At 62.4% G+C, this 57,671-nt stretch carries 48 protein-coding genes and 2 pseudogenes (1 of these 50 only partly in view); 25 read left to right on the forward strand and 25 right to left on the reverse strand.

What is annotated here, in order from left to right; genetic code table 11:
* Window positions 1–297: 297 nt before the first annotated feature.
* From FNU76_RS07925 to FNU76_RS07945, 5 genes are all read left to right on the forward strand, one after another.
* On the forward strand, window positions 298–1,665 hold the full coding sequence (locus FNU76_RS07925; protein WP_144277693.1) for a pyridoxal-phosphate dependent enzyme: 1,368 nt from the start codon (window positions 298–300) through the stop codon (window positions 1,663–1,665).
* 71 nt (window positions 1,666–1,736) lie between these two features.
* Window positions 1,737–2,885 (forward strand): trans-sulfuration enzyme family protein, encoded by a 1,149-nt coding sequence (locus tag FNU76_RS07930; protein WP_144277694.1) that lies wholly within the window; start codon window positions 1,737–1,739, stop codon window positions 2,883–2,885.
* Window positions 2,882–3,454 (forward strand): class I SAM-dependent methyltransferase, encoded by a 573-nt coding sequence (locus FNU76_RS07935; protein ID WP_144277695.1) that lies wholly within the window; start codon window positions 2,882–2,884, stop codon window positions 3,452–3,454. The genes FNU76_RS07930 and FNU76_RS07935 overlap by 4 nt, the downstream gene beginning before the upstream one ends.
* 32 nt (window positions 3,455–3,486) lie before the next feature.
* Window positions 3,487–4,272 (forward strand): transporter substrate-binding domain-containing protein, encoded by a 786-nt coding sequence (locus tag FNU76_RS07940; protein WP_144277696.1) that lies wholly within the window; start codon window positions 3,487–3,489, stop codon window positions 4,270–4,272.
* 73 nt (window positions 4,273–4,345) lie between these two features.
* Complete coding sequence (locus tag FNU76_RS07945; protein ID WP_144277697.1) at window positions 4,346–5,002, forward strand: amino acid ABC transporter permease; 657 nt, start codon at window positions 4,346–4,348, stop codon at window positions 5,000–5,002.
* On the opposite strand, the gene FNU76_RS07950 is transcribed toward FNU76_RS07945, so the two are convergent.
* From FNU76_RS07950 to FNU76_RS07960, 3 genes are all read right to left on the reverse strand, one after another.
* Entirely contained in the window at window positions 4,999–5,529 is a 531-nt protein-coding gene (locus tag FNU76_RS07950; RefSeq protein WP_144277698.1) for a hypothetical protein, read from the reverse strand. The two genes, FNU76_RS07945 and FNU76_RS07950, sit on opposite strands and share 4 nt — an antisense overlap.
* A gap of 75 nt (window positions 5,530–5,604) precedes the next feature.
* Window positions 5,605–6,243: a peroxiredoxin gene (locus tag FNU76_RS07955; RefSeq protein WP_144277699.1), complete on the reverse strand. Its 639-nt coding sequence runs from the start codon at window positions 6,241–6,243 to the stop codon at window positions 5,605–5,607.
* Window positions 6,244–6,507: 264 nt separating this feature from the next.
* The gene (locus tag FNU76_RS07960) at window positions 6,508–7,509 is read right to left on the reverse strand and encodes a sulfate ABC transporter substrate-binding protein (RefSeq protein WP_144277700.1); all 1,002 of its coding nucleotides are present in this window, start codon (window positions 7,507–7,509) and stop codon (window positions 6,508–6,510) included.
* A gap of 198 nt (window positions 7,510–7,707) precedes the next feature.
* On the opposite strand from FNU76_RS07960, the gene FNU76_RS07965 reads away from it, so the two are divergent.
* The 3 genes and pseudogenes from FNU76_RS07965 to FNU76_RS07975 all read left to right on the forward strand — a co-directional run bounded on the left by FNU76_RS07965 (window position 7,708) and on the right by FNU76_RS07975 (window position 12,851).
* A complete protein-coding gene (locus FNU76_RS07965) occupies window positions 7,708–8,382 on the forward strand; it encodes a YiaD family glycine zipper/OmpA-like lipoprotein (RefSeq protein ID WP_144277701.1) in 675 nt (224 codons plus the stop codon).
* 175 nt (window positions 8,383–8,557) lie between these two features.
* Window positions 8,558–9,712: an efflux RND transporter periplasmic adaptor subunit gene (locus FNU76_RS07970; RefSeq protein ID WP_179958395.1), complete on the forward strand. Its 1,155-nt coding sequence runs from the start codon at window positions 8,558–8,560 to the stop codon at window positions 9,710–9,712.
* Between the two features lie 86 nt (window positions 9,713–9,798).
* A pseudogene (locus FNU76_RS07975) lies at window positions 9,799–12,851 on the forward strand (efflux RND transporter permease subunit).
* 24 nt (window positions 12,852–12,875) lie between these two features.
* On the opposite strand, the gene FNU76_RS07980 reads toward FNU76_RS07975, so the two are convergent.
* From FNU76_RS07980 to FNU76_RS07990, 4 genes are all read right to left on the reverse strand, one after another.
* Window positions 12,876–13,574: a hypothetical protein gene (locus FNU76_RS07980; RefSeq protein WP_144277703.1), complete on the reverse strand. Its 699-nt coding sequence runs from the start codon at window positions 13,572–13,574 to the stop codon at window positions 12,876–12,878.
* 348 nt (window positions 13,575–13,922) lie between these two features.
* Window positions 13,923–14,570, reverse strand: a complete 648-nt coding sequence (locus FNU76_RS24865) for a S8 family serine peptidase (RefSeq protein WP_263405648.1) — start codon at window positions 14,568–14,570, stop codon at window positions 13,923–13,925.
* The gene (locus FNU76_RS24870; RefSeq protein ID WP_263405649.1) at window positions 14,567–15,736 is read right to left on the reverse strand and encodes a S8 family peptidase; all 1,170 of its coding nucleotides are present in this window, start codon (window positions 15,734–15,736) and stop codon (window positions 14,567–14,569) included. Before FNU76_RS24870 ends, FNU76_RS24865 begins: the two co-directional genes overlap by 4 nt.
* Window positions 15,737–16,428: 692 nt before the next feature.
* Entirely contained in the window at window positions 16,429–16,782 is a 354-nt protein-coding gene (locus tag FNU76_RS07990) for a 2Fe-2S iron-sulfur cluster-binding protein (RefSeq protein ID WP_144277704.1), read from the reverse strand.
* Window positions 16,783–16,899: 117 nt separating this feature from the next.
* On the opposite strand from FNU76_RS07990, the gene FNU76_RS07995 reads away from it, so the two are divergent.
* The 3 genes and pseudogenes from FNU76_RS07995 to FNU76_RS08000 all read left to right on the forward strand — a co-directional run bounded on the left by FNU76_RS07995 (window position 16,900) and on the right by FNU76_RS08000 (window position 19,621).
* Entirely contained in the window at window positions 16,900–18,870 is a 1,971-nt protein-coding gene (locus FNU76_RS07995; protein WP_179958396.1) for a lytic transglycosylase domain-containing protein, read from the forward strand.
* 72 nt (window positions 18,871–18,942) lie between these two features.
* Window positions 18,943–19,125 (forward strand): annotated as a pseudogene (locus FNU76_RS24485) (glutathione S-transferase N-terminal domain-containing protein); the annotation flags it as partial.
* Between the two features lies 1 nt (window position 19,126).
* Window positions 19,127–19,621, forward strand: a complete 495-nt coding sequence (locus FNU76_RS08000) for a glutathione S-transferase C-terminal domain-containing protein (protein WP_223879264.1) — start codon at window positions 19,127–19,129, stop codon at window positions 19,619–19,621.
* A gap of 12 nt (window positions 19,622–19,633) precedes the next feature.
* On the opposite strand, the gene FNU76_RS08005 is transcribed toward FNU76_RS08000, so the two are convergent.
* The gene (locus FNU76_RS08005) at window positions 19,634–21,445 is read right to left on the reverse strand and encodes a monovalent cation:proton antiporter-2 (CPA2) family protein (protein ID WP_144277706.1); all 1,812 of its coding nucleotides are present in this window, start codon (window positions 21,443–21,445) and stop codon (window positions 19,634–19,636) included.
* A gap of 138 nt (window positions 21,446–21,583) precedes the next feature.
* Window positions 21,584–21,862, reverse strand: coding sequence for an HU family DNA-binding protein (locus FNU76_RS08010; protein ID WP_144277707.1), 279 nt, complete (start codon window positions 21,860–21,862; stop codon window positions 21,584–21,586).
* Between the two features lie 660 nt (window positions 21,863–22,522).
* On the opposite strand from FNU76_RS08010, the gene FNU76_RS08015 reads away from it, so the two are divergent.
* Entirely contained in the window at window positions 22,523–23,407 is an 885-nt protein-coding gene (locus FNU76_RS08015; RefSeq protein ID WP_144277708.1) for an Rpn family recombination-promoting nuclease/putative transposase, read from the forward strand.
* A 133-nt stretch (window positions 23,408–23,540) separates the two neighbouring features.
* On the opposite strand, the gene FNU76_RS08020 is transcribed toward FNU76_RS08015, so the two are convergent.
* Window positions 23,541–24,497 carry a GGDEF domain-containing protein gene (locus FNU76_RS08020; protein ID WP_179958397.1) on the reverse strand — a complete coding sequence of 319 codons (957 nt, stop codon included), beginning with the start codon at window positions 24,495–24,497 and terminating at the stop codon, window positions 23,541–23,543.
* Between the two features lie 148 nt (window positions 24,498–24,645).
* Here FNU76_RS08020 and mpl point away from each other — a divergent pair, with 148 nt between their 5' ends.
* Both mpl and FNU76_RS08030 read left to right on the forward strand, forming a co-directional pair.
* Window positions 24,646–26,037 carry a UDP-N-acetylmuramate:L-alanyl-gamma-D-glutamyl-meso-diaminopimelate ligase gene (gene mpl / locus FNU76_RS08025; protein WP_144277710.1) on the forward strand — a complete coding sequence of 464 codons (1,392 nt, stop codon included), beginning with the start codon at window positions 24,646–24,648 and terminating at the stop codon, window positions 26,035–26,037.
* A 3-nt stretch (window positions 26,038–26,040) separates the two neighbouring features.
* Complete coding sequence (locus FNU76_RS08030) at window positions 26,041–26,553, forward strand: cyclic nucleotide-binding domain-containing protein (RefSeq protein ID WP_144277711.1); 513 nt, start codon at window positions 26,041–26,043, stop codon at window positions 26,551–26,553.
* 3 nt (window positions 26,554–26,556) lie between these two features.
* Here the strand turns inward: FNU76_RS08030 and hutG are convergent, their stop codons facing one another.
* The 9 genes from hutG to FNU76_RS08075 form a co-directional block, all read right to left on the reverse strand.
* Window positions 26,557–27,498: a formimidoylglutamase gene (gene hutG, locus FNU76_RS08035; protein WP_144277712.1), complete on the reverse strand. Its 942-nt coding sequence runs from the start codon at window positions 27,496–27,498 to the stop codon at window positions 26,557–26,559.
* A 51-nt stretch (window positions 27,499–27,549) separates the two neighbouring features.
* A complete protein-coding gene (gene hutI / locus FNU76_RS08040) occupies window positions 27,550–28,773 on the reverse strand; it encodes an imidazolonepropionase (protein WP_144277713.1) in 1,224 nt (407 codons plus the stop codon).
* Between the two features lie 35 nt (window positions 28,774–28,808).
* Window positions 28,809–29,672: a KPN_02809 family neutral zinc metallopeptidase gene (gene ypfJ, locus FNU76_RS08045; protein ID WP_144277714.1), complete on the reverse strand. Its 864-nt coding sequence runs from the start codon at window positions 29,670–29,672 to the stop codon at window positions 28,809–28,811.
* A gap of 59 nt (window positions 29,673–29,731) precedes the next feature.
* The gene (gene hutU / locus FNU76_RS08050) at window positions 29,732–31,402 is read right to left on the reverse strand and encodes a urocanate hydratase (RefSeq protein WP_144277715.1); all 1,671 of its coding nucleotides are present in this window, start codon (window positions 31,400–31,402) and stop codon (window positions 29,732–29,734) included.
* 60 nt (window positions 31,403–31,462) lie between these two features.
* Entirely contained in the window at window positions 31,463–32,161 is a 699-nt protein-coding gene (gene hutC / locus FNU76_RS08055; RefSeq protein WP_144277716.1) for a histidine utilization transcriptional repressor HutC, read from the reverse strand.
* A 9-nt stretch (window positions 32,162–32,170) separates the two neighbouring features.
* Window positions 32,171–33,700: a histidine ammonia-lyase gene (hutH, locus tag FNU76_RS08060; RefSeq protein WP_179958398.1), complete on the reverse strand. Its 1,530-nt coding sequence runs from the start codon at window positions 33,698–33,700 to the stop codon at window positions 32,171–32,173.
* Window positions 33,701–34,171: 471 nt separating this feature from the next.
* Window positions 34,172–35,062: a hypothetical protein gene (locus FNU76_RS08065; RefSeq protein WP_179958399.1), complete on the reverse strand. Its 891-nt coding sequence runs from the start codon at window positions 35,060–35,062 to the stop codon at window positions 34,172–34,174.
* A gap of 16 nt (window positions 35,063–35,078) precedes the next feature.
* Window positions 35,079–36,860 carry a hypothetical protein gene (locus tag FNU76_RS08070; RefSeq protein ID WP_144277719.1) on the reverse strand — a complete coding sequence of 594 codons (1,782 nt, stop codon included), beginning with the start codon at window positions 36,858–36,860 and terminating at the stop codon, window positions 35,079–35,081.
* A gap of 194 nt (window positions 36,861–37,054) precedes the next feature.
* Window positions 37,055–39,178 carry an AsmA family protein gene (locus tag FNU76_RS08075; RefSeq protein WP_144277720.1) on the reverse strand — a complete coding sequence of 708 codons (2,124 nt, stop codon included), beginning with the start codon at window positions 39,176–39,178 and terminating at the stop codon, window positions 37,055–37,057.
* Between the two features lie 112 nt (window positions 39,179–39,290).
* On the opposite strand from FNU76_RS08075, the gene FNU76_RS08080 reads away from it, so the two are divergent.
* Window positions 39,291–39,719 carry an acyl-CoA thioesterase gene (locus FNU76_RS08080; RefSeq protein ID WP_144277721.1) on the forward strand — a complete coding sequence of 143 codons (429 nt, stop codon included), beginning with the start codon at window positions 39,291–39,293 and terminating at the stop codon, window positions 39,717–39,719.
* A 17-nt stretch (window positions 39,720–39,736) separates the two neighbouring features.
* Here the strand turns inward: FNU76_RS08080 and FNU76_RS08085 are convergent, their stop codons facing one another.
* The 4 genes from FNU76_RS08085 to FNU76_RS08100 all read right to left on the reverse strand — a co-directional run bounded on the left by FNU76_RS08085 (window position 39,737) and on the right by FNU76_RS08100 (window position 43,718).
* Entirely contained in the window at window positions 39,737–41,350 is a 1,614-nt protein-coding gene (locus tag FNU76_RS08085) for a methyl-accepting chemotaxis protein (RefSeq protein WP_144277722.1), read from the reverse strand.
* A gap of 100 nt (window positions 41,351–41,450) precedes the next feature.
* Window positions 41,451–42,524: a tRNA 2-thiouridine(34) synthase MnmA gene (gene mnmA / locus FNU76_RS08090; RefSeq protein WP_144277723.1), complete on the reverse strand. Its 1,074-nt coding sequence runs from the start codon at window positions 42,522–42,524 to the stop codon at window positions 41,451–41,453.
* On the reverse strand, window positions 42,517–43,038 hold the full coding sequence (locus FNU76_RS08095; protein WP_144277724.1) for an NUDIX hydrolase: 522 nt from the start codon (window positions 43,036–43,038) through the stop codon (window positions 42,517–42,519). The genes mnmA and FNU76_RS08095 overlap by 8 nt, the downstream gene beginning before the upstream one ends.
* Window positions 43,039–43,454: 416 nt before the next feature.
* Window positions 43,455–43,718, reverse strand: a complete 264-nt coding sequence (locus FNU76_RS08100) for a hypothetical protein (protein WP_144277725.1) — start codon at window positions 43,716–43,718, stop codon at window positions 43,455–43,457.
* A gap of 340 nt (window positions 43,719–44,058) precedes the next feature.
* Here FNU76_RS08100 and FNU76_RS08105 point away from each other — a divergent pair, with 340 nt between their 5' ends.
* From FNU76_RS08105 to FNU76_RS08150, 10 genes are all read left to right on the forward strand, one after another.
* Complete coding sequence (locus FNU76_RS08105; protein ID WP_144277726.1) at window positions 44,059–44,922, forward strand: glucosamine kinase nucleotide-binding domain-containing protein; 864 nt, start codon at window positions 44,059–44,061, stop codon at window positions 44,920–44,922.
* Window positions 44,922–45,668 (forward strand): GntR family transcriptional regulator, encoded by a 747-nt coding sequence (locus FNU76_RS08110; protein ID WP_144277727.1) that lies wholly within the window; start codon window positions 44,922–44,924, stop codon window positions 45,666–45,668. The genes FNU76_RS08105 and FNU76_RS08110 overlap by 1 nt, the downstream gene beginning before the upstream one ends.
* Before the next feature lie 48 nt (window positions 45,669–45,716).
* The gene (gene nagA / locus FNU76_RS08115; RefSeq protein WP_144277728.1) at window positions 45,717–46,823 is read left to right on the forward strand and encodes an N-acetylglucosamine-6-phosphate deacetylase; all 1,107 of its coding nucleotides are present in this window, start codon (window positions 45,717–45,719) and stop codon (window positions 46,821–46,823) included.
* Window positions 46,824–47,846: an SIS domain-containing protein gene (locus FNU76_RS08120; RefSeq protein WP_308418623.1), complete on the forward strand. Its 1,023-nt coding sequence runs from the start codon at window positions 46,824–46,826 to the stop codon at window positions 47,844–47,846.
* A 50-nt stretch (window positions 47,847–47,896) separates the two neighbouring features.
* Window positions 47,897–49,156, forward strand: coding sequence for an extracellular solute-binding protein (locus tag FNU76_RS08125; protein ID WP_144277729.1), 1,260 nt, complete (start codon window positions 47,897–47,899; stop codon window positions 49,154–49,156).
* Between the two features lie 62 nt (window positions 49,157–49,218).
* The gene (locus FNU76_RS08130) at window positions 49,219–50,082 is read left to right on the forward strand and encodes a carbohydrate ABC transporter permease (protein ID WP_144277730.1); all 864 of its coding nucleotides are present in this window, start codon (window positions 49,219–49,221) and stop codon (window positions 50,080–50,082) included.
* 8 nt (window positions 50,083–50,090) lie between these two features.
* Window positions 50,091–50,966 (forward strand): carbohydrate ABC transporter permease, encoded by an 876-nt coding sequence (locus FNU76_RS08135; RefSeq protein ID WP_144277731.1) that lies wholly within the window; start codon window positions 50,091–50,093, stop codon window positions 50,964–50,966.
* Window positions 50,963–52,468: a beta-N-acetylhexosaminidase gene (gene nagZ / locus FNU76_RS08140; RefSeq protein ID WP_144277732.1), complete on the forward strand. Its 1,506-nt coding sequence runs from the start codon at window positions 50,963–50,965 to the stop codon at window positions 52,466–52,468. The genes FNU76_RS08135 and nagZ overlap by 4 nt, the downstream gene beginning before the upstream one ends.
* A 237-nt stretch (window positions 52,469–52,705) precedes the next feature.
* Complete coding sequence (locus FNU76_RS08145) at window positions 52,706–53,803, forward strand: ABC transporter ATP-binding protein (protein ID WP_144277733.1); 1,098 nt, start codon at window positions 52,706–52,708, stop codon at window positions 53,801–53,803.
* 92 nt (window positions 53,804–53,895) lie between these two features.
* The gene (locus FNU76_RS08150) at window positions 53,896–56,601 is read left to right on the forward strand and encodes a TonB-dependent receptor (RefSeq protein WP_223879265.1); all 2,706 of its coding nucleotides are present in this window, start codon (window positions 53,896–53,898) and stop codon (window positions 56,599–56,601) included.
* An 80-nt stretch (window positions 56,602–56,681) separates the two neighbouring features.
* On the opposite strand, the gene FNU76_RS08155 is transcribed toward FNU76_RS08150, so the two are convergent.
* The gene (locus tag FNU76_RS08155; protein WP_179958400.1) at window positions 56,682–57,512 is read right to left on the reverse strand and encodes a M48 family metalloprotease; all 831 of its coding nucleotides are present in this window, start codon (window positions 57,510–57,512) and stop codon (window positions 56,682–56,684) included.
* 10 nt (window positions 57,513–57,522) lie between these two features.
* On the reverse strand, window positions 57,523–57,671 hold the final stretch of the coding sequence (locus FNU76_RS08160; RefSeq protein WP_144277736.1) for an SH3 domain-containing protein. 373 nt of this gene lie beyond the right edge of the window; only the last 149 of its 522 coding nucleotides appear in the window; its start codon lies off the right edge, out of view; it ends in the stop codon at window positions 57,523–57,525.

Consider the following 57,671-nt stretch of genomic DNA (forward strand, 5'->3'; position numbering starts at 1 on the left):
GAGTGACTAGCGATGCCGAGGATAGCAAGTCACCTTTATTCCCATAAATAATGGTTTATTTGTGTCAAATAACTAAAATCCGAAGCTCGCCCGACGAAACCGGCGAAGGCGCTGAAAACGCTGCCACCGGTGCCGATAGTGATGCGTTCAGCTAGCCAAGGGACGACTCTTAATTCCAATTAAGAATAAAAATGTAATTTTTAAGAACTTTAAGTTACTTAACCGGGGCGTTAACATCCGCCCGATTGCACGCCTACCGATTCGATCGGTGCGTGTCACTTTCCCCATGAGGTATTCATGTCGTTTGACCCGCTTCTCGGCCTGATCGGCCAGACCCCGCTGGTAAAGCTGACCAAGCTTGATACCGGCCCGTGTGAACTGTTCGTCAAGATGGAAAGCCACAACCCGGGTGGCTCCATCAAGGATCGTATCGCCTTGACCATGATCGAGGCCGCCGAACGCGATGGCAGCCTCAAGCCCGGCGGCATCATCGTCGAAGCCACCGCCGGCAATACCGGCCTGGGTCTGGCCCTGGTGGCCGTACGCAAGGGCTACAAGCTGAAACTGGTGGTGCCGGACAAGATGAGCCTGGAGAAGATCTTCCATCTCAAGGCACTGGGCGCCGAAGTCCTGATCACCCGCTCCGACGTGGCCAAGGGGCATCCGCTCTACTATCAGGACTACGCCCGCCGCATTGCGGAAGAAACGCCTGGCGCCTTCTATATCGACCAGTTCAACAATGAAGCCAACCCTGCCGCCCACGAGCACGGTACCGGCCCGGAAATCTGGCAGCAGACCGGCCACGATGTCGATGCGGTGGTGGTCGGCGTCGGCTCCAGCGGCACCCTCACCGGCCTGAGCCGCTTCTTCAAGCGGGCGGACCCGGCGGTGGAATTCGTGCTGGCGGATCCGGTGGGCTCCATCCTGGCCGATTACGTCGAAACCGGCAGCTATGGCGAAGCCGGCAGCTGGCGGGTGGAAGGCATAGGCGAGGACTTCGTGCCCTCCATCGCCGATTTCAGTTCGGTACGCCAGGCCTTCCGTATCTCCGATGCGGAAAGTATCGATGTCGCCCGCCAGTTGCTGGACATGGAAGGCATTCTGGCCGGCTCGTCCACGGGCACGCTGGTCGCCGCCGCCCTGCGCTATTGCCGGGCGCAGACCACGCCGAAGCGGGTGGTGACCTTTATCTGCGACAGCGGCAATAAATACCTGTCCAAGCAATACAACGACGGCTGGCTGATCGACCAAGGCCTGAAAAGCCTGCCGCGCCAAGGCAACCTCACCGACCTGATCACCCGCCGCCACGACCTCGGCGCCACCATCACCTGCCGCCCCGATGAAACGCTGGCCGATACCTATGCCCGCATGCGTCGCCACGACGTCTCGCAGTTGCCGGTGTTGGAAGGCGATAGCGAAGTGGTTGGCCTGATCGACGAGTGGGATCTCTTGCTGGCCGTGCACGACGAGCCGGAGAACTTCCGCCTGCCGGTGCGCAAGGCCATGAGCACCGTGCTGGAAACCCTGTCGCCGGCCGATTCGACCGAGAAACTGCTGCGTGTCTTCAACGATGGCCACGTCGCCATTGTGGTGGAGCATGGCCGCTTCCTTGGCTTGATCACCCAGTCGGACCTGATCAACCACTGGCGCCAGCGTATCCGCTGATCGCGGCGGGTAGGGGTTAGCCCCCTACCCTGGCCTGGACGCCCGTCCCGTCTTCCCCATTAGGAAAACCCATGTCCCATATCGACACCCTTAGCGTGCACGCCGGCTATACCCCGGACGCCACCGGCGCCGTGATGCCGCCGATCTACACCAGTTCGACCTTCGCCCAAAAGGCACCGGGCGAGCACAGCGGCTACGAGTACGCCCGCAGCGGCAACCCTACTCGTGGCGCTTTCGAAAAAGCACTGGCCGAACTGGAAGGCGGCGTCGCCGGCTTCGCCTTCGCATCCGGCCTGGCGGCGATGTCCACCGTCCTGGAACTGCTCGATGCCGGCAGCGAGATCGTTGCGCTGGATGACCTGTACGGCGGCGCCTGGCGCCTGTTCGAAAAGGTGCGGAGCCGCACCGCCGGACTGAAGACCCGCTACGTCGCACCGGATGATATCGCCGCCCTGCGCGATGCCATCACCCCCGCCACCAAGCTGGTCTGGCTGGAAATCCCCACCAATCCGCTGCTGAAGATCGCCGACCTGGCCACCGTGGTGGAAGCCGCCCATGCGGTGGGCGCCCTGGTGGTGGTGGATGCCACCTTCTCCACGCCCTACCTGCTCAAACCGCTCGACTACGGCGTGGATATCGTGCTGCACTCGGTGACCAAGTATCTGAACGGCCACTCCGATGTGATCGGCGGCGCGGTGATCGTGCGTACGCCAGAACTGGCCGAGCGGCTGGCCTATCTGCAGAACGCGGTGGGCGGGGTGATGGATCCGTTCTCCAGTTTCCTGGCATTGCGCGGCCTGCGTACCCTGCCCTTGCGCATGCAACGCCACAGCAGCAATGGCCTGGCGGTGGCGGAATGGCTGTCGGCACAAGCCGGGGTGGAAAAGATCGCCTACCCGGGCTTGCCAAGCCATCCGCAACACGAATTGGCAAAACGCCAGTTCCCTCGTGGCTTCGGCGGCATCGTCACCATCTGGCTGAAGGCCGATGATGCCGGCGTGCGCCGCTTCCTGGCGGCCCTGAAGGTCTTTACCCTGGCCGAAAGCCTCGGTGGCGTGGAGAGCCTGGTCAACCTGCCCTGGGCCATGACCCACGGTTCCATCCCGGAAGACAACCGGCTGCGGCGCGGCATTACCCCCAATCTGCTCCGTCTATCGGTTGGCGTGGAGCATATCGACGACCTGTTGGCCGACCTGGCCGCGGGCTTGGCCGCACTGTGATCAATACGCCGACGCTCGCCTTCCTGCGCGCCATTCTGCACTCGCCCGGCGAGATCGGCGCGGTGGCCCCGTCTTCGTCACGCCTGGCGAAGGCGATGGCGGCCGCCGCCCAATCGCTGGACCGGGGTGGCCTGGTGATCGAAGCCGGCCCCGGCAGCGGGGCCTTGACCGGCGCGCTGGTCGAAGCGTTCGGCTACGGTCGCTTGCGGGTGGTCGAGCAGTCGAGCGTGTTGTCCAGCGTATTGCAGGCGCGCTATCCCGGCCTCGCCGTAGAAAATGGCCGTATCGAGCAAGCGCTGGACGAATGTGGATTGCAGCCGGACAACAGCCTGCTGATTTCGTCCATCCCGTTCAAGTCGCTGGCGCCGGCGCAGACGCGCCTGCTCAGCCGGCGCTATATCGAGTACGTCCAGGCCGGCGGCCGTGTCCTGCAATTCAGCTATGGCCGCCAGCCACCGTTTTCCACCCTCCCCGGCGAACCCGGCTGGCGCCCCTTGCGAAGGGTCTGGTGGAACCTGCCGCCAGCCCGGCTATGGGTGCTTGCCGCAACGCCTGGCGTCCCCATCTAGTTATTTCCTTCCACACAGCCGCGAGTAAGCCCATGCAAAGACGTTCACTCCTCTCCCTGTTCCTGCTGAGCGCCCTGGCCATCCATGCCTCCGCAGCCGATCTACTCGACACCGTCAAAGCCCGCGGTACGCTGAAAATCGCGGTGGAAGGCACCTATCCCCCGTTCAACTTCAAGAACGAAAAGGGACAGCTGGATGGCTTCGACGTGGAAATCGCCCAAGCGCTGGCCACCAAGCTCAATTTGAAGCCCGAATTCATCACCAGCGAATGGAGCGGCATCCTGGCGGGCCTGCAAACCGGCAAGTTCGATATCATCGTCAACCAGGTATCGGCAACCGATAAGCGGCGCGAAACCTTCGACTTCACCCAGCCGTATACGCTGTCCAGTGCGCAGCTGATCGTGCGCAAGGACGAAAAACGCAGTTTCAAAGGCCTGGCCGACCTCAAGGGCAAGAAACTGGGCGTGGGCCAAGGCAGTAACTACGCCGACCTGGCCCGCGCAGTGGAAGGGGTGGAAGTGAAAACCTACCCGGGCGCACCGGAATACCTGCAGGACCTGGCACTGGGCCGCCTGGACGCCGCCCTGAACGACAGCCTGCTGATTCCCTACCTGGTCAAGCAGACCAAGCTGCCGCTGAAGGGCGGCGCGGCGGTCGGCTCGGTGGAAGGCAGCGCCATCCCCTACCTGAAGGGCAACCCCAAGTTCGGCGCAGCATTGGACAAAGCCTTGGCCGATATCAAGGCCGACGGCAGCTTCAAGCGTATTTCCATCAAGTACTTCGAGCGAGATGTCAGCAAGCCCCTGGGCGCCAAGTAAAATGAAAGATTGCCGATAACGGTGTCTTTCCTCCACCGGCATGGCGCCCGGCGCCATGCCAATTGAAGTCCTCATGACCGACCTACTGCAATTATTGGGCAATGCCCTTCCCATCCTGCTGCATGCCACGGGCTGGACCCTGGTATTCGCCGTGTCGGCCATGCTGGGTGGCATGCTTGTCGCCACCGTGGTCACCTTTCTGCGCCTGCTCGGCCCCAGTTGGCTGAGCCGTCTGCTTGGGCTGTATATCAGTGCATTTCGCGGCACGCCCCTGCTGGTGCAAGTATTTGTGATCTATTACGGCCTGCCCAGCATAGGCATACAGTTCGAACCGCTACCGGCGGGCGTGCTGGCGCTCAGTCTCAATGCCGGCGCCTACTTGGCGGAAAGCCTGCGGGGCGCCATCGCGGGGGTCGCGGTTGGACAATGGCAGGCGGCTGCCAGCCTGGGGCTCAGCCGGCCGCAGGCGCTGCGCTATATCATCGCTCCGCAAGCCTTGCGCCTGGCCCTGCCTAGCCTGGGCAATACCTTGATCAGCCTGATCAAGGATACCTCGCTGGTATCGGTGATCGCCGTGACCGAACTGATGCTGGCGACCAAGGAACTGATCTCCACCAGCTTTCGTCCCCTGCCGCTTTATCTGGCTGCGGCGGCTATCTATTGGCTATTGAGCGTGGCCCTGGAACAGCTGCAGAAAAGGCTGGAAGCCCGGCTGGCCTTGCAGCGTTAATCGCAGACTGCTTCAGCGACATGAACGGCGAAACCTTCGCTCAGAAAGCCATCCAAGGTGGCCTGCGGCAGGCCGCCCGGGGTTTCCAGCACGATGCGGCTGGGGCTCAGATCGAAATGGGCGAGCATGCGGGCAAAGGTGTGGCCGTGCGCACTGCGGACATACTCGAACAAGCGCGGATGGATCGGCAGCACCAGGGGTAGGCTGGCCTCGGCCACGATAAAGTAATTCAAGGCGTGGATCAGCCGGCACAATCTATCGAGCTTGAGCAGGCCATCAGCGCCACTGGTCAGCCGGAACAAGCGCTCGGACGGAAAGGGTTCGCCATCCGGGCCCAAGGCAACCAGCCGCGCGCGGCATAGATTGGCCGAGCCAATCTGCAGCGTGTCGAAGCGGCTGCGCAATTCGCATTTGAAGAAACGGCCGACCACGCCGGACTCGTCCAGCACCAGTGGAAAACCGGCCACCCACTGGGCCGGCAAACTGGCGATGCGCTCGCTGAGCTGTCGCTGCGGTTCAAGTCCCATGGCGGTTCCCAGAAAAAATGCCCGGACAAGCCGGGCGTATTAGCGTCCTAAGAGTGATTCGAATATCGCCGATGCCTATTTGTTCGGCTGCGGCGTCAACCGCAGGTAGGGGCGCAGCGCGCGATAGCCCTTGGGGAAACGGCGTTGGATTTCGGCTTCGTCGGTCAGGCTGGGCACGATCACCACTTCGTCGCCATCCTGCCAATTGGCGGGCGTAGCCACCTTGTGCTCGTCGGTCAGTTGCAGCGAATCGATCACCCGCAGGATTTCATGGAAATTGCGGCCGGTGCTGGCCGGATAGGTCAGGGTCAGCCGGATCTTGCGGTCCGGGTCGATCACGAACACGGTACGCACGGTCAAGTTGGCCAGCGAATTCGGATGGATCATATCGTACAGCCCGGACACCTTGCGGTCGGCGTCGGCCAGGATGGGGAAATTCAGCCTGACGTTCTGGGTTTCTTCGATATCGCCTATCCAGCCCTTGTGCGACGCCAGCGTATCCACGCTGACGGCCAGGGCCTTGACATTGCGCTTGGCGAATTCGTCCTTCAGCTTGGCGGTAAGGCCCAGCTCGGTGGTGCAGACCGGGGTGAAATCGGCCGGATGGGAGAACAGCAGTACCCAGCTGGAACCCGCCCACTTGTGCAGCGAAATCGGGCCTTCGGTGGAGTCCTGGGTGAAATCGGGGGCGATATCGCCAAGTCGTAAGGTCATGGTCATTTCCTTCTTGGTAGGTTGAAAATGTGACGCCGAGCGAATCGCTGCATGCCTGCTAAGCCGGGTAGCAATCCGTCCGCATGGAACTACCAGTAACAAAATCCACTAACGAGTGCCAGCGAGGCTCCCTCGCGGCGGCGAGGGCGGGGGGAGTCGGACTAAACCAAGCGAGGGACAGTTCATTTGCCACTGACCGTTAACACCCGGCTCCGCCGGGTGCTGATTCGTTGATTCAGATTTCTACCTCCGGTTCTCAATGGCCTACTTACCGCTATAGATCTGGTCGAAAACGCCACCATCGACGAAGTGGGTCTTCTGGGCCTTCTGCCAACCGCCAAAAACATCATCGATCTTAAACAGAGTTACCTTGGAAAACTGCCTGGCATATTTGGCAGCTATCGTTGGATCGACTGGGCGGTAATAGTTCTGCGCCGCGATATCTTGTCCCACCGGGGAATACAGGTATTGCAGATAAGCCTCTGCCACCTTGGCGGTGCCATGCTTGGCGGCATTGCGGTCCACCACGGCGATGCTGGGCTCGGCCAGGATGGATATCGAGGGTGTGACAATGTCGAATTTGTCCGGGCCCAGTTCCTTCACCGACAGGTAGGCTTCGTTCTCCCAGGCGATCAGGACATCGCCGATGCCACGTTCCACGAAAGAGACGGTAGCGCCGCGCGCACCCGTGTCGAGCACCTTCACATGCTTGAACAGCTTGCCGACATAGTCGCGCGCACTTGCCTCGCTGCCGCCTGGCTGCTTCAGCGCCCAGCCCCAGGCAGCCAGATAGTTCCAGCGCGCGCCACCCGATGTCTTGGGATTGGGCGTGACGATTTCCACGCCAGGCTTGACCAGGTCGGCCCAGTCCTTGATCTGCTTGGGGTTGCCCTTGCGGACCAGGAAGACAATGGTGGATTGGTAAGGCGCGCTGTTATGCTGCAGCCGCTTCTGCCAATCCGGCGCCAGCAGCTTCGCCTTATCGGCGATCTCGTCCACATCATAGGCCAGTGCCAAGGTCACCACATCGGCTTCCAGGCCATCGATCACCGAACGCGCCTGCTTGCCCGAGCCGCCGTGCGACTGCCGGATGGTGACCGTATCGCCGCTCTTCTTCTGCCAGTACTGGGCGAAGGCCTTGTTGAAGTCCTGGTACAACTCGCGGGTGGGATCGTAGGAGACATTGAGCAGCTTGATATCGGCCGCCACGGCCGACAAGGGCAGCAAGGCTGCGGCTAGCAGGGTAAGCAAGGGCTTGCGATGCATCTGGGTCTCCGTGGATTGATTTTCGACCTTCAGTCTAGCGAGATCACGAAATTACAAAAAGCACTTAATAATTCGTTTTTTATTCAATTACGGAATAACGGAATTTTTTCACCCATTGCGTGTCTGCCCTGTCTGCTCGCAAAATCGCGCCCTCCCGGCTTTCCCGTACCACTTCGATGCAAACGGATATTCGACACCATGTATAAATTCAGCTTCAAGCAAGGCCTCTGCGCCGCCCTGGTCACCACCCTGCTGGCAAGCGGCTGCGCCAGCGACGGCAGCGGCATGACCAAGACCGGCCAGGGCGCCGTGATCGGCGCCTTGGGTGGCGCGGTCCTGGGAGCCGCCATCAACCACGACAATCGCGGCAAGGGCGCCTTGATCGGCGCGGTGGGCGGCGGATTGATCGGCACCGGCGTGGGCGCCTATATGGACAAGCAGGCCCAGGATCTGCAAAAGGTGCTGGCACCCGAAGTGCAGGCCGGCAATATCCGTATCGCCAAGCTGCCGGACAACAGCATCAAGATCATCATGACCGCCGCGACCGCCTTCAATAGCAATGCCAGCGAGATCAAGCCGGGCTTCTTCGGCAGCATGGACAAGATCGCCAAGGTGATGAACACCTATGGCAAGACCTCGATCACCATTCTTGGCCATACCGACAGCCAGGGCAGCGACGACCTGAACCAGGCCCTGTCGGAAAAACGCGCCACGGCGGTAGCGAACTATTTCCGCGGCCGTAATGTCAACAGCGCCCGGCTCGATGCCCAGGGTCACGGCAAGCGCCAGCCGGTGGCCAGCAACGCCACCGAAGCCGGCCGCGCCGAGAATCGCCGCGTGGAACTATATGTAGTCCCTATCGTCGCAGGCTAGTCCTTCGCGCCGTCACGCAGCACAGAAACGCCGGTCACGTACCGGCGTTTGCATTTATAAACATCTCTGACACCTCTGCAATCTTGTCTTCCGAATGCGAGTGCTAAACTTCATTTGGATAAGGCTTCGAGCCAATAAGCGCGCGGTTCCGTGCGGATATAAACCAAGGAGCAGCATGTCCCGCCGTATTGTTGTGTGTCTCGTGGGTGGAGGACTGGCCGCGCTGGTCGCCTGGGCCGCCCTTAAGCCAGCCGGCACGCCGGCTGACAAGGCCGGTGCGGCCAACAAGCCGCAGCTGGTTGGCGTGGTGTTGAGCCAGCACAAGGACGTGCCGGTACGGCTGGAGACCCAGGGGACAGTGGCTGCCTTGAACAGCGTGGAACTGCGGCCGCAGGTCGCCAGCACGGTGCGCGAACTGCATATCCGCGAAGGCCAGGATGTGGCGAAAGGCCAGCGCCTGTTCACCCTGGATGGCCGCAACGACGCCGCCAAGGTTGCCCAGGCCAGCGCCGACCTGGCGCAGGCGCGTGCCCAACTGGCCGATGCCGAACGCAACCTGGCCCGCTCGCGGCAACTGCTGCAACAGCAATTCGTCTCTCCAAGCGCGGTCGATACCGCCCAGTCCACGGTGGACAGCATGCGCGCCGCCGTCGCCGCCAAGCAGGCGGCCGTGGCTTCGGCCCAGGTCGGCCTCAGCTACCAAGCCATCCACGCCCCCTTCGCCGGACGAGCCGGCGCCATCGACGTCCATCCCGGCTCGCTGGTCCAGCCCGGCGCCGCCACGCCCTTGCTGACGCTAACCCAACTGGACCCGATCGCGGTCAGCTTCACCCTGCCCGAACAGGAACTGTCCCGCTTGTTGGCGGCGCAGCAAAGCGGCAAGGTGCCGGCCCTTGCCTTGCTGGAAAAGCAGGAATCCTTGCCTGGCCGGCTCAGCTTTATCGATAGCGCGGTCGATGCCGCCAGCGGCACCATTCGCGTCAAGGCGGAATTCGCCAATCCCGAACACCGGCTCTGGCCGGGCGCATTCGTGCGGATCGCAATCGAGCTGGGCGTGGACAAGAATGCCGTGCTATTGCCGGTGGGCAGCTTGCAGACCGGCCCGGCCGGCCAGTTTGTCTACCTGGTGGAGGCCGACGAGACCGTCAAGGCCCAGCCGATCAAACTGGCCCGCATCGTGACCGAACAGGGCAAGCAGTACGGCATCGTCACGGGCTTGGCGGGTGGCCAGAAGGTGGTGGCGGAAGGCGGCCAGAACCTGCGGCCGGGTGCAAAGGTGATGGAAAGCGCTGGGGCAAGTCGCGGCAAGGCCGCTTCCCACGGCAAATAGTCGCATACCCGCTACCACCTAACGATGCCACTGCATCGGAATCGATCGTCATGCATATATCCGAACTTTGCATTCGCCGCCCGGTAATGACGACCCTGTTGTCGATCTCGGTGGTATTGCTGGGCCTGTTCGCCTACCAGAAGCTGCCTATCGCGGCGCTGCCCTCTTTCGATACGCCAACCATCAATGTATCGGCCAATCTGCCGGGAGCCTCGCCGGAAACCATGGCGGCCTCGGTGGCGACGGTGCTGGAGAAGCAGTTTTCCACCATTGCCGGCCTGAAACTGATCACCTCGACTTCGCGCCAGAGTTCCACCTCCATCACGCTGGAATTCGATGAGGACCGCGATATCGACAAGGCGGCGGTGGATGTGCAAGCCGCCTTGCTGCGGGCCCAGCGTGCCTTGCCGGACGATATGACCGATCTGCCGTCCTATCGCAAGGTCAATCCGGCCGACCAGGCCATTATCCTGCTCAGCCTGACTTCGCCGTCGCTTTCCTTGTCGGAGCTGAACAACTATGCCGACAATCTGATCGCCCCCAGCCTCGCCACCATCAGTGGCGTGGCCCAGGTGAATGTCTATGGCCAGCGCAAATACGCGGTACGCGTCAGTATCGATCCCGACCGTCTGGCGGCCCGCAATTTGACCCTGTCGGATGTCAGCCAGGCCATACGCGCCGCCAACGCCAATAGTCCGGTCGGCGTGCTGGACGGGCAACGGCAGCAGTTGATTATCGAAGCCAATAAGCAGCTGACCGACGCCAATGCCTTTCGCCAGCTGGTGATCGCCCTGCGCGAGGGCCAGCCTGTCCGGCTGGGCGAGCTGGGCCGGGTCGAGGACAGCATCCAGACCCTGACCACCGGCGCCTTCATCAATGGCGAGGTGGGCATTGTCATGGGGGTGCAGCGCCAGCCCGATGCCAATACCGTGGAAGTGGTCGATCGGATCCGCGAGGTCATGCCGCGGCTGGTCAAGCAGATGCCGGCCTCCATCGGCGTACAGTTCCGCAATGACCGCTCCAGTTCCATCCGCGAAGCCATCCACGATGTGAACTTCACCCTGGGACTGACCGTGGTGCTGGTGGTGATGGTGATCTTCCTCTTCCTGCGCCGCGCCACCGCCACGCTGATCCCCACCGTCACCCTGCCGATCTCGCTGATCTCCACCTTCGCGCTGATGGCCTGGCTGGGCAACTCGCTCAACAATATCTCCTTGCTGGGCATCACCCTGGCCGTCGGCCTGGTGGTGGACGACGCCATCGTGGTTTTGGAAAACATCGTCCGCTATATCGAGGAGGGCATGGCGCCGTTCGATGCCGCCATCAAGGGCGCCAAGGAAGTGGCGTTTACCATCCTGTCGATCTCCCTGTCGCTGGTGGCCGTCTTTATCCCCATCTTCTTTATGCCCGGCGTCATCGGCAAGCTGTTCCACGAATTCGCCGTGGTAGTCAGCCTGGCGATCGTGATTTCCGGCATTGCTTCGCTGACCTTGATCCCGCTGCTGTGCGCCCGCCTGCTCAAGCACGAAGCGCATAATGCGCCGGCCGGACTGATCAGCCGGCTGTTCGAGCGGTTTTTCGAGCGCATGATCAACGGCTATCAGCGCTCGCTCGATAGCGCTCTGCGCCATCGCGCCGTGGTGCTGGGTGTCGCGCTGCTCACTTTCGTGCTGACGGCGGTGTTTTTCTACACCATACCCAAGGGCTTTTTTCCGGAAGAGGATATCGGCCAGATCACGGTCGGCACCGAGGGCGCCCTGGATGTGGCCTTTCCGACCATGCTGGGACTGCAGCAACAGGTCGAGGCCAAGCTGCGCCAAAGCCCGCACGTGGACCAGCTGGTGTCGGTCATCGGTGGCGGCATGAACAGCAATAATTCCGGCCGTTTCTTCCTGACGCTGAAACCGAAGGGCCAACGCCCGCCCATGAAACAAGTGGTGGAAGACCTGCGCAAATCGGTCGCCGGCATCACCGGGGTACGGGTGTTCTTCAATCCCGACCAGAACCTGCGCATAGGCGGCCGCCCCAGCAACAGTAAATACCAGTACACCTTGCAAAGCGTGCAATCCGGCGAACTCTACGAATGGGCGGAGAAATTGCAGAAGGCCCTGCAGAACGATCCGCTGCTACGCGATGTCAGTACCGATGCGCAACGCCGGGGCCTGCAAGCCACCCTGCAGATAGACCGGGAAAAGGCCGCGCGGCTGGGCGTGGATATGGCGACCCTGCGCGATACCCTCTACGCCGCGTTCGGCGATCGCCAGGTCGCGACCATCTATACCCCTAGCGACGACTACCCCGTCATGATGCGGCTGGACGATGCCTTCCGCAGCGACGAAAGCGCGTTTGCCAGGATACGGATACGGGCCGCCGGCGGTGAACTGGTACCGCTCAGCAGTTTTGCCACCGTCAAACGCACGATCGGCCCACCTCGGTCAATCACCAGGGCCAATTGCAGGCGGTCACCCTGTCGTTCAACCTGCCGCCGGGCGTCACCCTGGGCGAGGCATTGAAACGGGTCGATGCCGTCAAGCAGGAGCTGGGCGTACCGCAAACCATCCTCACCAGCCTGGGTGGGGACGCGGCCACCTTCCAGTCCAGCCAAGCTAGCCAAATGGCGCTTATCCTGCTGGCGCTGGTGGTTATCTATGTTCTGCTGGGTGTGCTGTACGAGAGTTTTATCCACCCCATCACCATCCTGGCCGGCTTGCCGTCGGCAGCGGTGGGCGCCTTGCTCACCTTGCGGCTGTTCGACCTGGAACTGACCTTGATCGCGGTGATCGGAATTCTGATGCTGATCGGCATCGTCAAGAAGAATGCCATCATGATGATCGACTTCGCGGTGGAGGCCCGCCACCAGGGTGAAAGCAACGCGCTCAACGCCATCCGCCAAGCCTGCCTGCTACGCTTCCGACCCATCATGATGACCACCCTGGCCGCCATGATGGGTGCGCTGCCCATCGCACTCGGCCTGGGCGCCGGCGCAGAACTGCGCCAGCCATTGGGCCTCGCGGTGGTCGGCGGGCTGATCTTCTCGCAACTGATCACGCTCTACATCACGCCGGTACTGTATGTCTTCTTCGATGGCCTGCAGGAGCGGGCGAGGCGGCGTTGGCGCCAGGCAGCGCCCGCTCGTTGATGGCGCTGCCGGAGAAAGGCAGCGTTATTTCATACCATTGATGATCGCCCGGCACATTTCGGTCAGCATGATCTGCAGCTGACTGATCATGGCGATCAGGTTGTTGAAAAGCTGAACGATTTTCTGGATAAGCAGATTGTCCTGGGCATTCTGGTCGGTACCTTGTTGGCCAATGGCGTCCGCAGCCGCTTTGAGCTGCTCGTAGTGGCCCCGGTCCGCAAATTTTTCCTTTTCACCTTTCTCTTTAACCCAAAGAAAAAATTCCATCTTCTCACCATCCGGCAATGGCGTACCCTGTGCTCGATTATGAATTCTGTTCCATTTGTCGAGAGTAGCGGGAGAGTCCGGTCCTATATTACGTTCCTCCATCCATCGGTCGATGCCTTTGCCATCGATAGGAATACTCAAGCGCCTGAATTCGTCGATGATCTTTTGGTCAAGCTTTATCGTGGAACCGGGATCTTTCCCTTGAAAATCGGAAATGACGGACTGGACCTTTGCGGCCAGTGCGGTACATTGGCGCGCATAGTCCGCCCGCTTCTTCATTTCCTGGAACTTGGCATCGGCGCGTTCGGCGGCAATACGCACCAGCCCCGCCAATATATCAAGCGCGTCCGATATGACATTGTTGCCGAGGATAGGCGGCGTCCCCAGGAATCCCGTGTCTGCAGTCGCCGGCTCGGCAAGGACGTTCACGGGCGGCATGGTAAGAACTTCGGGCATATGAGTAGCTCCTGTTTCAATTGCCTGGAATAAGTTATGCAGGGAATATTTTCGATAGCCTGCTCTTCAAAACCATTCGCAGGTCGGTTGGATTTTTTGGGCACTACATGCACAAAGCTGCAAATCGCACCCCAATGCAAAGCAAGCCTTGCACAGTGCCCATTGTAAGAAGTAGTCGCTCACCCGCCTTTTCACCACACGGCAAAACTATCGCTTTTGGAAACATGAACATGCTGGGATACGGCGCGCAGCTACGCTCATAAGCCATGAAAAAGCCGGCGCCAAAAAGGCGCCGGCTTTTTCATGGGCGGCGGCAACCCGTACCGGGCCGCCGTCCTGCCGGTTGGCTTACCAGTTGAACTTCAGGGTGTATTTGCCATTGGTCGACCCCGTGCCGCCGGAGTAGTACATCACCTTCACATAGCGGACGGCCGAAGCGCCGCTGCTATTGCCGGACGATGCGGTATCGACCTTGCCGGCGCCCAGTTCGCTCTTGGCGAGCTGGGTGCTGCTGGCGTTATATATATAGAGGTCGTAGTCGGCGGTGCTGCTGCCTGGCGTCATGGTGGCCGTCAGCGTCTTGCCTGCCGGCAGGGTCACCTTGAACCAGTCGGCATCGCTGCTGCTGCCCATATTGGCGTTCAGCGTAACCGGTGCGGCAACCGTGTTGGCCGTGGCCAGCGTATTGTTCGATTCGGTTTCGCTATTGCCCGGAATGTCGCCTATGGCTGCCTTGACGGCGGCGAAGGCATCCAGCATGCCGGTGCCGCAACCGCTGCACGATGCAACGAAGGGGCGGGCCGAGGACTTCAGCAGGCTTTCGACCTGATCGGGCGTCAGCGAAGGCTTGGCCGCGATCATCAGCGCCGCAACGGCCGCCACATGCGGCGTGGCCATCGAGGTGCCCTGGAAGAAGGCGTAGTTGTCCGCGCCGGGCGCCGAGGTACCGGCATTCAGGGTGGACAGGATGCCGTTCGGATCGGTAGCGCTATTCATCGCGCCACCGGGCCGGACAGATCGACGACGGTGCCGAAGTTGGAGTAATACGCACGTGCGCCGGTCTTGCCGTATGCCGCCACGGTCACCACGCCGGCGCAATTGGCCGGATTGGAGTTCCTGGCATCCTGCGATTCGTTGCCGGCCGCCACCACCACTACGGTCCCGCGCGCGCGGGCTGCATTGATGGCGTTTTGCGAGGTAGCGTCACACGCACCCGGGCCGCCCAGCGACATATTGATCACGCGGGCAGGATTGGGGTTGGCCGGCAGGCCAGCCACCGAACCACCGGACGCCCAGATCATGCCGTCGGCGATATCGGAGGTATAGCCGCCGCACTTGCCCAGCACCCGGACCGGCAGCACCTTGGCGTTGTAGGCAAGGCCCGCCACGCCGATGCCGTTATGGGTCACCGCCGCAATCGTGCCGGCCACATGGGTGCCGTGCCAGCTGGAGTCGCTGGCTTCTTCGCCTACGCCGCACTCCTCGGCGACCACGGCATCGCCGGTATCGCGCGCATCGCTGTCGCGGCCATTGCCGTCGTTGCCGGTTTCGGCATCGTTGATCATGTCGTAGCCGCCGACGATATTGGCGGCCAGGTCGACGTGCGGACGATAGCCGGTATCCAGCACCGCCACCACCACGCCGCTACCGGTCGACAGATCCCAGGCCGCCGGGGCATTCACACCGGCCACGCTGTTCTGCAGGTCCCACTGGTCGCTCCAGCGCGCATCGTTCGGATTGGCCGCCATGATGCGCAGGATGCGGTCCGGCTCGGCGTATTCGATGCTGGTGTCGCCCTTGGCCATTTCAGCGGCCATGCTGGCCACTTGGCCGACCGGCATGCGCTTGTCCAGCTTCCACACCTGGGTGCCCATGCCGCCATGGCGCAGGAAGCGGGCGTTGCCGCCGAAACGGCCGACCGCGCTCTGGATACGCGATTGCCGTTCGGCCGCCACGGTCGCCTTGGCCGTTGCGCCACTGGCGCTGGCGGCCTGCAGCGAGGTCACGCCGCTGTCACGATACTTCACAATAATCCGGTCGGTGCTCTGTCCCTTGGGTGCCACTGCCACCTGTGCCGCCACGGCCGATCCGGCCAGCAGGCCAAGGGCAACCGCTACACCGCTTTTCCTGAAAAGCGGTGCCCATGCTGTGCTTCTTTTCATCTACTTAGCTCCGTTTGTATTGCTACTTCGCGCCGGGGCTCCGCCGGCGCTGGGATGTAAACCACCGTCCGTCTACCGCTGGTGCGGTGACAGTCGTGGAGCCTGGGGGGTGTCGGGGAACGACCGTGCGTTAAACAGGCACGGTGTAGTCGGCGGCGGAGCCGGATAAAGCGAGGCCGGCGGGAGAAAAATCCCGGACCGGTAAAGGCGCTTGAGCGCGAGCAAACCAGAACATGCCAAACCCTCCGTGGCAGGCGCGCACCCATGGCGCGGCCTCGCCGAGACGAAAACGGCTGGCCGGGCGCGTGGCCCGGCGGCGTGTATTCAGAAACTGGAAATGCGTTGGGAAGCTGAACCCGGCGGATGGATATCCACACACAGGGCGACCGGTCTGTATGCCGATTCGAAGTGGAGGCAATCTATCCACATCGAGTTGTCATAACAATATTTTTGTCATCTTTGTTGACAACTCGCAACAACAGGAGACGTAAAAAAGCCACCTGAATGCATCGGAAACGAGCATACAGGCGGCTCCACCCATTCCGCATAAATTGGTATTTTTACAATGGAATCAACCAGATCAGAACAGCGCGCTTCATTGCGGAGGCGCAAAATCAAGGTGGTGGTTTTTTTGTCATTCTGAAATGGATGCCAAAGCAGGAGGCCGTGCGGATTTTCCGACCCTACCAGTCCTACCAGTTTACTTTCAAGACCCCTTCCGGCAGGCGCACGTGACAGGCCAAGCGGGGCAGATCCGGGTGATCGGGCAGGCTGGCGGCCTGTCGTTGCGACTCATCGAGCAAGTCCAGCCGGGCGAGGACGTTGCGCTCCTTGCCCGTCATCACCACCTGCCGCTCGGCGTCCTCTTCCAAGGGCTGCAAGCGGACCACGCAGGCTCCGCAGGTTCCCTGTCCGCAACGCCAGTAAAGCGGTAAGCGCCCTTCGCGCGACAGTTCGCGAACGGCATCGATCAGCAGACTGCCGTCATCGGCATGGACTTCCAATGCGGCGCGCATACCGCCGCCTTGCAGGACAAGCAGGGTCATTTCCGGACTCCGGACAGGCGGGAAAGCCAGGCGGGCCCGGCAACTTCCGAACCCCGCGTAAACGCTGATGGCGCCTGTGTTACATTAGTTTTAATACGATCTATTCCATGCCCCATTATGAAGCCTTTGCTCCCCTCGCTCTTGCTTGGCCTTGCCACCCTTTTTTGCCATGCCGCGCTAGTGGACGATATGGACAGCGCCCGTGAGGCCGCCCGCACCGGCAAGCTGGAAAGACTGGCCGACATCACCCTCCGTACCGACGGTACCGCGCTGGAAATGTACCCGCGCTATTGGCTGCTGTCGGTACAGCTCGAACAGCTTTCCGAGACCGAAATCCTGGCCTTCCTGGAACGCTACAAGGGTAGCCTGCTGGCGGATCGCCTGCGTGGCGAATGGCTGAAGATCCTGGCCAAACGCGGTAGTTGGGCGCAGTTCGAACGCGAATGGCCCAAATTGATCCAATGGGAAGTCGGCAGCGAGCTGCACTGCGACCGCCTGCAACTGGCCCAGGTCCAACGCGACCAGGCCATGTTGGCGCAGGAAGGCAAACCGCTGTGGTTCAAGCCTCGCGCCATGCCGGAAGCCTGCGCGCCGGTATTCGACGCACTGTTCGCGACCGGCCAGCTGGACAACGAAGCGGTCTGGATGCGCATTCGCCTGGCGCTGGAAGCCAACAATGCCGAATTCGCCATCCAGTTGCTGCCGCGGCTGGCCAATCCGGCCGGCATCGACGCGAAGAAAACCCGCGCCGTATTGGGCAAGCCGGAAAAAGCCATGAGCGGCCTGACCTTGCTCAGCCGCGGGGGACGGACCCTGGCCTTGTATGCCATCGATCGCGCCGGCCGCGATGAGCCGGACCGTGGCCACGCCCTGCTGGACAAGGTGCTGGATCGATTGCCGGAAGGCGACCGGCGCCATGCCTGGAGCCGGCTGGGCTACCACGCCGCTCGCCGCCTGGATGCCCGTGCCTTGACCTGGTATGGCAAGGGCGAAGCGCTGACCCGCCTCGATGAGGAAGGCCGCGCCTGGTACGTACGCGCCGGCTTGCGCGCGGGCGACTGGCAGGCCGTCGCCAACGGTATCGACGCCATGCCGGACGGAGAGAAAAGCATCGCCGCCTGGCGCTATTGGCGCGCCCGCGCCTACCAGCACGCCGGCCAGCCGGCGGAGGCCAATAAGCGCTATGCCGAGTTGTCCACCGAGCACCACTACTACGGCTTGCTGGCCCGCGAGGAAATGGGCACGGTGATCGATACCTCGCAAGGCCGCTACAAGCCGAACAATGACGAACTGCAAGCCATTCGCCTGCTACCCAATATCGAACGCGCCCTGGCGCTCAACACCATGAATTGGCGCACCGAGGCCCTGCGCGAGTGGAACTGGGCCATGCGCGGCCTGAGCGACCGGCAATTGCTGGCCGCCGCCGAGGTGGCGCGGCAAAGCCGCTGGTACGACCGCGCCATCTATTCGGCGGAGCGCACGCGTGAATTGCATGACTTCAGCCTGCGCTTCCTGGCCCCCTACCGCGATGTCACCCAGGTCTATGCGCGCGATCTCGGCTTGGACGAGGCCTGGATGTATGGGTTGATACGGCAGGAAAGCCGCTTTGTCACCGTCGCACGCTCCAGCGTGGGCGCCCAGGGCCTGATGCAGCTGATGCCGGCCACCGCCCGCTGGGTGGCCAAAAGGATGGGGGTCAGCTACTCCCCGAGCGCCGTGAACGAAATCGGCACCAATGTGCAACTGGGGACCTATTATCTCAAGTACGTGCTGGACAGCCTGGGCAACCAGCCGGTACTGGCCAGCGCGGCCTACAACGCCGGCCCGGGCCGGGCGCGCAACTGGCGGGCGGACCGGCCGCTGGAAGGCGCGATCTATGCCGAAAACATCCCCTTCAGCGAAACCCGCGATTACGTAAAGAAGGTCATGGCCAACGCCGTCTACTACGCCCAGGCTTTCGGCAAGGGCGAAACCTCGCTCAAGCGCCGCATGGGCGTGGTGCCGGCCAAGGGCGGCAGCGAAGCGGACGTCGACACCGCGCCGCCCGCCCAAGGCGGCGGCGACGCGGTCCAGGCCGAGCAGCCATAAGCCGCTTTATCCACTACGGCGCCGGGAGCCACTACCCTGGCGCCGGCATGCAACACCCCTAGAGAGACAACCATGCGACTTGTCATCGGTAACAAAGCCTACTCCTCCTGGTCCTTGCGCCCCTGGTTGCTGCTCCGGCAATTCGACATTCCATTCGAAGAGATTCTGATCCCGCTGTACCAAGCCGACAGCGGCACGGCCCTGCTGAAGTACGCGCCGACCGGCAAGGTGCCCAGCCTGCACGACGGCGCCGTCAATGTCTGGGAGTCCCTGGCTATCTGCGAATACCTGGCCGAATTGCATCCGGACAAGCCCCTGTGGCCGACCGACCGCGCCCAACGCGCCGAAGCGCGCGCTATCGGCCGAAATGCATGCCGGCTTCAGCGCCCTGCGCCAGCATTACCCCTTCAACGCCCGCCGTGTCCTGCCGGCCGCTCCGCGCCCGCCCGAAGTGGAACGCGATATCACCCGCTTCTCCGCCCTGGTGGAAAGCCTACGGGTCCGCTTCGCCGCCCGCGGCCCCTTCCTGATGGGTGAATTCAGCATCCTCGACGCGATGTACGCGCCGGTCGCCGGCCGTTGCCGGACCTATTCCATCGCCCTGCCCAGCCGCAGCCAGGCCTGGGTGGACCATATCCTGGCACTGCCGGCCATGGTCGAATGGTATGCGGCGGCGGCGGAAGAGCCATGGATACTGCCCGCCAGCGAACCCCAGGGTGCGGCTGACGACACCTCCGGCGCGACCGCGTAGCCAGCCGGACGTTCACCCCCAGCTACGCATATCGTCGATGCCGGGCGTGCCGGGCGGCTTGTCGCCGCTGTCCGCCACGTCCGCCTCGAATAGATCCTCCAGCTCGCGCATCGCGTCGCGCGAGGTCTGTATCAGCGCGGTTTCGTCGTGGTGCACGGCGTATTGGCGTACCAGCAGCGCCTCGTCGTGCTGGCGAAAGGTCGCCAGCGTGGCGGCGCTGACCGCCGCCGAGATACCCAAGCCCTGCAACACCTCGCCGGACATCTCCAGGCTGGCGGCGAAGGTCTCGCGGGTCACCGCCTCCACGCCCAGATCGCGCAACCGGTAGTAATGGAAACGATTGCGGGCGCGGGCATAGATCTTCAGGTGCGGGAAATGCTGGCGCACGGTCGCGGCGGTCTTCAAGGAGGCCTCCACGTCGTCGATGGCCAGCACAAAGAGCTTGGCCCGCTCCGCCCCCGCCGCGCGCAACAGATCCAGCCGCGATGCATCGCCATAATGGATGCGGTTGCCGAAGCGGCGGACGAAATCCACCTGTTCGAAACTGGACTCCAGCACGGTGGCGGAAATCTTGCGCGTGCGCAGCACCCGCGCCACGATCTGGCCGAAACGGCCAAAACCGGCAATGATGACGCTGTGATCTTCCGCATCGATCTGATCGAATTCGCGCGGCGCATCGCCTTCCAGCCGAGGGGCCACCCAGCGCTCATGCACGCCCACCAGCAAGGGCGTCAGCGCCATCGACAGGGTGACGACCATGGCCAGCAGATCGGCGGTCCGTTCATCCATCAATTGCTGGCCCACGGCCAGCGTCAGCAAGACAAAGGCAAACTCGCCGCCCTGTGCCAGGTAGACGGCGAACCGCCGCGCCGCCCGTCCATCCATGCCCGCCAGCTTGCCGATCAGATGCAGCACCAGCGCCTTTACCGCCATCAGCCCCAATGCCAGCCCCAGCAGCAGGAATGGCCGCTCCAGCAAGAGACCCAGGTTGGCGGCCATGCCCACCGCGACGAAGAACAAGCCCAGCAGCACACCCTTGAAAGGCTCGATATTCGCTTCCAGTTCGTGCCGGTATTCGGAATCGGCAAGCAAGACCCCCGCCAGGAAGGCGCCCAGCGACATGCTCAAGCCAGCGGCTTCCAGGCCCCAGGCCGTCGCCATCACGATCAGCAGCGTGGCCATCACGAAGAGTTCGTGGCTGTTGGCCCGCGCCACCCGGCGCAAGACCGCCCGCAGCACGTAGCGCCCGCCCAGCGCCACGCCCAGGACCGCGGCAAGCGACACCCAGGCCGAGGGACGGCTGGCTGCCGCGGCAGCGGGCGACAGCAGCGGCAGAATGGCCAGCAGGGGGATCACCGCCAGATCCTGGAACAACAGCACGGCGAAGCCATCACGCCCGTGCCGGCTGGTCAGTTGGTGCTTTTCCGCCAACATCTGCAGCACAAAGGCGGTGGAGGAAAGCGACAGCGCCAAGCCGGCCACCATCGCCGCCAAGGGCGGCAAGCCCAGCAGCCAGGCCGCCCCGCCCAGCAGCAGGCTGGTCAGCAATACCTGCGCCCCGCCCAGGCCGAACACGGCGCGGCGCAGCACCCACAGGCGCGAGGGCTGCAATTCCAGGCCGATGATAAACAGCAGCAGCACCACGCCAAACTCGGTGGTATGCAGAATGGCTTCCGGCTGGTCGATCAGGCGCAAGCCCCAGGGGCCGATCGCGACACCGGCCGCCAGATAGCCCAACACCGAGGCAAGGCCGAAGCGCTTGAGCAGGGGCACGGCCACCACGGCGGAGGCGAGCAGGACGACCCCTTGAGAAAGTAGAGACATGGTAGATCCGAAAATTGATGTCGCACGCCGACAAGCCTTCGGCGCGGCCCTGACACTGTAGCAGTCCAGGCCTGCCGGCGAAAAAAAACCCCGCTGCAGCGGCCGCTGCGGCGGGGTTTTTCAGCAGCGGACGTCGAATTAGACGTTCACGGCATCCTTCAACGCCTTCAGTGCGCTGAAGGCAGGCGACTTGCGTGCGGCGATCTGAATGGCTTCACCCGTCTTCGGGTTACGGCCGGTCTTGGCAGCCTTGGCCTTGACAGTGAACTTGCCCACGCCTGGCAGCAGGGCTTCGTCGCCCTTGGCCAGCGCGTCGCGCAGGGCATCGCCCAGCGCATCGACAAAAGCTTCGGTCACGGTCTTCGGTTGTTGGGTGCGCTCGGCCAGCGCGTCGATCAGCTCTTTTTTGGTCCGCATAGGAATCTCTCAGAAAGGACGTCTTGGGAAAGCCCGGTCGGGCTTGGTGCGCATCGAAACACGCTTTGCCATTAAAGGCAAATGCACCGGGCCTCGATGATCAGCGCGAACCCTACCCTATAGCGGCGCAGCAATTCAACACCTAAAGTGCATCCAGCCCCCGAAAATGCCGCTTCGCTGGACATTTGTTTCCCTCTTCGACCGGCCGCCAAGCCGCGTCCCTATTGGCTTTCAGGCCTGCCCGGCCGGCTTTTGGTAAAATTCTATGCTATCTGGATAACAACGCCTGAAAATGGTGTCTCCAGCGCCCGCCACACGGCCCCACACGGCTTGCGCCTGACGGAGGAAGCGGCGAGGGCCCACGACCGGGCTCTCGGAACGCGTGGCGATCCAGTCAGTACACCAGGACTGCCCAGCCGGTTTACCCGCCGGAGGCGAGCCCGGTTGAAGTGATGTGAGTGATTTAACTTGCGTCCGAAACCCTGCCCGACCAGGGCGTACGGCTAATTGACCCTATGGATCGATCGGCATAGAATATTTTACTCCACCCATTTAAAACATCATGTTGGCTTGAATGATATTTCTTGACTTTAACTTGCGGAAAAATCAATTGGTGAATTTTTTATGTGCTGTTGCTAATTAAAAAGGGAGTCATCCATTATGGAAATGATCAGCCCACGCGTGGACATTGCCTTCAAGAAGCTCTTCGGAGTGGAAGAAAACAAAGATTTACTGATTTCCCTGGTGAATGCCATCGTAGACGAAGCGGATCAGATCACCGACGTCACGCTTCTTAATCCGTATAATAGCAGCAACTTCTGGAGGGATAAAATCTCCATCCTCGATCTCAAGGCAAAGGGCAACAATGGGCAACTGCTTAATATTGAAATCCAGGTCAATGACGTAGCGGATTACGATAAACGTGCGCTTTACTATTGGGCAAAGCTATATACGGACCAGCTCGGGGAAGGCGCTGGCTATGACAGGCTGGCCAAGGCGATTGGCATTCATATACTTAACTTCAACTCCATTCCGGGCGTGGAGGGATACCACAATGTTTTCCGCATCCGGAAGGACGATGGCAAGCTGCATTACTTTCAAGACCTGGAATTGCATACCATCGAATTGAAGAAATTTACTTCGGATGCCGAGGAAGGGATTGCCGATATTGTCGCCAAGATCAAGGAGCCGCTCGATCGATGGGTGGCATTCCTGACTCGGCATGATTTAATGAACAAAGATCACCTTCCATCCAGCTTGAACAGTCCAGCGATCAGGAGAGCCCTGAATGTTCTGGAGTATATGAGTTTCGGAAAAGATGAAAGGGAAGCTTATGAAGGGCGCCTCAAATGGCTAAGAACGGAAGCCGGTGCGCTTAAGAAACATGGAACGGAAAAATTCGAGGAAGGAAAGCTGGAGGGAAAACTGGAAGGGAAAATCGAGGTTGCCAAAGCGCTACTGAAAGAGCACATGGCAATGCAAGCCATTGTCAACGTTACCGGATTGCCTTTGCAACAAATCGAAGCCATTGGACTGGAACGATGAATAAACGGGGCTTCTGAAAAGCCGGTACGATGAAAAAATAGGGAATGGGTGCCGCATGGTTTTCCAAGGCCGTGCAACTTGGCCAACCGCGCGGACGCCCTCTGCCGTAGGACATCGAGTTCTCGCCGCCGTACTAGTCCGCGAACACCATCTGATCTCGTCCGGCACCCTTGGCGCGGTACATGGCCTGATCCGCGCGCAGCAGCATGGCATGGCCGTTTTCGTCGGCCTTCAGCTCCGCCACACCGGTCGAGAAGCGGATTTCGATGTGCTGGTTCTGATAAAAGTAGGGCGTTTTGGCATTGACCTGGCGCAAGCGGTCGATCACGAAACGGGCGCCGTTCAAATCGGTTTCCGGCAATAACACCAGAAATTCCTCGCCGCCGTAGCGCACCAGGATGTCGCTTTCCCGCAGCACCGCTTTGGCGATACTGCTGAAGTGCATCAGCACTTTGTCGCCGACCAGGTGGCCATGGCGGTCATTGACCCGCTTGAACTCGTCGAGATCGAGGATGGCGACGGTCAGCGCATAGGCCGCCCGCCGTACCCGCTTCACCTCCCGTGCCAGCAAATGCTCCAGCCCTTGCCGGTTCAACGCGCCGGTCAACGGATCCTGTTCCAGCGTCTTGCGATTGAGGGCCAGATCGGTCTGGATCTTATCCATCGCCTGCTTCAGTTCCTGCAGATCGCGATGCGAACTGGAGACCGTCTGCCGCACGCTGCCGGTCGATTCGATCAGCTCGCCCAGCACCGCCTGCAGCTGCTCCGGATCGTTGCTGCTGCGCAGTGTATCGAGCGACTTGTCCATCACCGCACCGCCGCGCGACAAGTCTTCCAGCAGCAGTCCGGAGGCTTCGTTCATACCGTCCAGCACATCGGACACCCTGAACAATACCTGGTAGGCACTCTTCAATTCCTCGCTGCTCTTGTCGGTAGGCGACTTGATGGCGGCGATAGCGTTGTAGAATTTCGTATAATTTTCCGGCGTTGGCGGCAAACCCAGTTCGGCAAGGCGCTTGAGCGCCACCCTGGCGATATCCGACGGCGTCAGGGTATGAGATGGTGAAGGCGTCGCCGTGCGTTCGTTCATTGTCATCCACCACTGAGGAGCGCTGCAAAAGTACGGACTGAATATTCGGTTCACTGCCACCAGTGGGCCGGTTCAGCTGTATTCCCAGTTACCCGCGCTGCCGCCGCCCATGCGGCGCAGCAGATCAATCCGCAACCGGACTTCCTGTATGCACCTCCATATTCTAGGCATTTGCGGCACCTTCATGGGCGGTATCGCCCAGCTTGCCCGTGCCTCCGGCCACACGGTCACAGGCTGCGATGCCAACGTCTATCCGCCGATGAGCAGCCAGCTCGAGGCGGCCGGCATACAGCTCATTGAAGGTTACTCGCCCGAACAGATCAAACTCAACGCCGATATTTACGTCGTCGGTAACGTGGTGACGCGCGGTAACCCGTTGATGGAAGCCATCCTGGATGCCGGCCTGCCGTATGTGTCCGGCCCGCAGTGGCTGGCCGAACAAGTACTGCGCGACCCGGCCTTCCCGAAATGGGTGCTGGCCGTCGCGGGCACCCACGGCAAGACCACCACCTCCTCGATGCTGACCTGGATACTGGAATACGCCGGCCTGGCGCCTGGTTTCCTGATCGGCGGCGTACCCGAAAATTTCGGTATTTCCGCCCGCCTGCCAGGTGAACCGCGCCAGGAAAAAGGCGGCCGCTCCCCCTTCTTCGTCATCGAGGCCGACGAGTACGACACGGCCTTCTTCGACAAACGCTCCAAGTTCGTGCATTACCGGCCCCGCACCGCGGTACTGAACAACCTGGAATTCGATCATGCCGACATCTTCGCCGACCTGGCCGCCATCGAAACCCAGTTCCACCATCTGGTGCGCACCGTTCCGGCACAGGGACTGCTGATCGCCAATGGCCGCGAAGCCAGCTTGGCCCGCGTGCTGCATCGAGGCTGCTGGTCCCGGCTGGAGCGCTTCGGCGGGGTGGACGGACAATCCGGCTGGTGTATGGGCACGTCCTACCCGGACGGTTGCGACGTGCTGCTGGATGGGCAGCTGCAAGGCCGGCTGCAATGGTCGCTGCTGGGCGAACATAACCAGCTCAACGCGCTGGCCGCGCTCGCCGCCGCCCGCCATGTCGGTGTCAGCCCGGCCGTCGGCCTGGCCGCATTGACGGCGTTCCGCAATGTAAAGCGGCGGATGGAAATACGGGGTGTCCGCAACGGCATCACGGTCTACGATGACTTTGCCCACCATCCCACGGCCATCGCCACCACCCTGGCCGGCCTGCGCACCAAGGTCGGCAACACGCGTATCCTGGCGGTACTGGAACCGCGTTCCAATACCATGAAGTTGGGCACCATCAAGGACGCCCTGCCGGGCAGCCTGGCGAGCGCCGATCTGGTCTTCTGCTACGGCGCGGACCTGGGCTGGAACCCGGCCGAGGTATTGGCGCCGCTGGGCGAGCGGGCACGGTGCTACAACGAACTGGCCGGTCTGGTCGGCGCGGTCGCTGCGGCGGCCAGGCCTGGCGACCAGATCGTCGTGATGAGCAATGGCGGGTTTGGCGGGGTACATCAAAAGTTGTTGGATGCCATAGCGGGGTGAACCATGCAGGACAATGGCGCGCTGGTACAGAAGCTGCTGCAGTCGGTACGCTTATTCAGCGGCTTCAGCCCGGAAGAGGCACGCCAGTTCCTGGCGGCCTGCCGGGTGGAGCAGCATCCAGCCGGCAAGCGGCTGCTGAACGAAGGGGAAGATGGCAGCGAGATGTATGTGCTGCTGTCCGGCAATGTGACGGTCAGGCGCTTCGGGGGCGTGTCCGAGTACGAACTGACGCGGCTAGGCCCGGGCGAGACCTTCGGCGAGTTGGCCTTGATCGACTTCGGCTGGCGTTCCGCCAGTGTGGAAGCCGTGGGATACGTGCGGGTACTGGTATTCGCACGCGACAGCTTGAGCCGCGTGCCGGCGCTGGAAGCCAAGCTCTACCGTAACCTGGCCATCATGTTGGCCAGCCGCCTGCGCGAGACCGACGCACGGCTGACCGATATGGCGGAACAAAGCGCGGAAATGGCTGCGTTCGCGAAACTGGCTACCCAAACGCAGCAAATATTCGTGGGCTGACGCCTACCTCGCCAGGCGCCAAGCCAACCGCGCCGCCACCTTGGCGGTAATGCCGTCCCGATCGAAGCTCGGGTTCAGCTCGGCGATATCGGCCAGCATCAGCTTGCCGCTTGCCTTGGCGGCATCGATCAGTGCCTCCACCACCGGCAGCGCCACGCCATAGGCGGCCGGCGCCGATACGCCCGGCGCGACGGCGGCCGGCAGCACGTCGAGGCAGACGGTCAGATATAGCCAGTCCACTTCGTCGACAAAGAAGGCCAGCGCGTCGAGCAGGGATTCCAGATTCTCGCTGCCGCAGGCTTCGTCGCCATGCCATTGCACCCCCAGCTCGCGCGCCCGATGGAACAGGGCAGCGGTATTGGCCGGTTCCGAAATACCAAAAACCAGGTAATTGAACGAAGTCTGGTTTTTGGCGCAGGCCTCCGCGATCTGCCGGAATGGCGTACCCGAGCTACCCCGTTCGCCGGCACGCAGATCGAAGTGCGCGTCCAGATTGATGATGCCGATACGCGGCGGCCGTTGCCCTTGCAGCTCGGCAAACCGGGCCAGGCCCAGAAAGCTGCCGTAAGCCACTTCGTGTCCGCCCCCCAGCACCAGCGGGAAATGCCCCTCGGCCAACAGATGGGCAACCTGCCGACCCAACTCCGCCTGGGCGGCTTCCAATTGGTCATCCACGCAATGCACATCGCCGGCATCGTAGACATGGCCATCATGGTGCCAGGCCAGATTGGCCAGGGCACGCCGAATCGCAACCGGCCCCTCCTTGGCGCCGGGGCGGCCATGGTTGCGCTGGACACCGGCATCGCTGGCGAAGCCCAGCAGCGCAACGCCTGCCGGCGCACCCTCGTGCAGGGCCTGCAACCGTTCGTGCCAACGCCGCGCAAGGGCGCCTTCCTCACTATCGAGGCGACCTTGCCAGAGCGTCATATCGGCGGGTTTATGCATGATTTTCCTTGGTACGGACCTGGGCCGGCAGCCTAAGCCCGAATTGATTGTTTAAACTTGCCGGCCATCGTGCCAACGGGCAATCAGCGGCTCGCCGCCCAGCCAGTAGCAAAGCTCGGCCGGCCGGGCGATGCGCCATAGCGCCAGATCGGCGCGCAGGCCGACCGCCAAGCGGCCGACATCGCTGCGGCCCAGCGCCGTGGCGGCATGGCGGGTCATGCCCGCCAGCGCTTCGCTGGGCGTCAGGCGGAATTGGGTACAAGCCATGTTCAAGGCCAATAGCGGGCTGGAACAAGGCGCCGTACCGGGATTGCAGTCGGTGGATACCGCCATGGCCACGCCCGCCGCCCGCAGCGCCGCGATAGGCGGCAGACGGGTTTCGCGCAGGCAGTAGTAGGCCAGCGGCAGCAGGGTGGCCACCGTGCCGGCGGCCGCCATGGCGGCTACACCGGCCTCGTCCAGCCATTCCAGGTGATCGGCGGAAAGGCCGCCATGGCGGGCGGTCAACGCCGCACCGCCCTGGTCCGACAACTGTTCGGCATGCAATTTGACCGGGAGACCCAAGGCCCGGGCCGCCAGGAACAGCCGCTCCACCTGGGCGGGACTGAAGCCGATATTTTCGCAGAAGGCATCCACCGCATCGACCAGGCCCTCGGCCGCCAGTTCGTGCAACCAATGGATACAGGCGTCGATATAGTCATCCGGCCGCCCCTGGAACTCGGCGGGCAAGGCGTGGGCCGCCAGATAGCTGGTGTGGACATTGACGCCGCGCTGGCTGGCCAGCGCCCTGGCCACCCGCAGCATCTTGCGCTCCGACGCGAAATCCAGGCCGTAGCCGGATTTGATCTCCACCGTGGTCAAGCCCTCGCGCAGCATGCCATCCAGGCGGACCAGGGCGGAAGCCAGCAGGGCCGCCTCGTCGGCTTGGCGGGTGGCGGCCATGGTGGAACGTATCCCGCCGCCCGCGCGGGCAATCTCTTCATAGCTGGCGCCGTTGAGGCGCAGTTCGAATTCATGCGAACGGTCACCACCGAATACCAGGTGGGTGTGGCAGTCGATCAGGCCGGGGGTCAGCCAGCCGCCTTGGCCATCCACCACCTCGACATCCGCCAGGCGCAGACCGGCCACCTCGGCCGGCATATCCACCGCACGCCCCAGCCAGGCGATGCGGCCCTCATGGATCAACAGCGCCGCGCCGGGGATTTCGGCATAGCCAGTTGGCTCCGAGAGGGTAGCGAGATGTAGATTGCGCAGTAGTTGCGGGGAAGCGGACATAGGTATCGGATGCAATGAAGGGATAGGGATAGGCCTCAAGGCCTTTCAGTGGAGAAGGTATTGCACTGGCCGGGATTGCCGCCGGTCATGCCGCGCTGGAACCACTGCATGCGCTGGGTGGCGCTGCCGTGGGTAAAGCTGTCCGGCACCACCTCGTGGCCGGCCCGTTGTTGCAGACTGTCGTCGCCCACGGCGCGTGCCGCATTCAAGGCTGTCTCGGCATCGCCCGGGTCAAGCAGATTGCGTTGCGCAGCATAGAAACCCCACACGCCGGCGTAGCAATCGGCTTGCAGTTCCAAACGTACCGACACCCTGTTGGCTGCCGTGCCGCCCAGCCGGCTCATCTGTTGATGGGCCTTTTCCAACGCTCCGGTCAGATGCTGGATATGGTGGCCTACCTCGTGGGCGATAACATAGGCGCGGGCAAAATCACCCTGTGCGCCCAACTGCTTCTGCAAATGATCGAGGAAAGCCAGATCGATAAAGAGTTTCTGCTCGCCGGCGCAGTAGAACGGCCCGACCGCCGAGCTGGCCGTACCGCAGGCGGTCTGTACCCGGTCGCGGAACAGCACCAACTTGGGCGGTGCATACACCCTGCCCTGGCGCTGGAACAGTTCGCCCCAGACATCCTCGGTCACCGCCAGCGCCTTGGCGACGAAACGGGCTTGCTGGTCGTTGACCGGAACCGGCTTGGCCGGCCTCGCCGCGACTTGCTGCGACTGCACCACTTGGCCGCCGCCGGACACCAGTTGCATGGCCTGGTTGAAATCCAGGCCAAAGAACCAGCTGACGGCGGCGGCCAGCAGGACACCGGCGATGCCCAGCCCGCCCAGGCCGACACCGCCTTCGCCGCGCCTATCCTCGACATTGCTGCTTTCGCGTACGTCGTCCAGTCGCATGAGGGGGATATCCTATCGTGATAAAAAGCAGGGAGCGCGTAGCACACGCTCCCGGCGGATTATCCCAGCATAGGCAGTTTCAGACCCTTTTCACGTGCACAGGCTTGCGCATCCTCGTAGCCGGCATCGGCATGCCGCATCACGCCGGTAGCCGGATCGTTCCATAGCACCCGCTCGATACGCTTGTCGGCCGCCTCGCTGCCGTCGCAGACGATTACCACGCCGGCATGCTGGCTGTAACCCATGCCCACTCCGCCGCCATGGTGCAGCGACACCCAGGTCGCACCGCCGGCGGTATTCAGCAGGGCATTGAGCAGCGGCCAATCGGATACCGCATCGCTACCGTCCTTCATGGCTTCCGTCTCACGGTTCGGGGAAGCCACCGAACCGGAATCGAGATGATCGCGGCCGATCACCACCGGCGCCTTCAGCTCGCCGTTCCGGACCATCTCGTTGAACGCCAGCCCCAAGCGGTGGCGGTCGCCCAAGCCCACCCAGCAGATCCGCGCCGGCAGGCCCTGGAAGGCGATGCGCTCACGCGCCATATCCAGCCAGTTGTGCAGGTGCGCATCGTCGGGAATCAGCTCCTTGACCTTGGCATCGGTCTTGTAGATATCTTCCGGATCACCCGACAAGGCAACCCAGCGGAATGGGCCGATGCCCTTGCAGAACAGCGGCCGCACATAGGCCGGCACAAAACCGGGGAAGTCGAAGGCATTGGCCACGCCCATATCCTTGGCCATCTGGCGGATATTGTTGCCGTAATCCAGAGTCGCGGCGCCACGCGATTGCAGCGTCAGCATGGCCTCCACCTGGCGGGCCATGCTTTGCTTGGCCGGCAGGACGATGCTGTCCGGTTGCTGCCGTTGCGCCTCGCGCCAGCGCGCCATGCTCCAGCCTTGCGGCAGGTAGCCGTTGATCGGGTCGTGCGCACTGGTCTGGTCGGTGACCACATCGGGCGTGATACCGCGCGCGACCAATTCGGCAAAGACATCGGCGGCATTGCCCAGCAGGCCCACCGAAGTCGCGCGACCTTCGGCCTTGGCCGTGTCGAGCATGGCCAAGGCCTCATCCAGGCTGGCAGCCTTGCGGTCCAGATAGCGGGTCTTGAGGCGGAAATCGATGCGGCTCTCGTCGCACTCCACCGCCAGCATGCTGAAGCCGGCCATGGTCGCGGCCAGCGGCTGGGCACCGCCCATGCCGCCCAGGCCACCGGTCAAGATCCAGCGCCCGGCGGGCTTGCCGCCGAAATGCTGGTCGGCCACGGCGAAGAAGGTCTCGTAAGTGCCTTGCACGATGCCTTGCGAGCCGATGTAGATCCACGAGCCGGCCGTCATCTGGCCGTACATCATCAGGCCTTTGCGATCGAGTTCATTGAAATGCTCCCAATTGCCCCAGGCCGGCACCAGATTGGAATTGGCCAGCAATACCCGCGGCGCATCCGCATGGGTACGGAACACGCCTACCGGCTTGCCCGACTGGATCAGCAGGGTTTCGTCGTCGGACAGGGTCTTCAGACTGGCCAGGATCTGGTCGTAGCAAGCCCAGTCGCGCGCGGCGCGGCCGATGCCGCCGTACACCACCAGCGATGTGGGGTGCTCCGCCACTTCGGCATCCAGATTGTTCTGGATCATGCGGAAGGCTGCCTCGGTGAGCCAGCTCTTGCAACTGAGTTCATTGCCGCGCGGAGCGCGGATAACGCGGGTCGGATCAATGCGTGGGTCGCTCATGGCGCGGAAAACTCCTGTGTCGATATGCTTGAAAATTTTTGCCGGCGTGCTCAAGCAGGCTCAAAAATAGCCACTGAACTGATAACGTCCGGCCGGGTGATAGAGATTGGCCACGCTGGCGACCACCCCATTCGAAAAAGTCCGCCTATGCAGCACCAGGCAAGGTTCGTCCTGCTTCATTTCCAGCCTCGCCTTGCAGGACCGGTCGGGCCGACGCGCCTCGATGCGGTATTCCACCCGCGAAAGCGGCGCGCTGCCGGTCAGGTACTCGTTCGGCGTGATTCGGCTGTAATCCTGCCGCAGGTAGTCGGGCGCCAGGCCTGGATTGACCCAACGCTCTTCCAGCTGGATGGGCAAGCCGTTCTCGCGGTGCAGGATCAGCGAGTGGTATAGCGTGCTGCCCGCTTCCACCGCCATCTCGGCGGCGAGCGCGGCATCGGCCTTGACCGACTGCAACTTGAGCAGTTCGGCGGCATGGTCATGGCCGCGCGCACGGATTTCCTCGGCGATGCTGCGGATCTCGACCAGCGTGCTCTGGTATTTGGTGGCGGCCACGAAGGTCCCCGCACCCTGGCTACGGGTCAGCACGCCCTCGGCGGCCAGCTCGCGTACCGCCCGGTTGACCGTCATGCGCGCCACCCCGAAGCGCTTCACCAGTTCGTTCTCGCTTGGCACCTGCTCGCCCGCGCGCCAGGCACCGGCCTGGATCTCGCCGAGGATATAGTCCTTGATGAGCTGGTAGGCGGGCGGATTTTGCATGGCGACGGTTCAGGCCTGCGAATCGAAGCGATGCGGCGCCAGCTTGGCGAACACACCGCGCTTGACCATATCGGCCACGGCTTCGATATCCGGCGCGAAATAGCGATCCAGATCGTAATGCGGCACCTGCTTGCGGATCAGGCCCATGACCGGCAACAAGCGCGGCGAAGTCTGGTGGGGTGCGCGCAGATCCACGCCCTGGGCAGCAGCCAGCAACTCGATGGCCAGGATATGGCCGACGTTCTCGGCGATATCGCCCAGCTTGCGGGCAGCGAAGGTCGCCATCGAAACATGGTCTTCCTGGTTGGCCGAGGTCGGCAAGGAATCGACCGAGGCAGGATGGGCCAGGGTCTTGTTCTCGCTGGCCAGCGCCGCCGCCGTCACATGGGCGATCATGAAACCGGAGTTCACCCCGCCGTCGCGTACCAGGAAGGGCGGCAGGCCGGAGAGGGTACTGTCGATCAGCAGGGCGATGCGGCGTTCGGCCAGCGCGCCGATCTCGGACAGCGCAATGGCCAGGTTGTCGGCGGCGAAGGCCACCGGCTCGGCATGGAAATTACCGCCCGACAGCACTTCATTGGTATCCGGAAAGACCAGCGGGTTGTCCGATACCGCATCGGCCTCGCGCAACAGCACCACTCCCGCATGGCGGATCTGGTCCAGGCAGGCGCCCATCACCTGCGGCTGGCAGCGTAGGCTGTACGGGTCCTGCACCTTGTCGCAATCCTTGTGGCTGGCATTGATGCCGGAACCGTCCAGCAGCTGCCGATAGGCGGCGGCGGCCTCGATCTGGCCGGGATGGCCGCGCAAGTCGTGGATGCGGCGGTCGAAGGGGACCACGGAGCCGGCGGCGGCGTCCACGCTGAGGCTGCCGGCCACCAGGGCGGTTTGGTACAGCTCTTCGATGGCGAACAGATTGACGATGGCAATGGCGGTGGAAGCCTGCGTGCCGTTCAACAGCGCCAGGCCTTCCTTCGCCCCCAGGGTCATCGGCTGCAAGCCAGCCAGGGCCAGGCCGTCGGTGGCCGGCATGCGCTCACCCTTGACGATCACCTCGCCCACGCCCAGCAGCACAGCCGCCATATGGGCCAAGGGCGCCAGATCGCCGGAAGCGCCGACCGAGCCCTTGCTGGGAATACGCGGCAACACATCGGCGTTCAGCAGGGTCAACAGTGCCTGGATCACTTCCAGGCGGATGCCGGAAAACCCCCGCGCCATGCTGGAGATTTTCAGGGTCAACAGCAGGCGCACCATGGGCGCGTCCAAGGCGGCGCCCACGCCCACTGCATGCGACAACACCAGATTTTTTTGCAGCAGTTCCAACTGATCGTTGGGGATATGCGTGGAAGCCAGCCGGCCGAAACCGGTATTGATGCCGTAAGCCGGCGCACCCTTGGCGACAATGGCCGCCACGGCGCGGCTACCGGCCTCGATGCCGGGAATGGCGGCCGGATCCAGGGTGATGGTCACGCCACCGGCCATGATCTGGCGCAGCTGGGCGAAGGTGAGTTTGCCGGGGGTAAGGGTAAGGGCGTGCATGGGCGATCTCGTCAGATGGGCTCGAATGGCGCCGAGATTACTCGCACGGATTTGTATAGACAAGTTGCATTGCAACAAATCGTTGGAAAAAGGTACGCGGGGCATTTACGGGCGCACTTGATACGACCTCTTCCGACCCATTTGCCGGATATATGGTCGTCTATGCTTGGCAGGTTCTTTCCAGCGCATACTGTCCCGCTTTTGCGAAGCAAGCTTTTCGGGGTGAACCCGCCCTTCCAGCCTGCGGACACAACATGAACTGCGGCGAAGCGGAGCAGGTGGCGAATGAGTTCGTCCGCGCTGAGTTGCAGCCCTTGCGGGAGCGTATGCCAGAGGAGAATGCGTGAGCGGGTAATCGAATTTATGCCATTCACACCGCAAGCTGCGCAGCGGACGCCGTTCGGCAAACAAACGGCCGGACCGTTTAGCGAGCACCGTGCGTGTGGCGATGCTGACCGAACGGTCCGGCGCTTACATGATCGAGCAAGATTTCTTTTCCGGTTCTGGGAAGGCCAGGGGATACAGTGCGCCGTCTATGATGTCTTCCGTGTCCAAAGGTGAATCCTCGTGAACATCTGCGGCCCGCAATTGCGCCTCCGACATGAATCGCAGCATAAGCCTGCCGATAATTCGCGAATGATTTTGAGTGTCTTTGGGAGTGTAGGTCTTGTCTTCCAATAAACTCCCCCTTGGATTTTCGAACATATCTTTATTGCACACGCCATCATAATCAAATTGCGCTTGCCACAGCTTCCAGAATCCTTCCTTGCCAATTTGACGGCCAAAATGGATCAATACTCTATCCAGCTCGGTAATTTTAAGCTGGCTTTCGTATTTTTGCTTGCTTAGGTGGTAATAGTCAAAGTGTTTATGCGTGTACATCAGCTCGCCACGTATTTTAATATCCGCCCTTGCTAGTAGTGCTTTAGGCCGCGTAAAAGAAAATAGCAGCACATCCTTCTGGCAAATAAGTGCCAAGAGTAAGGGGGAGCAAGCATTGTAGGACGCTTCGTCAAACAGGCCCAGCCGCACAAGGACATTGCCTAAGTGCTGGCCGGGCAATTTCTTCGGCAGTACACTCTTAAGCAACTCCTTAAATAACCCCCTTTGCGTCTTGGACTTGCCGACGCGCCTAGCTTGGTCAAAATAATCCTCAAACACCTGCTTCGAACCTTGAAAATATTCGCGCAACACCGCACTCCACCATTTCTCTAGTGCCTGGTCTCTTGCCCGACCTCGTTCCGACTCCTGTAGCGCAATGCGCCCCAATAAAATATTTTCAGCTTCGTTTGTTTGGTATTTTTGATCGAGCTTAAAAAAATCGAGTGATGCACGATAGCTTGATACAGATACCGACGACATATTGCATTCTCCATGATTAAAAGGCAGGAGCGGGAACGCTTTCCAACGTCGGCTTCTGCCATAGTGCCCGGCCACCATTGCCAAGGAGGAAATTTTCAATTCGGCTTGCCACTTCCTCTTGCTGATTGCCTTCGGCGATAAGTCTTTTCAAGGCACGCACATCTTGTCGTGACATGCCGGCCAACAATAGTGCGCGCGTGGCGGTCTTTCTGCGCACGCGCAATCCAGCTGCTGACAGGTTTTGACCTGGATTGGCCGCCAGCCGGCTAGTCGCAAACGCTTGTTTGGCGGCTGTGATTTCTTGCCGTGTCGCGTTGACGTTCTTGACGATCATCTCGGCCCGGCCGCCGCTCAAGTGGTCCATCAGTAGTACGACTGCCATCTGCCCGTTTTTCGATGATTTTTCATAGGAGGCTTCCAAAACACAGACGGAGTTACCGGAAACCGCCCCGAGCTGCGCCTTATGCTTTTTCAATAGTTTTTCAGTTTCACGCTTCTGCTTGCGCGCGTCCCAGCTTCGGTAACCCGCGTAACCCAGCCATACCCCGCCTAGCGCGGCGCCACCGGCCGACAGCACGCCCAATCCAATTGGACTGGCAACGCCGGTTGCCGTCAAGATCACGCCAATGCCGGATATCACCGCACCGACGATCCCATAGGCAATGCGAAATTTGGCGCGTGTTCTGAGCGTCTTTTGTGACTTTCGTTCTTCTTTGTGGTTCTCATGGACGCACCGAAAAATTCCACCATATATTTCTTGAATATTCGATAGTTCCGCCGCTGGACAATTACTTATGGTATTTTCATACTTATCATTATTTTCGTCTTTTTTATCGCATAGCATCGAAAATGAGAGCAGCGCCTGCTTTGACCGAGCGCAATAATCAAAACAATTCGTTACCCTCTTGCAAAATTCACTAGCCACCTGCCGCGCGTGCTTCGCATCGCGATAGTCAGCCACGCCCTGGCCGATTTGAAATGCGCCACTCACCACGCCTATCGCCGATGACACCATGCCGGCGGCGTGTGTGGAAACGTGAATGACCGCGCTGCCAGCAGTGGAATCGGCTATGGTTTTAACGATACCCGCCACACCGATGCCAATGTTGGCCAGCTGTAAAACGCCATCACGTAAAAATGCGATGGCGTTGGATAAACGGCCGACCTTGAGTTCCTTATGTTCGATTTCGGCGTCGCGATAGGCGAAGTAGCCCATGGCGCCTTTGGCTTGCTCGCTGGGCCCGGTCTTGGCAATGGGTTCACGATTGGCCACAGGATCCTTTGGCCGGTGCTTGCCCAATAGCGATTCAGCCGCCGAGGTGGCGATTTCCTCTTCACGGACGGGTATGTCGTGCAGAACGCCAGGCGCAGCTTCACCTTCAATCACTGCGCGCCGATGGGGGCGTGGAGTTGACGCGGCTTCGAACGCCTTGGCTTGCTCGCGGTGCTTGTCTTTCAGCCCCACGGCACGCTTCAGGTCGCCAAGGTAGACCGCGGTGTCGTATAGGCTTTCGGCTGCTTCGATCATGCCAAGCAAGCAACTGGCCGCTCCCACTCCGCTTCCGGCTACCTCGACAACGGGCTTCACATAGTCGGCAATGGCCTTGTGGACCGCAAGCACCCCGCTACAGATCGTGGTAAACGACCAACTGCCAAACAGGCCAGTGTTGAGCGTATGGCGGGCGGTGCTGCTTGCGGCGGACTTGGCGGATTTTTCCGCTTTCGGTTCTGGTGCGTTGGTTTTAGCCGAGCCGAGTGCTCTGGCCGCCGAGGAAAGTAGAGAGATGAGCAAGGCCATCTATTGGCTCCTTCGGCAAACGAAGCCAAGACAAAATGCTTGGCTTGTTCCGCCGACCCTACGGAACCGGGATGCGCCTTCGCATCCAGAAAATGGGAGGAATTTTCTGTATTTCGTTCGATTCTTTGCCGTAGGAGATCATGCTTCTTGTCGCAACCACATGCGGGCCGCCAATATCCTCTCCCGCCCCACTCTCAAGGCTTACCCACCACCGGCTCCGTCAGCTTGTCCCGCAACGCCTTGGTATCGACCCGATAATCCGGCGTGGCCAACGGCCCGGTGATGGAGATGGGCACCTTCACCCCTTTGAGCGCATCCAGCTCGGGTATGCCGCTACCGCCGGTCACCGTCGCATGCAGCAGGTAATCGACCACGCCACGGCCAATATCGACCTTGCCGCCCCCGTCCAGCTTGAGGAAGGGCGCCCGTATCTGCAGATCGCGGCTTTCGGCTATGCCATCCTTCAGCACGAAGCGGGCGCTGAGATCGGAAAAACGGGTGCGCCGGCCGGTATCGGCCGGGATGATGCTGCCGGTCAACTTGGCCAGATTGCTGCGCAGGCCACGGAGCACGTCACCCACGTCCAGCCCGGCAATGGCGCCGCGCGTCAGCATCAGATCCACCCGCCCGGCCACGCCGCTACGCAGCGCGGCGATACTGTTGGCGGGGGCGCTGATATCGATATTCAGATTGCCGCGGCCGGTCACCCGGTCGATGCCGAAGATATCCGACATCAAGGCGGCCACTTCCATGCCGGACAGCAATTGCGTCAGCTGCACCTTGGGCGATTTGCCCCCTTCCAGCAATACGCGGCCCTTCAGCTTGCCGCCGTAGATATCCGCCTGCAAGGGCTCCAGCAATAGCTGGCGGCGCGCCGTCTCGACGTGGGTGCTTAGATTGAACACCCGGAATCGGCCGATATCCAGCTCGCCCAGCTTGATATCGCCACGGGCAACCAGGCCGTCCAGCCAGGCAAGCGAGAAGTTTTGCGCCGGGTCCAGCAAAGGCTCCTTCTCGCCGTCCGGCAGATAGGGGGTCAGGTCGAGCTTGGCCAAGTCCAGGCCAAATGCGTAGCGGGGACTGACAAAATCCTCCAGCGAGACCTGGGCCATCATCGGCGATCCATCCAACTTGCCCCGGCTATGCCAGTCGAATCGCTCGCGCGCCAGATCCAGCGCCGCGTTCCCGGCTAGTTGCAGCTTGATCGCGCCGCGCGGCAAGGCCTTATGCCGATAGGTGCCGGTCAGCTTGAAGCCATCCAGACCCACCGTGCGCCAGCCCTCGATGCGCAAGGGGCTTTCCATGTCCAGGACGGCATTCTGGGCCGCGTCCAGCAATTGCAGACGTAAACGCGCCGCGTTGGCGACCAGGCTGCCGGCGGTACCCGCCGCCAGCCCATCCACTTTCAGTTGGCCGGCGATTTCGCGCTTGCTGCTCTTGATGGCGAATTCCGCCTCTACCCTGCCGGTCGCCAAACCACCTTCGCCGCCACGAAGCTGTGGTGTCTTCAGGCTGGCCTGCCAGCGCTGAGCCCCCCTTTGCACAGCGGCACGCGCGGTGGCGCTGGCCAGGCTGACCCGCCACGGCAGCGCTGCGGCGCTCAAATCGCCGGCCAACTCGAAGCGGCCATCCCGCCACTCGGGGGTTTCTGCCTTGATGGCCAGGCGAAAGTCCTTCAGGCGTGCGCTAAGACCCTGCCTATCCACCTTCAAGCCACTCTCCACCAACAAGCCGCCACCCCAGTCCGGCGCCGCCAGCTGTCCCTGTATGCGCACCGCCCCCTCGTCGCCCTCCGGGTCCAGCGCATGCAGATCGATATTGCGGAAGCGAATGGTCTGGTCATTGCCATTGCGCCAATTCATGGCGGCCGACACCAGGTCGATGCGCTCGGGCCGCCAACTGATGCGGCCCTGCCTGGGCCGCCGGACCAGCAGGTCGTCGCAGTTGAGCCGGCCGTCCGCCAGGCCATAGACATTCATGGCCAGCCCTTCGATGCGGGCATCCACCACTTCGGCCCGGCCTTGCAACAAGCCGCTCCAGCCAAGCGAGAAGCGGGCACTGTCGAAACGGCTGAATAGTGAACGGCCATCCGGCTCGCTGATGGTCAGGCCTTCCAGGGTCACGCCGGGACGCGGCAGCAGGGCAAGATGGAAACCTTCGATTTCCACCTTGCGACCCAGCGACTCGCTGGCATCCTGCGCCAGGCGCTGGCCCAGCGAGGCGAAATTGAACAGCGGCAGGATCACCACCAGGGCCAGCACCAAGGCCAGGCCATATAGGCAATAACGTAAGCGGGGAGGAATTTGATACAGAGGCATGGGCGCGATTATTCCAGCCTGTCGACCAAATGTGGAATCTTTGGGACGCCAAGCATGCTACCGACAGGGATCTTTCCCGTAAGATCACCTCCCCGTTGCCCGGAGCATCCCTATGAGTACCAGCACACCCGCCCATTTGACCGATATCAAGGTTCGCGGCTATCACCTTGATTTATATGGACACGTGAACAACGCCCGCTACCTGGAGTTCCTCGAAGAGGCGCGCTGGGGCTTTACCGAGGAGTACGGTTCGCTGGCGTATTTCAGCGAAGCCGGCCTGGCCTTCGTGATCGTCAATATCAATATCGATTATCGCCGTCCGGCGATGATGGGCGAACATCTGAGCATCGCCACCGCCATGAGCAAGATCGGCAGCCGCAGTGCGGTCATCCACCAAGTCGTGTATCTGAAGGGTACCGACACCAAGGTAGCAGAAGCCGATGTCACCTTTGTGATCTTCGACGCCGGCAAGGGCGGCGCCATTCCGTTCGAAGGCGAACTGCGCGCGCAGTTCGAACGCCTGCCGCACTGGCCGGCGTAGCGGATACCACGCTCACGCTATACACGGTAGCGCGACACCGTAACCTGCATCTGGGTGGCCAGCTGCTGCAACTGGTTGGCCGCCTCCGCCGTATCGCCGGCCGCACCGCTGGTCTGTTCCGACATATGCGCGATCCGCTCGACCTGCTGGGCGATATTGGTACTGGCCGCGCTCTGCTCGCGAATGGCGTGGCTGATATCTTCCACCATCTCCAACACCTGGCTGGAACCGGCGCGTATCTGCTGGATGGCTCCACCGGCCTGGTTCGCCTTCTGCACCCCGGAGTCCACCCGGCTCACCACCTCTCGCATACGTGCGACGGCAGCATCCGCACCCTGCTGGATGGTCGCGATCAAGGTGCCGATTTCCTGGGTGGACACCGAGGTACGTTCGGCCAGCTTGCGCACTTCATCGGCCACCACCGCGAACCCTCGCCCCTGCTCACCGGCACGGGCCGCTTCGATTGCGGCGTTCAAGGCCAGTAGATTGGTCTGATCGGCAACATCCTTGATCACGCTGACCACCGCACCGATACTGGCGCTCTCGCGCGCCAGCAGATCGATCTGGGCGGAAGCCTCGGCCACCCGCTCGGCGATGCCGTTGATCTCGCCCACGGTCGCCTTGATCACCACCTCGCCGTCGGTCGCGATATCGCCCGAATGCCGCGAAACCGTCGTCGCCTCGCCAGCCCGGTCGGCAACGTGGTTGATGCTGACCGTCACCTGCTCGACCGTCGCGGCCATATTGGCTGCCGACTCGCTGCCCGAAGCGGAATTCTGCGACATCTGCTGCGCGGCCTTGGCCATTTCGTGGGCCTGGGCGGCCACCCCGTCCACGCCAGCGGCGATATCGCGGAAACTGCTCTGCAGGGTATCGAGCAGGCGATTGAAGGCCAATACGGTCTTGCCGACTTCGTCGTGGCTGCTGATGGGTACCCGCTGGGTAAAATCCAGATCGCTGCCTATCCGCTCCACCGTCTGCTTCATGATCGCCAGGGGCTTGGTAATCGCCCGGTAGATCAACCAGCCAAATACGCTGAGCAGCGTGATACCGATGACATTGACGACCATAAAGGTGGTCAAGGCCTGCCGGTAGACCCGCTCGGCATCGGCCGCGCTGCCTTCCTGGCGCTTGAGGTTGTAGGACGAGGTCTTCTGGATGGCGGCCTGCACCACCTGTTCGGCCGGCAATACCTTGCCATACAGCGCCGCCACCGCCTGATCGTTCTTGCCCTGGTTCGAACTGTCCAAGGCCTCCTTATACCCTGCCGAATAGCTATCGAAAGCAATTTTCAGGGCGGCATAATTGGCTTTGTCGGTATCGTCCGTCACCAGGTTGGCATAGCCATCCACCGCCTTCCTGGCATTGCTAACCGCCTCATCCACCTTCTGGTTGAAGGCCTTCTTCAGATCGACGTCCTGCTCCATGATGTGCGCAAGCAGCATGGCGCGCTGCTCCCGGTAGGCAATGGCGATATCGCTGGTAGCCTGCACGCTGGGCATACTGATTTCGGTAAGGGATTTGACCTGGTCGTTGAGGGCACGGAAGGCGCTGATGCCGATAATGCCTACGATCAGCTGCGCAACCAGGGCCAGCACCAACATCAGCACAAGACGCTTGCCTATGGACATGTCGGATTCCTCTCCAAGTGGACGTCGTACCGCGGCGAGGCGGCCGGTCCGTCACACTATAGATGCCGCAATCGCGGCATGCCGACTGGCGATGCGCAGGCTAGCGAATCACGCCGCCACCCAAGCAAACCGCCCCGTCGTACAGCACCGCCGACTGCCCCGGCGTCAACGCCCATTGTGGATCGTCGAAGCGCAGCTCGGCCACGCCGTCGCGCACCTCCAGCAATTCACAAGCGGCATCGGTCTGGCGATAACGGGTCTTGGCCGTATAGCGCCCTGCCCGGGGCGCCTGGTCGGCCACCCAGCTGAGCTGGTCGGCGCTGAGCGAGGATTTCAGCAACAGCGGGTGATCGTGGCCTTGCACCACGATCAACTCGTTATTGGCCATATCCTTGCCGGCCACATACCAGGGCTCGCCCGGCCCGCCGATATTGAGCCCCTGCCGCTGCCCCAGGGTGTGATACATCAGGCCGGCATGTTCACCCACCCGCTTACCTTCCGGCGTGCGCATGGCGCCGGGTGTCTTGGGCAGATAGCGGTTGAGGAATTCGCGGAAGGGACGCTCGCCGATAAAGCAGATCCCGGTCGAATCCTTTTTGGCGTGGTTGGGCAGCTTGATTTCGGCGGCAATGCGGCGCACCTCGGTCTTGCGTACCGCAGCCAGGGGGAATACCGCACGCGACACCTGGTACTGGCTCAGGCGATAGAGGAAATAGCTCTGGTCCTTGGTTTCGTCGGCGCCGCGCAGCAAGCGCGTCAGGCCGTCCGGTCCGACATCGGTACCCGCGTAGTGACCGGTGGCGATCTTGTCGGCGCCCAAGCTGATGGCGTAGTCGAGAAAGGCTTTGAACTTGATCTCGGCATTGCACAGCACATCGGGATTCGGCGTGCGGCCAGCCTGGTATTCCGCCAGGAAATAGGCAAAGACCCTATCCTTGTATTCCTTGGCGAAGTTCACCAGTTCGATATCGATGCCCAGCAGATCGGCCACGGCGATGGCATCGCGCGCGTCTTCCTTGATCGAGCAGAAGGCATCGTCGTTGTCGTCCTCCCAGTTCTGCATAAACACGCCGACCACGTCGTGACCCTGCTCGCGCAGCAACCAGGCGGTAACCGAGGAATCGACGCCGCCGGACAAGCCGACAACGATGCGGGAAGTGGAGGACTCAGTCATGGTGGGCAATCAGCTCAAGCGGGAAACGGCGGCCGGCGCGAAAGTCGTCGATGCATTGCAGTACCAGTGGGCTGCGATGCCGCTCGCGGCACGCCAGGATCTGCGCATAGTCCAGCCAGACCGCCCGCACGATGCCCTCGTCCAGCGCCGCCTCGACTTCGCCCACCCGCCGTTCGGCCAGGCATGTACGATTGACCACGTCGCAAACACGCTCTGGCGCCGTACCGGGCGACAACTGTGCGGCATAGGCGAAGCGCAGATAAGTCGTCTCGCCGCCAGGCAGCGGCGACCACTGGTAGATACCCACCAAGGCCGTGGGCACCACATCGAATCCGGTCTCTTCCCGCGCTTCACGCACGCAGGCGGCCAGCAAGGACTCGCCATGGTCCATATGGCCAGCCGGCTGATTGAAGCGCCGCCCTTCGGCGGTTTCTTCCTCTACCAGCAGAAAGCGGCCGGCGTGCTCGACGACAGCGGCCACCGTGGCATGGGGTTTCCAGATAGAAGCGGACACGGGATAGACAATCAGGCGGAAAAGCCTGCCATTTTAGGCTTTTACCGAAGTTAAGGCTACGCGCTGCCGCCTAGAGGAGCGCTAACGAGCGTCGGGTGCGTGGTTGTTAGCGCTTCAGCGCTTACAACCACGGCCTCCCCCTTGCGGGGACGAGGCTCCCTCGCGGCGGCGAGGGCGGGGCCGCCCGGGTAAGGGGGAGTTGGACTCAATCAAGCGAGGGGCGGCTCAGAATGCTACGGAACGTTAACCCCCGGCTGTGCGGAGTCGTTGCCCCGCAGGGGCTTACTACTCCGGCCTCCTCCTTGCGGGGGCCGCCGGGGGCTGAATTGACGCTTCAGTCCTCACTGATGGTCGAGCCTCTCCATGAAAAAAGGCGACTTGCGTCGCCTTTTCTTGAAGCTGGAGAAAGAGTCGAATTACGACTTCTTTTCTTCCTTCTTCTCTTCCTTCTTGGCTTCTGCCTTCACTTCAGCCTTTTTTTCTTCTTTCTTGGCTTCAGCCTTCTTCTCTTCCTTCTTTTCTACCTTCTTCTCTTCGGCCTTCTTCTCAACCTTGGCAGCCGGAGCAGGAGCGGCGGCAGCGGCAGGAGCAGCGGCGGCAGCAGGAGCAGCAGCGGTGGCTTCAGCAGCGAAAGCAGCGGTGGCGAACAGGCCGGCGATCAGGGCAGCGATGAATTTCATGGTGTTTCCTTAAGTCTGAAAAGGTAAGTAGTTTGTTCGACGCCTAGGCGCGTCGCAGGCATTAACGCACTGGCCAGGAGAGCGGTTGACACGGCATGCGGTTTTTTTTCGGTCAGGTGCCACCATAAAATATCCTTGCCCCCCATCGGTCCCACCGGCCGGCCTGCCGTAACGGCCGATAGTGGGTCAGCGCCGCAACACATTCTCGACCGAGCTTATTTCTCCGTAGAAATTACGTTGACAGTACCCCCTCAGTGGTATTGAATAGGTCTTGTATTCAACTGGTATCTAAGCGGTCACAATAAGACCGGTCATATCGGACTGGCGGGAGAGCGTGGGAATGGCCCTGGAATTTCTGATCGGTGTAGATGGCGGCGGCACCGGCACCCGTATCCGGGTGGCGGATCGCGACGGCCGCGAATTGGCGCGCGGCAGCGCCGGCCCTTCCGGGCTGGGGCTGGGTATAGACGTCGCCTGGCTGACTATCCGTGCCTGTATCGCCCGTACCTTTCGCGAGTCCCGCCTGCACTTCGACCCATCGACCTGCGCCATCGGCCTGGGCCTGGCCGGCGTCCACAATCCCGCCTGGGCCGAGGCCTTCCTCGGCCAGGCCACCGATTTCCATGCCATCCGCCTCGACACCGACGGCTTCACCACCTTGCTGGGCGCCCATGGCGGCCAAGCCGGCGCCATCGTGGCGGTCGGCACCGGCAGCATAGGCGAAGCCTGGCTGGGCGGGACCGAACGGCGCACGGTCTCCGGCTGGGGCTTCCCCAGCGGTGACGAAGGGAGCGGTGCCTGGATAGGCATGCAGGCCGCCCGACTGGCGCAGCGCGCGCTGGACGGCCGCGCCGAAACCACGCCACTGGCCCGCGCCGTGGTCGCCCAGCTGGGCGGCGATATCACCCAGGCCTTTCGCTGGCTGGGCCAAGCCACCCAAACCAGTTACGCACAACTGACCCCACTGGTACTTGAGCACGCAGCGAATGACGCCGCTGCGGCTACCATCCTGCGCCAGGCGGGCGAAGAAATCGCCGACATCGCCCGTGCGCTCGATAGCGAAAACCGACTACCCATCGCGCTCTGTGGCGGCCTGGCGGAAGCATTGCGTCCCTGGCTGCCCTCGGCATTGATCCATCGCGCGCGCCAACCGCTGGCCGATTCCGCCACCGGCGCGCTGCACCTGATTCGGGGAAACATTTAATGGATAAAGCCCGCGAAGCCGCCCTCCTGGCCTTGAAGCCCGATTCCGACAGCAGCACCCCACTGTACCTGCAGGTCGCCAACAAGCTGTCCAGCGCCATCGGCACCGGCCTGTGGCAGGCCGATGAAGCCCTGCCGTCGGAGCGGGTATTGTGCGAGATGCTCGATATCTCGCGTGTTACCGCCCGCAAGGCGATGGATATGCTGTTCGAACAGGGCCTGATCGTACGGCGCCAAGGTTCCGGCACCTATATCGCCCCGCGGCTGGTCCAGCCGCTGTCGCGCCTGACCAGTTTTTCCGAGGAAATCCGCAATCGCGGCTTCGCCCCGTCGTCACGCTGGCTGAGCCGCGAAATCGGCAGCGCCACCCAGGAAGAAGTCCTGCGCCTGGGGCTGTCGCCCGCCTCCAATGTGGCCCGCCTGAAGCGCCTGCGGATGGCCGATGCCACCGTGATGGCGGTGGAAACCTCTACCCTGCCCAGCCGCTATCTGCCGGACCCCACGGCCATCACCGACTCGCTCTATGCCTGGCTCGATGGCCACGGCACCTCGGTGGTCAGGGCCCTCCAGCATATCAAGGCGGTCAATGCCAGCGACGAGATCGCCCAGCTGGCCGGCATCCCCAGCGGCACCGCCATGCTGATGATCACCCGGATCGGCTATTTGGACAGCGGCCTGCCGGTGGAACTGTCCTACTCCTACTGCCGCAACGATTACTACGATTTTATCGCCGAGCTCCGGCGATAGGTCCCAGCCTCCGTTTATCGTCAACCGTCACCAGCCAGCTTTCCAGATATGCAAACCCTGCACGGCAATATCCTCACTCCCGACGGCTGGCGACACGGCGATCTGCATTTCGGCAGCCAGATCATCGGCCTGGCAGGCGTGCCCAGCGATCCGGGCGGCAATAGCGACGATTTTATCCTGCCCGGCTTTATCGACCTGCATGTGCACGGCGGCGGCGGCCGCGATGTGATGGAGGGCGGCGACGCCCTGTCGGTCATCGCCCGCACGCATGCCCGCCACGGCACCACCAGCCTGCTGGCCACCACCATGACCGCGCCCAAGCGCGAAATCGAACTGGCCCTGCAGGGCGTCGGGCAAGCCATGGCGCTACGCAGCACCGCCGGTTCGCGGGTATTGGGCGTGCATCTGGAAGGGCCCTATATCAATCCCGGCAAGCTGGGGGCCCAGCCGAATTTCGCCCGCGACGGCGTACTCGAGGAAATACGCGGCTTCGGCGAACTGGCGCCGCTCAAGATACTTACGCTGGCGCCGGAAGTACGCGGCCACATGTCGCTGATCAGCGACCTGGTCGCACGCGGGATCCGGGTGCAGCTGGGCCATACGCTGGGCAGCTACGAGGATGGCGTGGCAGCGCTGCAGCATGGCGCCATCAGCTTCACCCATCTGTTCAACGCCATGACCGGCCTGCACCACCGGGAGCCGGGCATTGTCGGCGCCGCGCTGGCCCACGCCGAATACGCCGAGCTGATCCCTGACCTGATGCATGTGCATCCCGGCGCCATCAAAGCCGCCCTGCGGGCCATCCCCAAGCTGTATTGCGTGACCGATTCGACCGCTGCCGCCGGCATGCCGGACGGCAATTACAAGCTTGGCCGCCACACGGTCACCAAATGCATGGGGGGCGTGCGCTTGCCGGACGGCACCCTGGCGGGCTCTACCCTGACCCTGGACGTCGCCCTCCGCAATCTGGTCGGCCTGGGCCTGGAGCTGGACGATGCCTCGCGCCGCCTCTCCACCTACCAGGCGGAGATGCTGGGCCTGGACGATAGGGGCCGGCTGGCGGTCGGCTGCCATGCCGACCTGGTGGTGTTCAACCGTGACCTGCAACTGAAAGCCGTCTTCGTCGAAGGCGAACCGATCAAACTGGAGAGTTAAGTGACGACTTGCATGTGGAAAGAGATGCACGAGGCGCCCGCCGCCCTCGCGCGCCAGGCAGACCGACAGGATGCACGCTTCGCCGAGCTGGGCGCGCGCTTGCGCCATACCGATCCGCACGCGCTGGTCACCGTCGCGCGCGGCAGCTCGGACCATGCTTCGGCCTATCTGTCCTATCTCACCATGCTGCGCCTGGGCCGGCTCGCCGTATCGCTGCCCATGTCCTTGCTGACCCTGTACGACGCGCCACTGGACGTGGCGGGTACGGTCGCGATCGCCATTTCGCAGTCGGGCCGCAGCCCGGACGTGGTCGAACCGATCCGGCGCTTTCGGCAAGGCCGGGCCCAGACCGTAGCCCTGGTCAACGATGCGGCGTCGCCCCTGGCCGAAGCCGCCGAATGGACCCTCCCACTGGAAGCCGGTCCGGAATATGCGGTGGCCGCCACCAAGAGCTATATCGCCAGCCTGGCCGCCGGCGCCCGCCTGGTCGCCCATTGGGCCGACGACCAGGTATTGCTGGACGGCTTGGCAGCCTTGCCCGACGCACTCGGCAGGGCGTTGGAAACCGACTGGTCGGCCGGCGTGGAAGCCTTGCGGCAGGCCGAGCGCATCATGATCGTCGGGCGCGGCCTCACCTTGCCGATCGCCCTGGAAGCCGCCCTTAAATGCAAGGAAACGGCGGCCATCCAGGCGGAAGCCTTCTCCGGCGCCGAAATCAAGCACGGCCCCATGGCGTTGATCGAGAAGGGCTATCCCTTGCTGATTTTCGCGCCGCGCGGCGCCGCGCAGGCCGGACTGATCAAGCTGGCCGCGGAAATGCGCGAACGCGGCGCCAAGGTATTGCTGGCCGCACCGGCCGATATCCCCGAGCGTGAACTGACCCTGCCGCCGGCGCCGCTGCCCGAACTGGATGCCCTCACCGCCATCAGTGCCTTCTATCCCATGATCGAAGCGCTGGCCCGGGCACGCGGTTTCGATCCCGACCAGCCACGCCATCTCAATAAAGTCACCTTGACGCGTTGATCGGCAGCCGCTTCCCCATCCGACAGCCAGGCCCGGAGTCCAGCCCCATCATGCTCTCGAAACGCATCGCCAAAGCCGCCCTGCTGGGCAGCCTTGCCCTGTCAGGCCAAGCCTGGGCCGACCGGCCCCGGCTGGAATTCTGGACGCAGAGCCTGGCGCCCAAGTTCGCGCCGTATTTCAATAACCTGGTCAGCCGCTACCAGGCGGCCAATCCGCAGGTCGAAGTGGCCTGGGTGGACTACCCGTGGGACGTGATACGCAGCAAGTTCATGGTGGCCCTGGCTTCCGGCAACCCACCGGCCCTGGCCAATGTACAAGTGCCCTGGGTCTACGAGTTCAAGGAAGCGGGCCTGATACAGCCATTGGACAATTTGCTGGACAGCAAGCAGTACCTGACCGGCGCCATCATGGACGTCAGTTTCGATGGCCACATCTACGCCTTCCCTTTCTACAACGGCGCCAATGTCATCGCTTACAACACCGCACTGTTCCGCCAGGCCGGCCTGGATCCGGCGCAACCGCCCCGCTCCTTCGACATGCAGCTGAGCTATGCCAAGACCATCCGCCAGAAGACCGGCGTGGCCGGCTTCGCCCCCACGCTGGGGCCGACCAAGGTGGAAGGGTTGATGATCAACGAGGGCCTGGAAATCATGCGGAACGGCCGCGCCGTCTTCAATTCGCCGGCCCACGTCGCCTTTGTCCGCAAGCTGGCGGATGCCTACCAGGCCGGCGCCCTGCTGAAGGACAACCTGTTCTCCGAAGATAATTTCCAGGTCTCCATGGCGGCCTACAACAGCGGCCGGCTAGGCATGCTGGTCACGGTACCGGCCGCACTGAAGCGCGTAAGGGACGATGCGCCCGCCATCTACCGCCATACCGATGCCGCCAGCGCGCCGCTGGGTCGCACCGGCATGGCCGCCGGCGGCTGGCAATTCACCTTCGTGGTGCCCAAGAATGTCGATCCCAAGCTACTGCCGGAAGTCGCCAAGCTGGGCGCCTTTCTCACCAGCGCCGAAAACCAGCTGGCCTTTTCCCGCGCGGCCGGCACGCTGCCGACTTCGCGCCTGGCATCCCAGCACGCCTTCTTCCATACCCTGCCGGACCAGGCAGGCGCGGTGGAAAAGGGCCTGATCGCCGCGGCCCGCAATATCGCCGTCACCCGCACGGTCTTCCTGGCCGGCGTAAAAAACTCGGAATTGCTGTCCACCCGGCTTTCCGGCGCGGTGGAACAGGCGGTAACCGGCCGCAAGGACGCCAAACTGGCCCTGGACGAGGCCGTGCTGTTCTGGAACAAGAAGCTCGGTAAATAGCGACAAGGCCGTCGCCGGCCACCGCACCCATCCGCAACCGTATTCGACGAGAAGAGAGAATCGTGGCCAAGTCACGCCGTTCCACCCTGTCCGCTTACTTGTTCCTGGCGCCCGCCATCGTACTGTTATTGGTTTTCGCATTCTGGCCGGTGGGATTCGGTTCCTATATCGCGTTTACCCATTACAACGTGATCGAGCCGCCGCAATGGGTCGGCCTGGATAACTTCCGCGAACTATTCGCCGATGAACTGTTCCTGTCCGCGCTGCGCAATTCCGCGCTCTATCTGCTGGTGGTACCGGCCATCCAGGTGCTGGCCATCCTGCTGGCGGTACTGGTCAACAATAATCTGCCCGGCATCCGCTTCTTCCGCGCTGCCTACTATCTACCGGTCGTGACCACCGTCTCGGTGATCGGCGTCATCTGGAACTTCATGTACACCGATGCCGGCGCGCTCAATGCCACGCTGCGCTGGCTGCACCTGATCAATGAACCGATAGGCTTTCTCAGCGATGACCGCATCGCCCTGTTCGCGGTGATGTTCGTCACCATCTGGCGAGGCCTGGGCTGGTATATGGTGCTGTACCTGGCCGGGCTGCAATCCATTTCCGCCGAAGTCTACGAAGCCGCCATCCTCGATGGCGCCAATGCCTGGCAGCGCTTCTGGCGCATCACCGTGCCGCTGTTGCTGCCCACCATCCTGCTCTGCTCGATCATGTCCATGCTGGCCGCCACCAAGGCGTTCGAGGAAGTACAGATCATGACCCAGGGCGGTCCGTTCCAATCCACCTTCACCGCCTTGTATTACGCCTACGAGTTCGGCATCAAGACCCTCAATTTCGGCCGGGCGCTCGCCGCCAGCCTGGTCGTTTCCTCGCTCTGCATGGCCCTGGCCTGGCTCAACTTCCGCTACCTACAGCCCAAATGACAACGACCATGTCCCTCGCCCCCAGCAAGCGTCGTCCCACCCTGGCCGGAAGCCGCGTGCTGCGCCGTGCGCGCCGGGCGGCCCGCCATCTGCCCCACTACCTGGCCTTGACCGCGCTGGCGATCCTGACCGTCTACCCCTTCTGGTGGACCCTGGTCACCGCCCTGTCCACCAGCGGCGATGTCTATAGTTTTCCGCCGCGCCTGTGGCCGACCGAGCCGGGCCTGCAGAACTTCGTCGAGGTGTTCCAGACCATCAAGCTGGTGCTGTTCTACAAGAATTCCATCCTGATCTCGGCCGCCTCGGTAGTGGGCACCTTGCTGATCTGCAGCCTGGCGGCCTATCCGCTGGCGACCATGCAGTTCCCGGGCCGCAAGCTGGTATTCGGCGCCATCGTCGCCACCCTGATCCTGCCGGCCGAGATCAATTTCCTGGTCAACTTCATCACCATCGCCAAGCTGCAACTGGCCGACACCCTGGCCGGCGTGGTGCTGCCCGGACTGGCCGGCGCGGTCGGCATCTTCCTGATGAAGCAAGCCTTCGAAGCGGTACCGCGCGATTTGATCGATGCCGCCCGCATCGACGGCGCCAACGAGTGGCAGATTTTCTGGCGGGTCATGTTGCCCCTGACCAAGCCCGCCCTGGGGGCGCTGGCCATCCTGACCCTGGTCAGCGCCTGGAACCAATACATCTGGCCAGCGGTGGTCCTGACCAGCCCGGACAAATTCCCGCTCAGCGTGGGCGTGTCCTACCTGGCCGGCACGTTCGGTTCCAAGACCAGCGTGGTGGCGGCCGGCGCGGTCCTGACCGTGCTGCCCATCCTGATCGTGTTTCTATTTACCCAGCGCTTTTTCCTGCGCGGTTTCGAAGGTGCCGTGAAATGACGCAAGACCTGAACCTGGCCCGACTGGCCGGCCGTGCCCTGATGGTGGATATCGCCGGCGAGGTACTGACGCCGGCGGAAGCCGCCTTTCTGCAAGAACAGCATATCCGCGCCATCTGCCTGTTTCGCCGCAACGTCGCCAGCGCCGACGGCACCCGCCGCCTGGTCGCCGACCTGAAGGCCGCGCTGGGCGACGATCTGCTGATCGGCATCGACCAGGAAGGCGGCGCGGTCATGCGCACGCTATTCCTGCCCGCCGCCCCCTCGGCCATGGCCTTGGGCGCCAGCGGCGACGAGCTGCTGGCCTACCAGGTCGGCGCCGCCATCGCCCGCGGCCTGGCCTCGCTGGGAGTCAACTGGAATTACGCGCCGGTACTGGACCTGAACAACAATCCCCGCAATCCGGTCATCGCCGAGCGCAGCTTCGGCGCCGATCCGCAGCGGGCGGCCAGGCTGGCCGGCGCCTGGATGGCAGGCCATCTGGCCGAAGGCGTGGCCACCTGCGTCAAGCACTTCCCCGGCCATGGCGATACCCATACCGACTCGCACCTGGCGCTGCCCATCGTGGACAAATCACGCTCGGCCATCGAGGAATACGAACTGTCGCCCTTCCATGCGCTGATTCGGCAGACGCCGGGACTGATGAGCGCCCATATCGTCTTTCCCGCCTTCGACGAGGAACGTCCGGCCACCTTGTCCCCCGCCATCCTGCAAACGCTGCTGCGCGACAACTGGGACTACCAGGGCGTCACCATCACCGACGGCATGAATATGAAGGCCATCCGCGAGCGCTGGGGGCAAGCGCGCGGGTCCGTGATGGCACTGGCCGCCGGCGCGGACCTATCGCTGGTGCTGCAATTCCCGGACGAAATGGCCGCCGCCGGCACGGCCTTGCGCGAGGCGGTGGCGACCGGCGAGCTGAGCCAGGCTCGGCTGGCGCAAGCGGACCAGCGCGTCAATGCCATGATCCAGCGCTATCCGGCCGTGCAGCGCGGCTACAGCGCCGAGCAGGAGGCGGCCGACCGAGCCCTGTTCGCCCTGGCCTGGCGCCGCGCGCTGACCCTGGTCGGCACCGCCCCCCGCCCGCCCTTGGGCGGCAGGGTACGTCTGGTGCTGCAGGCCGACGCCCCCTCGGACGGCGTGTCCGAACCCGGCTTGTCCGCCGAGGCGTTGACCAAGCGGCTTGCCCCGCTCTATCAGCTCGATGTGCGCACTTTCCGCCGGCGCGAGGAACTGGAATGGGCCGAATTACCGCAGGACGGCGTATTCACCATCATTGCCACCACCACCCGTGCCCGCTACGACGAAGCCCAGCGCCGACAATGGCGGCCCGACCTGCACCTGGCGCTGTGGAACCCTTACGCCGCCGCCGACCTGGCCTGCCCCGCCCTGGTCAGCTACGGCTTCGTCGAACCGGCCCTCGATGCGGTAGTCGGCTGGCTGAAAGGCGAATGGGAAGCCACGGGTAGCCTGCCCGCGCCGCTGGACGATATCCACAGCTAATCCACCTCCCCATCCCCGGCACAGGGTTGCCGGCGCCGCAGGCGTCTTCGCAACCCTTGCCCGGCGCCGGCTCCCCGCGCCTCGCGCCATCTTCCCTACGACGCAAATGCAACACTTACAGACAAGCGCGCTAAAGGCGTTGACAGTGTTGTTACAGTGGTATTGAATCGGTATTGTATTTAATTGGTATTAAAGCGGTGTCAATTAGTATTTACCACTTCAATGGACTGCTAGGCCATGGCCGAATTGAGATTGCATAAGCTGCAAAAGACATACGAGGACGGCCCCACCGTCATCCATGGTATCGACCTAGCGATACGCGACGGTGAATTCATGGTCTTTGTCGGCCCGTCCGGCTGCGGCAAGACCACCACCCTGCGCATGATCGCCGGCCTGGAAGATATCAGCGGCGGCGAACTCCATATCGGCGACCGGATGGTCAACGACCTGCCCGCCGCCAAGCGCGGCGTAGCCATGGTGTTCCAAAGCTACGCGCTCTATCCCCATATGACGGTGCGCGAGAATATGGGCTTCGGCCTGAAACTGGCAAAGCGGCCACGGCGTGAAATCGACGAGACGGTAGCCCGTGCTGCCGATATCCTGCAGATCACCCACCTGCTCGACCGCAAGCCCAAGGCCTTGTCGGGTGGCCAGCGCCAGCGTGTCGCCATCGGCCGCGCCATCGTCCGCAAGCCGGACGTCTTCCTGTTCGACGAACCGCTCTCCAACCTGGACGCCTCGCTCCGGGTGCAGATGCGCATCGAACTGGCCAAGCTGCATGCCGAACTGGCCACCACCATGATCTATGTCACCCATGACCAGGTCGAGGCCATGACCCTGGGCGACCGGATCGCCGTCTTCAACGCCGGCCGCATCGAACAGGTCGGCACCCCGCTGGAACTTTACCAGCGGCCGGCCAACCAGTTCGTGGCGGGATTCCTGGGCTCACCGCGCATGAACTTCCTGCCCGGCCATTTCGGCAGCGGCCACGAAAGTGGTAGCGATATTATTTTATCAGGCAATACCAGTATTACTCTGCCAGGCAAATGCGCGCTCAGCGCTGGTAATAGCCTGACCTTGGGAATTCGTCCCGAACATATCCATTGGCAGGCGCAAGCCCAACCCAACAGCATCCCGGTCGAGGTCGATCTGATCGAGCACCTGGGTGGCGAGCAAATCGTCCACAGCCGCGTCGTGGGGGCCGATCACCGGATCGCTTTCTCGCTGGCGGGGCAGGAAGCCGCCCCCACGCGTGGATCGCAAGTCTGGCTACGGCCGCAATGGGACGCCTGCCATCTATTCAATGCCGACGGCCAGGCCCTGGTCACCCATTGATTTCGACCCTGATTTTCGCGGCAGCGTTTCTTGGCCGCTGTAGCCGTGCGGCTACCCATGAGTGGTACCTACCAAAACTAAAGGAGAGCGGCATGTTTAACAAAGGGGTACGCGGGATGAAGCATCAACCAAGGCCGATTGCAGCGGCCGTGGCACTGGCCATGCTCGGTGCCGGGCTGCCGGCATGGGCCGAGGAAGCTGCGACCGGCGCACCGGCGACCGTCAAGGAAGAGGCCGTCGTCGTCACCGGCATTCGTGCCTCCAAGTTCAAATCCCTCACCGCCAAGAAGAATGCCGATTCGCTGGTCGAGGTGATCAGCGCGGAAGATATCGGCAAGATGCCGGACAAGAACGTGGCCGATTCGCTGCAACGCGTACCGGGCGTCAATACCATTACCGCCAGCGGCACCGAAGGCGGCTTCGGCGAGAACGACCGGGTCAGCATGCGCGGCACGCCGCCCAGCCTGACCGCCACCACCATCAACGGCCATGCCGTCGGCACCGGCGATTGGTACGTGCTGAACCAGTCCGCCTCGGGCCGCAGCGTCAGCTACTCGCTATTGCCGTCGGAACTGGTCGATACCGTGGTGATCAGCAAGAGCGCCCGCGCCGACCTGGTGGAAGGCGGCGTGGCCGGCTCGGTCGATATCCAGACCCGCCATCCGCTGGATGCCAAAAAGCCGCTATCGGCCTCCGGTTCGGTGGAATATGTCTACTCGGACCTGTCCGCCAAGTGGGACCCGCAGCTGAGCGGCCAGGTCAACTGGAAGAACGACGCAGGCAATTTCGGTGTGCTGTTGCAAGCCTTCAGCGAAAAGCGCCAGACGCGCCGCGACGGCCAGGAGTTCCTCTGGTGGGACACCATAGACAATCTATGGGGCAAGAATAAGGAGGTATTGGCCGCCCATCCCGACCTGAAGGGCAAGTATGTCAGCCTGCTGACCGGTTCGGCCTACTTCGAACAGGAACGCAAACGCGACGGCGGCCTGATCGCCGTGCAATTCAAGCCCAGCAGCGATATCAATCTAGAACTGACCGGTTTCAGCTCCAAGCTCAAGGCCTCCAACTACAACCGCAATGCCATGCAATGGGCCGTATCACCGTTGACCCACGGTGTATCGCCGTCCAAATACACCATCAGCGGTGGCACCGTCACCTCGCTGGAATTCCCCAGCACCTGCCCGGCCGCCTTGAATGGCGACTGCGGCGGCTCGCTGGTCACCGACCAGATCGCCCGTCCCGGCGCCAGCGCCAAATCGCAATTCATCAATCTGGCCGGCAAATTCAAGGCCTCGGACCGGCTGACCCTGAGCGGCAAGCTGGGCAGCACCAAGGGCGAAGGCAGCACCCCGCGCGATATCGGCTTTGAGGTGGGTAGCGGCTATACCGGCGGCAGCTATAACTTGCATGGCATCGACAACCCGGCCGACGTGGTCATTCCCGGCGCCGACAAGTACGCACCCAATGCGGACGGGATAGGCGGCTGGGGCAGCAGCACCTTGTCGGTCGATAAGGAACGGTACGCCCAGGCGGATGGCGACTATCACCTGGGGCTGGGCGCTTTGGAGTCGGTCAAGTTCGGCGTGCGTTTTTCCAAGCATGAGCGTCAGCTGGAATCGTTCAAGCTGAAGACGCTCGATGCAGGCAAATTCGTCAATGTCGGCCCCACCAGCCTCTATCCCGGCGACTTCGGCTCACATCTGGGCGGCTCGGTGCTGAAGAACGTCTGGCAACTGCCCATGTCGGCCGTGGTGGATTGGAGCAACAAGTACCAGGTGCTGGATGGACGTAATCTGGACACGGAGTTCCGCATCGAGGAACCGGTGACCGCGGCCTATGCCATGGCCACCCTGGGCACCGACAACTTGCGTGGCAATATCGGCGTGCGGGTGGTGCATACCAAGGAAGATGTGCACAACAACCGCAAGGATAAGAACGGCGTGTACCAGGACGTGCTGACGTCGAACAGCTATACCGACATCCTCCCCAGCGCCAATCTGAAGCTCGAGCTGAGCCCCAGCCTGATCGCCCGGATGGCCCTGTCGAAGACCATGTCGCGTCCCGACTTTGGCGCACTGGGCAGCTTGACCCTGAACGACCTGGTCTTGTCCGGCAGCGGCGGCAACCCCAATCTCAAGCCGGTTCGCGCCACCAACTTCGACATCGGCGCCGAGTGGTACTACGCCCCCAAGTCCCTGCTCTCGGTCGGCCTCTATCATATGGACTTGTCGTCCTATGTGTCTTACGGCACCTATAAGCAGACCTTCTTCAACCAGACGCAAGGCAGGGATACCGAGTACACCCTGACCGCCGCCCAGAACACCACCGGCCGGGTACAGGGCTTCGAAGTCGCGCTGGAACAACCGCTGGCTTATGGCTTTGGCTTCAATACCAACTACACCTACGCCAACGGCAAGGAAACAAGCGCCTACTGCCAAAACCTGCAGAACGGCGGCGAAAGCCATGCCTGCGACCTGGTGGGCACCGCCAAGCATTCCTACAATCTGGGCGCCTACTACGAGAAGAACGGTTTCAGCGCCAGGCTGGCCTACAACTACCGCTCGGCCTTCCTCAATGGCGTCGACCGTAAAAGCGCCATCTACCAGGACGCCGTCGGTACTTTGATGGGTTCGCTCAGCTACACCGTATCGGACAATCTGACGCTGACCCTGGATGCCAAGGACCTCAACAACCCGGTATTGAAATCCTATGTGTATGACAAGACCGGGGCGAAGCAGCCACGTTCCTTCTACACCAACGGCCGCCAGTACTACCTCGGCCTGCGGATGAAATACTAGTCCCCTCCTGGCGGCGGGCTTTCGCTCGCCGCTTGGGGCCGGCGGCGCGTTTCATTGCGTCGCCGGCTTTCGGTTGTCCTTCAGCGCTTCATCCTGGCAAAGCGCGGCACATCATCCACGGTCTTCTCCAGGCCATCCAGCCGCTCACCCATGGCACTCCCCAAGCGATCGAGCCGGTCGTTCGGCGCCGGATGGGTCTTGAACATCAGCGCGAAAGCGCCATCCGACGGCGCTTCGGCCAGTGTCTGCAATACCCCGACCAGGCCATAAGGGTTGTAGCCGCCACGGGCAGCGATCACCACGCCCATGCGGTCCGCCTCGAACTCGTCATCCTTGTCCAGACCGCGCAGAAACAGTTCCTTGCCGCCGCTGACCACCTTGGCCAATACATCGGCCCTGGGTTTGCCGCTGTTTTCGGCATACTGACTGGCGATATCGCTGAAGACGGCGCTGCCCATGCTTTTCTGAATCGCCTTGAGCTGATGTTTTTGCAGCACATGGGATATCTCGTGCGCCAGCACACCGGCCAGTTCCGCCTCGCTGCGCAGGCGCTGGAACAAGCCACGGGTAATCAGGATATGCCCACCGGGGGTAGCAAAGGCATTGACATTGGGATGTTCGATCACGCCAAACTTCCATGGCAGGCCGGGCCGCTCGGTTTGTTGCGCCAGCCACATGCCGACCCGGTTGACGTAACGCTGCAGCTCGGCATCGTCCACCAGCGGCGAGGCACCCAGCAGGGTCGCGGCCAGCTCGCCGCCCATCTGGATCTCTTCCGGCTCGCCGATATCGCGTTTGGCATCGGCGGCCTTCTTGACAGTCTCCAGGCCCTTGATCAGCTTACCGAAATCGAAGGCCTGGCCAGGCAAGGCAAAACAGGCCAGCAATAGCGGCAACAATAATTTACGCATGGCCATCCCCTCAGCGATTTTCGTCGTTGGCCTGCGCCGTGGACGGCTTGGGCAGATAGTCGAGGCGCTCGTTGGCCAGCTTGCCCGCCTTGGCAAAACGGCCCGCTTCGTCGGCACTGGCGGCATAGCCACCCAGTTTGGCCAACTGCTCCATATTGG

The organism is Chitinimonas arctica, from assembly GCF_007431345.1.
GTDB classification, from domain to species: Bacteria; Pseudomonadota; Gammaproteobacteria; order Burkholderiales; family Chitinimonadaceae; genus Chitinimonas; species Chitinimonas arctica.

Bases quoted from the DNA above. Each gene is read 5' to 3' on its own strand.
- ypfJ (WP_144277714.1), bottom strand. From the start codon at position 29,672: ATGCGACTGGACGACGTACGCGAAAGCAGCAATGTCGAGGATAGGCGC.
- FNU76_RS07965 (WP_144277701.1), top strand. From the start codon at position 7,708: ATGTATAAATTCAGCTTCAAGCAAGGCCTCTGCGCCGCCCTGGTCACC.
- FNU76_RS08145 (WP_144277733.1), top strand. From the start codon at position 52,706: ATGGCCGAATTGAGATTGCATAAGCTGCAAAAGACATACGAGGACGGC.
- FNU76_RS08010 (WP_144277707.1), bottom strand. From the start codon at position 21,862: ATGCGGACCAAAAAAGAGCTGATCGACGCGCTGGCCGAGCGCACCCAA.
- FNU76_RS07950 (WP_144277698.1), bottom strand. From the start codon at position 5,529: ATGGGACTTGAACCGCAGCGACAGCTCAGCGAGCGCATCGCCAGTTTG.
- FNU76_RS08105 (WP_144277726.1), top strand. From the start codon at position 44,059: ATGGCCCTGGAATTTCTGATCGGTGTAGATGGCGGCGGCACCGGCACC.
- hutC (WP_144277716.1), bottom strand. From the start codon at position 32,161: ATGCAAAATCCGCCCGCCTACCAGCTCATCAAGGACTATATCCTCGGC.
- nagZ (WP_144277732.1), top strand. From the start codon at position 50,963: ATGACGCAAGACCTGAACCTGGCCCGACTGGCCGGCCGTGCCCTGATG.
- FNU76_RS07990 (WP_144277704.1), bottom strand. From the start codon at position 16,782: ATGACCCTGCTTGTCCTGCAAGGCGGCGGTATGCGCGCCGCATTGGAA.
- FNU76_RS08080 (WP_144277721.1), top strand. From the start codon at position 39,291: ATGAGTACCAGCACACCCGCCCATTTGACCGATATCAAGGTTCGCGGC.
- FNU76_RS07980 (WP_144277703.1), bottom strand. From the start codon at position 13,574: ATGCCCGAAGTTCTTACCATGCCGCCCGTGAACGTCCTTGCCGAGCCG.
- FNU76_RS08125 (WP_144277729.1), top strand. From the start codon at position 47,897: ATGCTCTCGAAACGCATCGCCAAAGCCGCCCTGCTGGGCAGCCTTGCC.
- FNU76_RS08135 (WP_144277731.1), top strand. From the start codon at position 50,091: ATGTCCCTCGCCCCCAGCAAGCGTCGTCCCACCCTGGCCGGAAGCCGC.
- FNU76_RS08150 (WP_223879265.1), top strand. From the start codon at position 53,896: ATGTTTAACAAAGGGGTACGCGGGATGAAGCATCAACCAAGGCCGATT.
- FNU76_RS08100 (WP_144277725.1), bottom strand. From the start codon at position 43,718: ATGAAATTCATCGCTGCCCTGATCGCCGGCCTGTTCGCCACCGCTGCT.
- FNU76_RS08070 (WP_144277719.1), bottom strand. From the start codon at position 36,860: ATGGCCTTGCTCATCTCTCTACTTTCCTCGGCGGCCAGAGCACTCGGC.
- FNU76_RS24865 (WP_263405648.1), bottom strand. From the start codon at position 14,570: ATGAATAGCGCTACCGATCCGAACGGCATCCTGTCCACCCTGAATGCC.
- FNU76_RS08075 (WP_144277720.1), bottom strand. From the start codon at position 39,178: ATGCCTCTGTATCAAATTCCTCCCCGCTTACGTTATTGCCTATATGGC.
- mpl (WP_144277710.1), top strand. From the start codon at position 24,646: ATGCACCTCCATATTCTAGGCATTTGCGGCACCTTCATGGGCGGTATC.
- FNU76_RS07930 (WP_144277694.1), top strand. From the start codon at position 1,737: ATGTCCCATATCGACACCCTTAGCGTGCACGCCGGCTATACCCCGGAC.
- FNU76_RS07995 (WP_179958396.1), top strand. From the start codon at position 16,900: ATGAAGCCTTTGCTCCCCTCGCTCTTGCTTGGCCTTGCCACCCTTTTT.
- FNU76_RS24870 (WP_263405649.1), bottom strand. From the start codon at position 15,736: ATGAAAAGAAGCACAGCATGGGCACCGCTTTTCAGGAAAAGCGGTGTA.
- hutU (WP_144277715.1), bottom strand. From the start codon at position 31,402: ATGAGCGACCCACGCATTGATCCGACCCGCGTTATCCGCGCTCCGCGC.
- FNU76_RS07960 (WP_144277700.1), bottom strand. From the start codon at position 7,509: ATGCATCGCAAGCCCTTGCTTACCCTGCTAGCCGCAGCCTTGCTGCCC.
- FNU76_RS08155 (WP_179958400.1), bottom strand. From the start codon at position 57,512: ATGCGTAAATTATTGTTGCCGCTATTGCTGGCCTGTTTTGCCTTGCCT.
- FNU76_RS08015 (WP_144277708.1), top strand. From the start codon at position 22,523: ATGGAAATGATCAGCCCACGCGTGGACATTGCCTTCAAGAAGCTCTTC.
- FNU76_RS08065 (WP_179958399.1), bottom strand. From the start codon at position 35,062: ATGTCGTCGGTATCTGTATCAAGCTATCGTGCATCACTCGATTTTTTT.
- hutI (WP_144277713.1), bottom strand. From the start codon at position 28,773: ATGTCCGCTTCCCCGCAACTACTGCGCAATCTACATCTCGCTACCCTC.
- mnmA (WP_144277723.1), bottom strand. From the start codon at position 42,524: ATGACTGAGTCCTCCACTTCCCGCATCGTTGTCGGCTTGTCCGGCGGC.
- FNU76_RS07970 (WP_179958395.1), top strand. From the start codon at position 8,558: ATGTCCCGCCGTATTGTTGTGTGTCTCGTGGGTGGAGGACTGGCCGCG.
- FNU76_RS07955 (WP_144277699.1), bottom strand. From the start codon at position 6,243: ATGACCTTACGACTTGGCGATATCGCCCCCGATTTCACCCAGGACTCC.
- nagA (WP_144277728.1), top strand. From the start codon at position 45,717: ATGCAAACCCTGCACGGCAATATCCTCACTCCCGACGGCTGGCGACAC.
- FNU76_RS08005 (WP_144277706.1), bottom strand. From the start codon at position 21,445: ATGTCTCTACTTTCTCAAGGGGTCGTCCTGCTCGCCTCCGCCGTGGTG.
- FNU76_RS07925 (WP_144277693.1), top strand. From the start codon at position 298: ATGTCGTTTGACCCGCTTCTCGGCCTGATCGGCCAGACCCCGCTGGTA.
- FNU76_RS08030 (WP_144277711.1), top strand. From the start codon at position 26,041: ATGCAGGACAATGGCGCGCTGGTACAGAAGCTGCTGCAGTCGGTACGC.
- hutG (WP_144277712.1), bottom strand. From the start codon at position 27,498: ATGCATAAACCCGCCGATATGACGCTCTGGCAAGGTCGCCTCGATAGT.
- FNU76_RS08085 (WP_144277722.1), bottom strand. From the start codon at position 41,350: ATGTCCATAGGCAAGCGTCTTGTGCTGATGTTGGTGCTGGCCCTGGTT.
- hutH (WP_179958398.1), bottom strand. From the start codon at position 33,700: ATGCACGCCCTTACCCTTACCCCCGGCAAACTCACCTTCGCCCAGCTG.
- FNU76_RS07945 (WP_144277697.1), top strand. From the start codon at position 4,346: ATGACCGACCTACTGCAATTATTGGGCAATGCCCTTCCCATCCTGCTG.
- FNU76_RS07940 (WP_144277696.1), top strand. From the start codon at position 3,487: ATGCAAAGACGTTCACTCCTCTCCCTGTTCCTGCTGAGCGCCCTGGCC.
- FNU76_RS08000 (WP_223879264.1), top strand. From the start codon at position 19,127: ATGTCTGGGAGTCCCTGGCTATCTGCGAATACCTGGCCGAATTGCATC.
- FNU76_RS08110 (WP_144277727.1), top strand. From the start codon at position 44,922: ATGGATAAAGCCCGCGAAGCCGCCCTCCTGGCCTTGAAGCCCGATTCC.
- FNU76_RS08020 (WP_179958397.1), bottom strand. From the start codon at position 24,497: ATGAACGAACGCACGGCGACGCCTTCACCATCTCATACCCTGACGCCG.